Raw genomic sequence first — 57,671 nt, 5'->3', positions numbered from 1 at the left:
CAAAAAGTCTCTAAAAAAGAAATGACTTTTTGTTTTTCTTATGTTAGGATACAAGAGACAGGTATTTTCAGAAGATCAGATAGTTTCTTCTGCTGCCGGAAAGGAGTCTATTATGTTTCGTTTATGGGGAAAAGAATTTAAAGACAACCGCATGCTTTGCGATACTGTTATCTGCGATGAGACAGACGACACACGTACACACAAGATTTTTCATGCACTTGATGAGATTTGTTATGAATTTGATCTAAGCAAGCCACTCTGGCTCGACTCAACAATTGCTGAATTCAAACGGCATGCTAAAGCGAGATTTTATCAAGACAACTTTGTCGATGAGATTGATTTTGATTATCTTGAAATACAGATTATAGAAGAATAGTCGTAGATATCTTTGATTGTTTTTTGCATTTCATTTTTGTATTATTAAATGCTGTAAAATTTTTAAAAAAATTTTAAAAATAGTGTTGACATTTTACGAACATCGTTATATAATCTTTTATGTTGTGAGCGACACAGCAGAACAACAAAATAAGATGTGCGATTAGCTCAGCTGGATAGAGCGTCTGACTACGGATCAGAAGGCCGGGAGTTCGAATCTTCTATCGCACGCTATAGAGACTGTAAGGAAATTTCCTTACAGTCTTTTTGCATCTTTGGAAATCTAACTTCAAAAGATCCTCTCCGCACACGCGCCCAACAATTAGCCCAAAATCAAGCAAAGGCGGTGCCGGATTCAAGTTCACATATAAGCAAACTCAAATTTGCACCGCCCGTCCTGATTTAAAATTCCATTATAACTGTTCTAACAACACTCTATTTTGAAAATCTCTCTGCCTGAGCCTCAATCAGTGCCTTATCATCAAAATAATTGATCTTCATTGCATCTTTTACTTCTTTCAATGTCTGTGCTGCAACAGCCTCTGCCTTCTCGCTTCCCTTTTTAAGAATCTCGTAGATTGCAGGAATGTCTTTCTGAAGTTCTTTTCTTCTGTTGCGGATTGGCTCCAGTTCTGCCTGAAGAACATTGTTCAGGAATCTCTTCACTTTCATATCTCCAAGTCCGCCTCTCTGATAATGTGCTTTCAGCTCATCCAGATTCTGATATTCCGGCAGGAATTCCGCAAAATACTCTGGTTTACAGAATGCATCCAGATATGTGAATACAGTATTTCCTTCCAGACTTCCCGGATCTTCCACACGGATATGATTCGGATCAGTAAACATGCTGAATACTTTCTTCTTAATATCTTCAGATTCCTCTGACAGATAAATACAGTTACCCAGAGACTTACTCATCTTCGCCTTACCGTCAATTCCCGGGAGACGAAGGCATGCTTCATTCTCCGGAAGAAGAATCTTCGGATCGATCAGTGTATCTCCATAAACGGAATTAAATTTATGTACAATCTCCTTTGTCTGCTCAAGCATCGGGAGCTGATCTTCTCCTACCGGTACAACAGTAGCCTTGAATGCTGTAATATCTGCTGCCTGGCTGATCGGATATGTGAAGAATCCAACCGGGATACTTGCCTCAAAGTTTCTCATCTTAATCTCATTCTTTACAGTAGGATTTCTCTGCAGTCTTGAGACTGTCACAAGATTCATGTAATAGAATGATAACTCTGTCAGTTCTGGTACCTGTGACTGGATAAACAGAGTAGACTTCTCCGGATCCAATCCACAAGCCATGTAGTCTAATGCTACTTCGATAATATTCTGACGTACCTTTTCCGGGTTATCAGCATTATCCGTCAATGCCTGTGCATCTGCGATCATAATAAAAATGTCATCAAAATCTCCTGTATTCTGTAATTCAACACGGCGACGCAGGGAACCCACATAATGTCCTACGTGTAATCTTCCTGTTGGTCTGTCACCAGTAAGCATAACCTTCTTCATGCTCTAGTCCTCCTAAATCTCATGTAATACTTTATTCGTAACTGTCAGGCTAATCTTCCCACAGTAATTCACTGGCTTTTATTATAGCATTTCCCCAGATGCTTTTCTATAGAAACTTCTGTATATTCGGAAAGTTAAAAAGTGCCCCTGACCTCATCAGCCAAAAGCACTTCCTATAATTCTTTTTCTAACTCTTACTTATTCTGAAATACCGGACGCTTTGAATATCCCGGAACTTTCTTCGTCTCTTCTGCATATACCCACTGATACAACAGATAAGCCATAATAAATGCTCCTGTCACATCAAGTACAGAATGCTGCTTCAAGAACATAGTCGCCATTATGATCAACGCTCCAAGCACATATGCTCCGATACAAACAGCTTTGTGTTTCTTAAGTGCCTGACTCTTACGGATTGCAATACATGCGCACAGAGTATTAAACACATGAAGACTTGGAAATACATTCGTACACGTATCTGTCCGATACAGCATCCGAACTGCATCTACAAAAATGTTATCCCGTTCAAACACAACCGGTCGCAAATCCTGACCATTCGGAAAGACGGAACAAATAATAAGGAAAATTGTCATTCCTGCAAACGAAATCTTCGCCAGTTTGTAAAATCCCTGTACATCTGTAAAGAAAAAGTATAAAAATGTAGCTGCGATAAATACAAACCATAACATATACGGTACAATAAAATATTCAATAAAAGGAATTTCTTCATCTAATGCGGTCTGCACCACATGATAATTCATCGTCACATGTTTCTCAAGAAACCAAAACCACGGCATATAGATTAACGCATATAAAAACACCCATGCATGCTTATATCTTTTCATTGTCTCTATGAACTTTGTCTTCCATTTCATATCTGACACTCCTCCGCTTTTCATCAAACCGATACAGCACTTGCTACTTCTACGCTATTCTCATTTAACGTTCTTTTTTGATAGGCTCGATTATAGCACTTTTAAAACACAATCTCAACCGACTTCATAAGTTTTTAACATTTCTTTTCTTTTTCTTATGAATTATCAACATCTGTCTCTTCTTTAACTCATCTCAAAAATATACATATCAAAGCTTCTTCTTGCCGCCTTAACATCTTTTTCTCCATGTAGTGTCCATGCCGCTGCCGGCGTTTTAAAGAGAACCCTGTTCAGCCATAATCCCGGATTCTTTCTGTCCGACCATCGGTAAGAAATAAAATCCGGTCTGCACATACAGTTACTCAAAAGATATTTTACACAAAATCTCAAGAGATAATGCGTTGTTCTGTCGTTTTTCGTCAGATTCTCAGATAATTGTCCTCTTGGGATTTCATTCCGATGCTTCTTCATCCAGCGAAGTACCAGGCTGTTAAAGGATTGGATCATGTATTCGCCATGATATTTTCGCAATTCTTCATCCAATTTTCTGCAAATCTTTGTATCTGTGTTAGGAAGTTTCACCTCGATCAGAAGTGGCACCTTTCCATCTACCAGCTGCAGTACTTCTGACAATAGTGGAATCCTCTCTTTTGTCTCCGCAAGTCTGTACTTCTGCATCTCTTCATATGAAGTATCTTCCACTCTGCCCCGTCTTCCACAGATTCTTTCAAATGTATCATCATGAAAAACCACCAACTGTCCATCCTTTGTCAGATGAACATCCAGTTCTATTCCATCTCCGGCTTCGATTGCCGCACGAAACGCCGGAAATGAATTTTCCGGAATCCCACGCTTCTTATCATGAAGTCCTCTATGCGCCCACTTTACGCCAAGAAACGGATGCACTCTTTTTCTGCCAGACAGTCTTGGCGCCAGCAGAAAGATTAAAAAAGCCAGCAGTCCTATTACCATACATAATATAACCACTAAAACAATCCCTACATGCATCCTGTTTCATCTCCTTTCTTCTATTCAACGATCACATTAAGTTTTTCTTTTTCCAGTGAGACTTCTATCTCTTTTGATAAAAAGGAAGGTTCTCCATCTGTATGTAACGGCAGTGCACGATCTGTTACTACTTTTGCACTGCGACATTTCAATGTCGTCACACCTTTAAATCTTGTATGCTTTCCTGAAAAAGCGGTTGGAAGCAAACACAAAATTTTAAACTTTGACAGATTTGCCACAACCATAATATCAAGAAATCCATCACTTCCAGAAGCCTCGGGACAGAATTTGAATCCACCACCCTCGTATGGAAGATTCATAAATGCTGCAAAATAAGTCTTTTCAAACACTTTCGTGCTTCCATCATCCATTGTCAGTTCAAGCTTTACTGGCCGATCCTTTATAATACGATCCATTGCCACAACCGCATAACTCAGCTTTCCAATTTTCAGAAGATTTAACACACGTTCCATTTCGAAACGCATACTTCATGACAGACAGCAGCATCAAATCCAATCCCTGCACTTACTGCAAATCTTCTTCCTTCCCTCCCCTTTTTAGCACACCGATATCCATCTTTTCAACCTTTTTGGGTGAAAGAATTGTGTCCAATGCTTCAAAAGGATCTCCCGGAATTCCTGTTCCTCTTGCAAAATCATTACTTGACCCGATCGGAATATATCCCAACGTCACCTTCTCCAATGATTTAATTCCGCTTAATACTTCATTGAGTGTACCGTCGCCTCCAAGAACAACAAACATGTGCTCCTGACCATCTTCCGTAATCTCTGATGCGATCTTTCCTGCATCCTTTTTCTTTGTTGTCAGATGAATCTGATAATCGATTCTTTTTCTGCACAACTCAGGTTGCAGCTGTTTCCACAGCATCTCGCCAAGCCCTGAACGAGCCCGCGGATTCACAATAAAGTGATAAATCATCAACCTTCCTCCAGTGTACTGTCCAGATATCGCCTTAGAGAACGACTCATGTTGCCTTCGAAATCAGCATTTCCCTCTCTCAGACACCATTCAAATACATTTCCGATCACGATCATCCGGATATCTGTTGTAAATTCGTCAATACTTTCTCTAACGTTAATAATCCCATCCTTCGCAGCCTGCTCTACATAAGCCTGTACTGTCACGATCGGATATGGACGTTCTGTTCTTATCGCCGGATTCAATGCCTGATTCTTTGTATCATAATACCCTGCCATAAATTCTACACCAAGCTCACGGCAATAAGCTACATAATTCAAATAAACACGGACAATTCCGTCCTTTACATCTTCCAGACTTTTCGGTGCCTCCAACAGATCCGGTCCCATCGTAGGCTGATCTTCTATATAATAAGACAGCAAATCATCTTTTGTCTTAAAATGATGATAGAAACTTCCGTTCGACACACCTGCTTCTTCACAGATATTCTTGATCGACAATTTTTCATATCCACTCTTCCGAAGAATCTTCTTCGCTGCCTGAAAGATTTTTTCCTTTGTTTCCTGTGATTTTTTCTGCTGCTTCGATAATTCTGTTTTTGTACTCATTTCTGCTAAAACTCTCCCGTATGCATTTTAAACTATAAGAGATATTATAACATATTTCGCCTTTTTTTTCAACAAAACAGAGTGGGCTCTATTTTTATTTTCAGCTACCACAATATTCTCATCCTCTTCATTTATAAATATGCAGAAAATGCACTCGGAATTGCATAATTTTTCTCCAGGTCCTTCTTTCCTGCAAATATGATCTCAGGATTCTGAAATTCTTTTTCCAACTCATCCACCAAAATCTCATATCCGGTCATATGCCATTCCACATGACTGAAAATGTGCTTCGCCTTTGGCAGCTTCTTCACGCGCACCGGCGTAAGACCTGACTCTTTTGCATATTCTATAACTTCTTTTTGTGTCAAATGTCCCTCTACATTAGGAAATTCATACAATCCTGCAAGGAGTCCTTTTCCCGGTCTTTTGCGAATCGCAATTTCCTCATTATCACAGAATCTTAGAATCGTTCTTTTCTCGATCCTTCGCTCTTTCGCCTTTTTCTTGACCGGATAGTCCATCTGACATTCATCCTGATATGCAAGACAAAATTCCCTTATCGGACAGCTCTCACACTTTGGTTCTCCATTCGGCAGACAGACGATTGCCCCAAGTTCGATCAATCCTTGATTAAAATCTCCCGGTGCCTCTGCCGGAATCACCTGTTCAAGCATACGTTCTATCTTTGTCCTTGTACTTGCTTTCATAATGTCATCACTGTCTTCCAGAAGCCTTGTAACCACACGAAAGACATTGCCATCTACCGCTGGTTTCTGCTGATGATAAACAAACGAGCTGATCGCACCGGCTGTATAACTGCCAATTCCCTTCAACTTTTTTATCTCTTCAAATGTATCCGGGAATACACCATTATATTCTTCCATCACCTGTTGTGCTGCTGCCTTTAAATTCCTCGCCCTGTTGTAGTAGCCAAGTCCTTCCCACAGCTTAAGCAGTCTGTCTTCCGGCACTTCAGCCAACGCTTTGATATCCGGCAGTTCTTCCAGGAATCGTGTGTAATAAGATTTAACAGCTTCCACTCTCGTCTGCTGCAGCATAATCTCTGAAATCCAGACCCGATACGCATTCACATGCTTCCGCCATGGAAGATCTCTCTGATTCTCCCGAAACCATTCGACAAGAGGTTCTACCATATCATGTAATCTCTCACATTCCCCAAATTCTACTTTGCAATTTTCCTTTTCATTACATTTCATTCAATACGATTTCCTTATATATAAAAATATCTGTTTAATATTGTAACACAATACCAAACAGATATTCTATAGATAAAATATTTTTCTTTTAAAGAATCTTTGAAAGGAACTCTTGAAGTCTTGGATCTTTCGGATGTTCAAAGAATTCTGCCGGGGCAGCTTCTTCCTTAATCTGACCGTCATCAATGAAAAGAACTCTTGAAGCAACCTCACGGGCGAATCCCATCTCATGAGTAACAACAACCATTGTCATTCCCTCTTTTGCCAGATCTTTCATCAGCTCAAGAACTTCCCCTACCATTTCCGGATCAAGTGCTGAAGTTGGCTCATCAAAAAGAATCACGTCAGGATTCATAGCCATGGAACGGATAATCGCAACACGCTGTTTCTGTCCACCGGAAAGTGTAGACGGATACACATCCGCTTTGTCTTCCAGGCCGATTCTCTTCAAAAGAGCCATTGCCTGCTCTTTTACTTCTTTCTTAATCTGATCCTTTGTCTCAGTGATTGGAATCAGCTCTTCCTTCTTGTCACTTCCACGGAACATATTTTTAAATTTGATCATACGATTCTTTTTCTTTGCCTTATCAATGTCCTTACATCTTAGATATGCAGGTGCCATCATGACATTCTGAAGAACTGTCTTATTATTATAAAGATTGAAATGCTGGAAAACCATTCCCATATGGCGGCGATGCTGATTAATATCAACCTTCATATCTGCGATATCAACACCATTGAAGATAATACTTCCGCCTGTCGGGTCTTCCATACAGTTCAGGCATCGTAAAAATGTACTTTTACCGGAGCCGGATGGTCCGAGCACCGCAACGATATCGCCTTTATTGATCGTAACATTGATTCCCTTCAGAATCTCTTTGTCCCCAAAGCTTTTTTGCAGATTAATTACGTCTATCACTCTTCTTCAGGCTCCTTTCTAATAATTTAACAAGTAATGTGATCACAAGCACAAGTGCAATGTAGATTAACGCCATTACAAGGTACGGTACCATGAATTCGTAGCTGTTACTTCCGATATAGTTAAATGCAACATAAAGGTCAGCTGCACCGACAAAGCTTACTACAGATGTCTCTTTAATAAGAGAAATGAACTCATTTCCAAGTGTCGGAAGAATGTTCTTTACAGCCTGCGGAATCACAATCTTCATCATACTTGTTCCAAAACTGAGTCCGACTGCTCTTCCGGCTTCCATCTGTCCCGGATCGACAGACTGGATTCCGCTTCGCATGATCTCTGAAATATATGCACCACTATTCAGACCAAATACAACCATAGAAACCTGTACTCCGGTAATCTTCACCCCAAAAATCGGAAGGAGTACATAATAAAAGATAAGGAGCTGAACTACCATAGGAGTTCCTCTGAATAATGCAACGTAAAAGCTGCAAATATGATTCAATACTCTCGGAAGAGTTTTATATTTCGGAATCACACGGACTGTAGCGATCAAAGTACCGATCACAATACCGATAATCAAACCACAGATTGCGATCAGCAAAGTATTCTGCAGTCCCTGAACTACTTTCACATAGCCATTCTGATTCAGAAATATATCAATAAATTTGTCTACTTTCTGACTAAAATTCCCCATTTGTTTCCTTTCTCCAAAAAGAGGAAAATGCATGCATCATCTTCTGCCTGTATTTCCCTCGTTAATAAATTCTGTTATTTTACTGCCTGTAAATTCTTAGTAAATACTCTTACTGAACTGCGTTGATTGCTTCTGTGATTGCTGCTGCCGGTGCTGCATCAATGATCACATACTTAATATTTCCATTGAGCATATCCTGTACTGCAAGTGATCCGCTCTTGTATGTCACACATTTTGCCGGAAGTCCCGGAAAGTCCCAATCTTCGCTTCCTTCAACATAGTACTGACCTGTTGTTCCCTGCTGAACACCGATCTGGTCAGATGATTTTGTCTCAGCAAGCTTAGCTGCAACGTCATCTGCTGTCTTGCAATCATCGAATGTTGTAACATTGCTTGGAACGATCAAACGTTGTGATGCTGAATAGTAAGAATCTGTAAATGTAACATATTCTTCTCTCTCTTCATTGATTGTAAGTCCTGCCATAGCAATATCACATTTCTGCTGGCTTACAGACAGACAAACTGCATCAAAATCCATGTTCTCGATTACAAGCTCTTTTCCAAGTTCATCAGCAAGAAGCTTTGCGATCTCCATGTCGATTCCATAATAATCTTCACCCTTTGTATACTCAAATGGCTCGAATGCTGCATTTGTAGCTACAACCAACTGATCCTTAGATGTATCAAGTGTTGCTGATTTTACTGCTTCCGGCTCTCCGTCTGAGAAATACTTTTTGCAGATCTCATCAAGTGTTCCGTCTGATTTGATCTTTGCAATAAACTCATTTGTCTTCTCAAGAAGTTCCGGCTGATTCTTGTCCACACCAAATGCATATTCTTCATTTGTAAGGTCAATATCGATTACCTTTGCTGTTACTGTTTCGTTCTTACTACCACAACCTGCCAGCATGCTGACTGCTAATGCTGCAGTAAGAAATACTGATAAAAACTTCTTCATCTTAAGCTCCTCCTCTTTTCTCTGCATAAAAATTCAAAACATGTTAATAATTATAACATGCTTTTCATAAAATGCAAGACGTAATTATGCACGATTTCTTTTGGAAATACAAAATTTTACTGTTCACAATAACTGTGAACAGTAAAACACACTGCACTCTATTCAATAATACATACCTTATTTGAATAAAGCCTGAATACCAAAGAATAAAAATACAATAATACCAAGTACGATTCTGTAATATCCAAATGCTTTGAAGTCATGGTTCTTGATATATTTCATCAGGAACTTGATCGCTATAACAGATACTGCAAAGGATACGATCATTCCAAGAAGAAGCAGGAATACCTGCATTGGGGTAAATGCCAAACCGAATTTAAACAACTTCAGTGCACTTGCTCCGAACATAACCGGAATTGCCAGGAAGAATGTAAATTCTGCTGCCACACCTCTTGAAACCCCAAGTGCCAGTGCTCCTACGATTGTTGCTCCGGATCTGGATGTCCCAGGGATCATCGCCATCATTTGGAAGACTCCGATCAGAAGAACTGTCTTCACAGAAAGCTGGGAGAGTCTTTTTACTTTCGGTTCTCTTGTCTCATTACGTTTTTCAATTATAATGAATAAAATACCATAAACGATCAGCATCAATGCAACAACATATGCATTACTCAGTTTTGATTCAATCAGGTCGTTCAGCAACACTCCTCCGATCAGTGCCGGAATTGTTCCGATCACTACTTTAATCCATAACTGAATTGTCATCTTCTTTTGTTTCTCCGTCTTCGTCGGTGAAAATGGATTCAGCTTATGGAAATAAATTACTACGACCGCCATAATAGATCCGAACTGGATCACCACATTGAACATGTTCGTAAATGCCTCGCTCTGTTTCAGCTGAATAAGCTGTTCCACCAGAATCAAATGACCTGTGCTACTGATTGGAAGCCACTCTGTGATTCCTTGCACAATTCCTAAAATGATAACCTTTAATACCTCTAACATAATTCCCCTCCTCGTTTCAGAACAAACTTCTCGATAGCCTTTGCGGCTCCCTCATCATTATTGCTCTCTGTAATATAATCAGCTACAGCTTTGACCTTTTCTTCGGCATTCGCCATGGCAACCCCAAATCCAACTTCTTTGAGCATTGCGATATCATTATCGCCATCCCCACACGCCATGATCTCTTCCCGCCTGATTCCAAGCATCTTACCAAGATTCACAAGTCCGGTTCCTTTATTCACACCAACTGCATTGATTTCTATATTATATTGAAGAGAGCCAACCAGTTCAAAGACGCCTTCTCGCTCCAGCTCTTTCCACGCCTCTTCTCTCTCTTCCATATCTGCAAACAACATCTGTACTTTGTCGAGATCCCCTTCTTTTTCATCCAGCAGATCTTCCAGTCTGTCTACCGCTATTCGTGTTCTCAGAAAATAATCCCACATGTTCGGATTCTTATGATACTTTCTCACTTGCGCGATCTCATCTTTTTGAGCATATCCCTGCCCATCAAAATAAACTTCCAACAGAGTATCATATTTTCTTCCGATTGCAATTGCTTTTTTTGCTGCTTCTTTGGATAACAGATGTTCTTCCAGTACCTTTCCGGTTCTCGTCTCAATAATCCTTGCCCCATTAGCAGTCAGTGCATAATCCATCCCCGGAAGCTCACGTAATTCCTCTGGAACTCCTGTCCATGGTCTTCCGGTTGCAACAAGAACAACTGTACCATTCTTCAGCGCCTCTTTGATCACATTCTTCGTATAAGGAAGAAGTTCTTTCTTATCTGTAAGAAGTGTTCCATCGAGATCTAATCCAACAATCTTAATTTCCTTTTTTTCCATACTTTTTTCCTTATCTTCTGTATTTTCTATCCGTCAATTGTTACAAAAAGCAACATCTTTTTAATCTTTTCGTAAAACAATCATAAAATATTCCGTGCCAATTTGATTAATTCTCTGTTTTATAGTATAATAGGTTTTCGACAACTATGCAATGTCATTTAAAGAAAGGATATTGAGATTATGGCATTTTACAAAAAAAGCAAGTTACATACGGGCACTGCGCTCATTTGTTCCCTTGCAATTGTATTTTCTGCACTTCCAGTCTATGCTACAGACACGATAGACAATCTGCAAAACCAGACCTCTGCCCTTGAGAACGAATTAAAAGGCATCAACCAGGATATCCTCACCTTGAGCGAGAAGATATCTGATACTGAAATGCAGGTTGAGATCCTCAACAGTGATATAGACAAAACACAGGATGATCTTGAGAAAGCGCAGAAAAATGAAGATCAGCAGTATGAAGATATGAAAAGCCGTATCAAATATATGTACGAGCACGGAAGTGCTACAATGCTCGAGATGCTTTTCTCAGCAGAAAATATGTCAGATTTTCTAAACAAAGCTGATTTTATTGAAAATTTAAGTAACTACGACCGCAAAGCGCTGAACAATCTGAAAGATGTTCACCAGCAGATTGCTGATCAGAAAGCAGACCTGGAAGCACAACAGGATTCCATGAAAGATTTACAGAACCAATTGCAGACACAGCAGACACAATTACAGGCAAAAGCTGCTGCAACTTCTACTAATTTGAATGAGGTGAATGCAAAACTACAGAAAGCCAAAGAAGAAGAGGCAGCTCGTCAGGCAGAAGAAGCCAGGAAACAGGCGGAAGCTGCTGCGAAAGCTGAAGCTGCTGCAAAAGCTGAGGCTGCTGCCAGCACGAACAAAACGAATACTTCCAGTTCCTCTGGGAACTCCGGTAATTCAGGTTCCTCATCCTCCGGAAGTTCAAGTTCTTCTGGTGGCTCCAATAGTTCCGGATCTGCCATTGCGTCTGATGACCTTACACTTCTTGCAGCAATTCTGCAATGTGAGGCCCACTATGATTACGATTCTATGCTTGCAGTTGCTACAGTCATTATGAATCGTGTATATAGCAGCCGCTTTCCGAATTCTATTCATGATGTCATCTATGCCAAAGGACAGTTTGCTCCTGTATGGACAGGTTCCTTAGACCGTGTATTAAAGCAAGGTCCACGAAGTCTTTCTATCCAGGTTGCACAGGATGCGATCAACGGAGCTCGTCTTGCCTCTGTAGCCGACTGTTATTACTTCCTGTACGCACCATCGACAACCAGAACCGGTGTCGTAATTGGCGATAACGTTTTCTTTACGAGTTGGTAAATAATAAAAAGACTAAGAAGCACCGGAAGATTTCATTTTGATCTTCCAGTGCTTCTTTTTTTAGAAACAACTCTATTTTCTACTGATAATCAACAACATCAATCCATCTCATCAGGAAATCTTTCTCAAGTTCATTTTCTTTAGACAACTGTGCTGCTGCAACAATCGGAAGCCACTGCTGCACATACTGCATTGCTGTATCGCTCTTCTTGCAGAACAGTTTTAAGTAAAGGTCTGCTACTTTCTGATCCTTCAGTGCAAAGAGAAGATATGTCATTGCTGCATCTGCACTTGCATTTCCCTGTGTTGCATGAGCCCAGTCAACCACTGTCATCTTTCCATTCTTTCCTACGATCACATTACTCGGATTAAAGTCTCCATGGCATACTTTATTATGCTTTGGCATACTCTCAAGTCTTGTCATAAGCTCATAACGTGTAGTCGCATCAAGATCTTTCAATCCATTGATCTGACGAGCTAATTTATCTTTCATTCCTTTCAGAAGCGGTGATTTCTTACTCTGAACCTGTAACTGGAGATCAACAAAGTCTTCCATATATTTTTCCAGATTCTTCCTATCAGATTCCATCATGTCCTCAAGTGTCTTACCTGCTTTGTACTCGATCGCAATTGCCCACTTTCCATCAATCTGAGTTACTTCTTTTACCTTCGGAATGTCCAAACCTGTCTCTTCTACTCTTGCAGTATTCAGAGCCTCATTAAATACATCTGACTTCGGATGTCCTTCATTAAAAACCTTCACAATGTAGTCATCACATTTGTAAACTGATTTGTAAGCACGTTTCACGATGAGATTTTTTTCTTCTAACTTCATAATATAGACCTCCTTATATCTTGAACACACCTGCTTGTCTGCTCTTATTTTATCTCAGGATCTGCGGAGCTGTTCCTCTTGCCTTTCGGCTCCTGCTTTGTTTTGATGATGTCATTATATCTCTTAATTTCAAAAAATAAAACCCCTTCAGCGCAAGTTTGTGCAGTTTTTAACAAGTTTTTTTACCCGCTATACATTGTCTATTTCTTAACAATTACAGACTCTAGCTCGTTGCTCGCGTATACTTGGAAAACTCAAAAACTCTATTTTCCAAGTTATCGCGGCAGTCGCCAAGGTCTTGTGCAAGCACAGACTTTGGCTCGTTGCTCGCGTAAAAAAAGAGATAGAACAATGCTTTTCAACATCATTCTATCTCTCTCGTATATTTTAGATTCTAACGGTCATATGCCTGCTTATGCAATGCAATTTATTTTCCGTAGTAGCATTTCAGGTACAGATCTTTGATCTCCTGGATGAGTGGGTATCTTGGGTTAGCTCCTGTACACTGATCGTTGAATGCCTGCTCTGACATTTCATCAAGTGTATCAAGGAAGTACTTCTCATCGATACCGTAATCTTTGATTGTCTTCTTGATTCCAATCTTCTCTTTGAGTTCTTCAAGCTTAGCGATGAAGTTCTCAAATACTTCTTTATCATCTTTACCTGTGCATCCTGCGAAACGTCCGAGTTCTGCGTATCTTGCAAGTGCATGTGGGTACTGATACTGTGAGAATGTTCCCATCTTTGTCGGAACTTCTGCTGCGTTGTATCTCATAACCTCTGTAAGGATTACTGCGTTAGCAACACCGTGTGGCAGGTGGTGGAAAGCACCAAGCTTATGAGCCATGGAGTGGTTAACACCAAGGAATGCATTTGCGAATGCCATACCAGCCATACAGGAAGCGTTTGCCATTTCTTCACGAGCCTTCGGATCGTTTGCTCCGTTCTCATATGCAGATGGAAGGTTCTCGAATACAAGCTTAACAGCCTTCATAGCAAGACCATCTGTGTAATCTGTAGCCATGATAGATACATATGCCTCGATTGCATGTGTCATAACGTCGATACCTGAAGCACTTGTCAGTCCCTTCGGCTGTGTCATCATGTTGTCTACGTCTACGATTGCCATGTTTGGAAGCAGAGCGTAGTCAGCGATTGGCCATTTAACACCTGTGTCAGCGTCTGTGATGATTGCGAATGGTGTTACCTCAGAACCTGTTCCTGAAGATGTTGGAATAGCTACGAAGTAAGCTTTCTCTCCCATCTTAGGGAATGTAAATACTCTCTTACGGATGTCCATGAAGTCCATAGCCATATCTTCGAAGTTTGCTTCCGGATGCTCATACATGATCCACATGATCTTAGCAGCGTCCATTGCAGATCCACCACCAAGAGCGATGATTGTATCTGGCTCGAACTGTCTCATCTGGTCAACACCCTTGCGTGCACACTGAAGTGTCGGGTCTGGTGCTACCTCGAAGAAGCATGTATGCTGGATTCCCATTTCATCTAATTTATCTTCGATTGGTTTTACATATCCGTTCTTGTAAAGGAAAGAGTCAGTTACGATAAATGCTTTCTTCTTGTGCATTACTGTTCCAAGCTCATCCAGTGCAACCGGCATAGAACCTTTCTTGAAGTAAACTTTCTCAGGTGTTCTGAACCACAGCATATTTTCTCTCCTCTCTGCAACTGTCTTGATGTTAAGCAGATGTTTTACTCCTACGTTCTCTGATACAGAGTTTCCACCCCATGATCCACATCCAAGTGTAAGGGACGGAGCCATCTTGAAGTTATAAAGGTCTCCGATTCCACCGTGAGAAGAAGGTGTGTTGATCAGTACACGACAAGTCTTCATTGCTGCTGCATGTTTTGCAATCTTCTCTGTCTCTGCCGGATGTACGTAGAGGGAAGATGTATGTCCATATCCACCGTCTGCTACAAGCTGAGCTGCTTTCTCAAGCGCCTCATCAAATGTTTTGGCTTTGTACATACCAAGTACCGGTGATAATTTCTCATGTGCAAATTCTTCTGAGATATCTACAGATTCAACTTCTCCGATCAGGATCTTTGTATTCTTCGGTACATCAACGCCTGCCATCTGAGCGATTTCATAAGCTGATTTTCCTGGGATCTTACTGTTCAGTGCACCGTTGATGATGATTGTCTTACGAACTTTGTCAAGCTCCTCACCTGGTTTCAGGAAGTAGCATCCTCTATACTGGAATTCTTTCTTTGCTTCTTCATATACGCTTTCAAGTACTGTTACAGACTGCTCAGAAGCACAGATCATACCATTGTCAAATGTCTTAGAGTGGATGATTGAGTTAACTGCCATTCTTACATCTGCTGTGTCGTCGATGATAACCGGTGTGTTACCAGCTCCAACTCCGAGTGCCGGCTTTCCTGAAGAGTAAGCTGCTTTAACCATTCCAGGACCACCTGTTGCAAGGATGATGTCTGCATCTCTCATTACTGTGTTTGTAAGTTCCAGTGACGGAGCATCGATCCATCCGATGATTCCTTCCGGAGCTCCTGCCTTAACTGCTGCATCAAGAACAACTTTAGCTGCTGCGATTGTAGATGCCTTAGCAGCCGGGTGTGGGCTGATGATGATTGCATTTCTCGTCTTTAAGCAGATCAGTGTTTTGAAGATTGCTGTTGATGTAGGGTTTGTTGTAGGGATAACTGCTGCAACAAGTCCGATTGGCTCTGCAATCTTTTTGATTCCGAAAGCCTTATCTTCTTCTACAACACCACATGTCTTTGTATCTTTGTATGCGTTGTAAATATACTCTGCTGCGTAATGGTTTTTGATAACCTTATCCTCGAGAATACCTCTCTGAGTTTCTTCTACTGCAAGTCTTGCAAGCGGGATACGCTGCTTGTTTGCTGCCATAGCTGCTTCATAGAAGATTTTGTCAACCTGCTCCTGTGTAAATGTAGCGAAGATTTTCTGTGCTTCGCGCATTTCTTTCATTTTTGCTTCAAGAGCTTCTACGTTATCAACGAATCCGGTATTTACTGTCTTTGTCTCTACAGTTTTTGCCGCCTCTTTCTTTGCCATCTGAGTATTCCTCCTGTACTTGAATAAATCATTTTTATAGTCACTGTTTTTGTAACCTGCAAGTTTTATCCGATCGGGTTGTTTTTATGTTTCCCGATTACAGTTAATAGTATACTGGTTCGTTAATTAATTGTCAATGTACCTTTCGTTAAAGTTTTAACGTTATTTTTTTAACATCAGTTGTGCACTTTTTACAAAAATGATTTTTTTCTTGACAGCGAACAGTTTTGACACATCCCAAGCGGAGTGTTTTTATATATTAGGATAGAACTTTCCTAATATATAAAAACTCCCATGCAGGACATTCATCCTACATGGGAGTCTAAGTTCAGCTATAAATTCAAAATAGATTAAACAAGCTCGATCAGAACTTCCATAGCTGCGTCACCTTTACGCTGACCAATCTTTACGATTCTTGTGTAACCACCGTTACGATCAGCATATTTTGGAGCGATCTCATCAAAGAGTTTTGCAACCATGTCAACATCTTTCATGTTTCTCTTCTCGCCTTCTTTAACAGGGAAGAGAACTTTCAGCATCTGACGTCTAGCGTGCAGTCTGCTTGGCTTATCTTTTTTGATTGTCTTCTCAACTTCGTCATAAACAGTAACTTTCTTACCGTCAACAACTTCTTTCACACGTTTGCCATCAGCATCTTTACGTGCTACTTTAGCCATTACTGTAACTTCTTCGAAGTTATCTTTCTCTTTTACAGCAAGAGCGATCAGGCTTTCTGCCTGCTTACGGATCTCTTTTGCCTTAGCTTCTGTTGTAACGATCTTTCCGTTGTTAAGAAGTGCTGTTACCTGGTTTCTAAGTAAAGCTTTTCTCTGGCTTGCTGTTCTGCCAAGTTTTCTATACTTTGCCATTTCAAATTTCCTCCATTAATTAACATTTGGTTATGCATCTTCGGGCTTACTAATCAAATGCTCCTGCTGTGCTCTTCGGGCTTACCACCAGGATATTCAATCTTCAGCGGGCTGCAATTAACAAAACTGTAATCACAGCCTGTGCAGGACATAAGTGTCCTGATAATTTATCATAGTACGGATATAAAATATTATTCTTCTCCGTGGTTCAGTTCCAGATTGAGTTCTTTCAGTTTTGCAAGAACTTCTTCGAGAGACTTGCGACCAAGGTTACGAACCTTCATCATGTCTTCCGGAGTCTTGTTTGTGAGCTCTTCAACTGTGTTGATTCCGGCTCTCTTCAGACAATTGTAAGAACGAACAGAAAGTTCAAGTTCATCAATGCTCATCTCAAGAACTTTTTCTTTCTCGTCATCCTCTTTCTCAATCATAACTTCTGCCTGCTGAGCTACCTCTGACAGGTCGATGAAGAGTTTCAGATGCTCACTTAACACTTTTGCTGCAAGGCTGACAGCCTCATCAGGAGCCATTGTACCTTTTGTCCAGACATCAAGTGTCAGTTTGTCATAATCTGTAACCTGACCTACACGTGTATCCTGAACTGTCAGGTTAACACGATCGATCGGTGTATAGATAGAATCGATCGGAAGAACACCGATTGGCATATCTTCTGTTTTATTCTTATCTGAGCTTACATATCCTCTACCTTTAGTGATTGTAAGTTCCATGTAAAGCTTGCTGTCTTTGCCACCGCTTAATGTAGCAATTACCTGCTCCGGGTTTACAATCTCAATATCAGAGTCACACTGGATATCAGCACCTGTTACAACGCCTTCTCCTTCAAACTCGATATAAGCTGTCTTCACTTCATCAGACTCAGATGTGTTCTTGATAGCCAGAGATTTCAAGTTCATGATGATCTCTGTCACATCTTCTTTAACACCCGGGATGGAACTGAACTCGTGCAGTACACCGTCGATTTTCACAGAACTAACTGCTGCTCCCGGCAGGGAAGAAAGCATAATTCTTCTCAGCGCGTTACCAAGCGTAGTTCCGTATCCTCTCTCCAGCGGTTCTACGACAAATCTTCCGTATTTCTTGTCATCTGAAACATCTGTAATTTCAATATTCGGTTTATTAAAATCAAACACTACACAGACCCTCCTTATGGGCTTAATATATGTTGAGGGGGTACAAAACTGTATCTAATCAACTTATTCAGATTAGTTAGGATTGCCCTGCATAATAGCCTGCGCAATCCTTTCAAATCATAATTATTATTTAGAATACAGCTCGACGATAAGCATCTCGTCAACCGGTACATCAATTGCTTCTCTGTTAGGAAGCTCTTTTACTGTACCTCTAAGATTCTCAGCGTCTGCCTCAAGCCACTCTGGTACCATATTTCCAGCTGTAGCTTCAAGAATCTCTTTGTATCTCTGTGAACCTTTTTTGTTCTCTTTGATTTCAATAACATCTCCAGCCTTTACAAGGTAAGATGGGATGTTAACCTGTTTGCCGTTTACAAGAACGTGCTTGTGATCAACGATCTGTCTAGCTTCTTTTCTTGTTCTAGCAAGTCCAAGACGGAAAACAACGTTGTCAAGTCTTGACTCAAGGATGATCATAAGGTTTTCACCTGTCATTCCTTCCTGCTGTTTTGCCTTTGCATAGTAGTTTCTGAAAGGTTTTTCAAGAACACCGTAGATGAATTTTGCTTTCTGTTTCTCGCGAAGCTGAAGACCATACTCGCTCATCTTTCTGTTTGCTCTTTTTAACTGTCTGTTAGATTTCTTATTGATTCCGAGGTAAATCGGATCCATTCCTAATGAACGGCATCTTTTAAGAACAGGAACTCTATTTACTGCCATTTCTATCCTCCTAATATTATACATGCCAGCGGTACTCATGCCGCTGCGTCAACATTTACTATTAAATAACTGCTTTTCTTATACAGCAGAGTATAATTACACTCTTCTGCGTTTCGGTGGACGACATCCGTTGTGCGGTACCGGTGTTACGTCCTTGATGCTTACTACATCAATTCCGCATGCCTGAAGTGCACGGATTGCTGCTTCTCTTCCTGATCCCGGTCCTTTTACGAATACATCTACTGTCTTAAGACCATGTACTAATGCTGCTTTAGCTGCTGTCTCAGCTGCCATCTGTGCTGCATATGGAGTAGATTTTCTTGAACCTCTAAATCCCAGACCGCCTGCACTTGCCCATGAAAGAGCATTTCCCTGAGCGTCAGTCAGTGTAACAATTGTATTGTTGAATGATGACTGAATATGTGCCTGTCCGCGTTCAACGTTTTTCTTGACACGTTTTTTTGTTACTTTTTTCGCAACTCTCTTAGCCATTTAAACTAACCTACTTTCTTTATTTTATACGATATTATTTCTTCTTATTTGCTACAGTTCTCTTAGGACCTTTGCATGTTCTTGCATTAGTCTTAGTCTTCTGTCCACGTACCGGAAGTCCTTTTCTATGACGGATTCCACGGTAGCATCCGATCTCTTTAAGTCTCTTGATGTTGAGCTGGATCTCTCTTCTAAGATCACCTTCTACAACCTGAGTCTCATCGATCACTGCGCTGATTTTCTTTACTTCTTCACTTGTAAGATCTCTTACACGAGTGTCAGGATTAACTCCTGCATCCTTTAAGATACGTTCTGCACTTGTTCTACCGATTCCGTAGATATAAGTAAGACCGATTTCTACACGTTTGTCTCTTGGTAAGTCTACACCTGCAATACGAGCCATGTGTCTTTCCTCCATTTTCTTTTCTGGTTTTCTTGTTCATTGTCCCTAATTGAGGCTGCGAATGCGAAATGAGTATCTTCTATTTATAAATGAAGTCTGGTGTAACTCATTTACTGCTGCATCCTACCGGAATGTATCCTTCCGATATCCCAGCCCAGGCATGTACGGAAACTACATACCCTTTCCCGGCACGGATCATACTCTCATCCGCCAATGCAAATGCCGGGTATTATAAGCAATATACAATAGCATCTTCCCTCTTTAATAGAAAGACGACAAACGCCTGTCAGATGCCCAGACCACACGCTCTGTCGGTACCTGCGGACAGATGCGGTGTATCCTTACTGTATATTAAACAGCTCCACACACCTCCTGGCGTGTCATGCTGTCAGCCGCTTTTCTTGCACATTCTGATACATCTCTTGACTAAGCTCGAAAAGACCTCGCTAAGTCTCCGGATGGGCTTTCTCACTAAATTCATGCTTCGCTTACGCTTGCATTCATTAAGTGTTCAATGCCTATCCTGACGCTGTTTGTGCTTCGGGTTCTCACAGATTACTCTGATACTACCTTTTCTTCTAATAATTTTGCATTTTTCACAAATTGGTTTAACTGATGATCTAACCTTCATGTCAAATCCTCCTTCCCTACTTTGCTCTGCCTATATATTCCGGTATTTTTGGACACACCTCTCCAAAAATGACCATTTCATACTTTACCACAAAACATATGGTAAAGTCAAGTCCTAAATTAAAAAAGATATTATTTTCTAAAAATACTTTTTAGAAAATAATATCTTTTTATCTTTTCAGATACGGAATGTTGTAAACAACAGCATTCCTGTTATTTGATGTGTAGAATTCTTACTTGTCTCTCCAGACAATTCTTCCTTTGCTCAGGTCATAAGGTGACATCTCAAGTGTAACCTTATCTCCCGGCAGAATCTTGATAAAGTTCATACGCAGCTTACCGCTGATATGCGCCAGTACAATATGGCCATTCTCAAGTTCTACTTTGAACATTGCGTTAGGAAGTTTCTCAACTACAACTCCTTCAATTTCAATCACGTCAGTTTTTGACATTTTTAATCCTCCTGAATGAAATCAACAAAACTTACTCTCCAAGGATCTGAACGATTGCAGCAAATACATCATTGATATCGATTGTACCATCAACTTCTCTGAGTACTCCTGCTTCTGTATAATAATCGATCAGCGGCTGTGTCTGCTCATGATAAACACCAAGTCTCTTAAGTACTGTCTCTGGTTTATCATCGTCTCTCAAGATAAGCTCTCCGCCACACTTGTCGCAGATGCCTTCTTTTGCAGTCGGAGCATATACGATATGATAAGTAGCACCACAATCAACACAAGCTCTTCTTCCAGACATACGGTTTACAATATTCTCATCCGGAACTTCAACATCGATCGCATAATCAATCTTCTGTCCCATTGCAGCAAGTGCACGATCAAGTGCCTCTGCCTGTGGAATTGTACGCGGGAATCCATCAAGTACATATCCATTCTTACAATCTTCCTGGTTTACTCTGTCTACAACGAGATCAACAACCAGTTCATCTGGAACCAGAAGACCCTGATCCATGAAAGTTTTTGCTTTCTTACCAAGTTCTGTTCCGTTCTTGATGTTTGCTCTAAAGATATCTCCAGTAGAAATATGCGGAATAGTATATTTCTCAGCAATCTTCTTTGCCTGTGTTCCTTTTCCTGCTCCTGGGGCTCCTAACATGATGAGTTTCATATCTTTATCCTCCTTATACAAGTTTAACCCGCTCTGTTCGTCCTGCAATTGAGGACAGAACAAAGCGAGCTAAAAGACATTTAATAGAAAACAATATCAATAACTGTTATCTCTTATTATTTAAAAATCCTGTGTAATTTCTTACAAGCATCTGTGATTCAATCTTCTTAATTGTCTCAAGTACAACACCTACAATAATGATAAGTGATGTTCCACCAAAGGAAACGTTTGCACCGAAAACACCATTGAAGAAATATGGAATCACCTGTACGATGATCAAACCACACGCACCAACAAAGATGATATAATTCAAAATCTTTGTAAGGTAGTCAACTGTTGGTTTGCCCGGACGAATTCCAGGGATAAATCCACCGCTCTTTTTCATATTATTTGCAATCTCCATCGGATTGAAAGTAATCGATGTATAGAAATATGCAAAGAATATTGTAAGTAAAATGTAAACCACAAGTCCGACTGAATAAATCGGATTCTCTGGATCACACCAGTTATTGGAGTTTAAACCTGCAAGGATCTTACTTCCGATTCCGGTTCCTTTTCCTTTTCCAAGGAACTGTGCAATCACGATTGGTGTCTGCATCAGTGAAGAAGAGAAGATAACCGGGATTACTCCGGCTGTATTCACCTTCAACGGAATATGTGTTGACTGACCGCCAACCATCTTTCTTCCCTGTACTTTTTTGGAATACTGAACTGCAATTCTTCTTTCACCGTCCTGAAGAATGATGACAAATACAACTACAACCAAAAGGACTGCAAGGATAATAACACCGGCAAGTCCTGCCTTTGCAATTGTTTTGCCTTTCATGAACTGTGTATACAGTGTTACAAAATCATCCGGAACACGGGAAACAATGTTGATCAGAAGTACGATAGAAATACCGTTTCCAACTCCCTTTTCAGTAATACGCTCACCAATCCACATAAGGAATGCACTACCAGCTGTAAGCGTACATACAACGATTGCACAATTTACGAAATTATATTCTTCCAGAAGTCCCTGACGTCCAAATCCTACAGCCATTGCGATAGATTCAATCAGTGCAAGACCAACTGTCACATATCTTGTAATCGCTGCGATTTTCTTTCTTCCATCTTCACCATCTTTCTGCATTTCTTCAAGCTTTGGGATCGCTATTGTGAGAAGCTGCATGATGATAGATGATGTGATGTAAGGAGTAATGCTCAGGGCAAATACTGACATTCTCGTAAATGAGCCGCCGGTGAACGCCTCAAAAAAGTTAAATGCGTCACCGGTCTGCTGTGCAAAAAAATTCTGAATAAATGTCGGATCTACTCCCGGAGTGGGCAACTGTGATCCTAACCTAACAACGATAAGCATTGCAAATGTATAGAGAAGTCTCTTTCTGATATCCTCAATACTTAATGCTTTACGTAAGGACTTAAGCATTAGATCACCTCTGCTTTTCCACCAAGAGCTTCAATCTTCTCAGCTGCTTTTGCACTGAATGCATTAGCCTGAACTGTAAGCTTCTTAGTTAACTCTCCATTTCCAAGAATTTTTACTCCATCTTTTGGATTCTTAACAATACCGCTTTCGATCAATGTCTCAACGGATACTGTAGCGCCGTCCTCGAATACTTCAAGTGCGCTAAGATTGATTCCTACGATTGTCTTAGAGTTTCTGCATGTGAAACCTCTCTTAGGAATTCTTCTGTATAAAGGCATCTGACCGCCTTCGAAACCAGGTCTTGTAGCTCCTGAACGAGCCTTCTGTCCTTTGTGGCCCTTTCCGGCTGTCTTACCGTTTCCTGAACCATGACCACGGCCTCTTCTGAAATTATCACTCTGTTTTGAACCGTCTGCCGGTCTTAAGTTTGATAAGTCCATGACATTACCTCCTTATCTTAATTAAGCCTCTTCTTCAACTTTAACTAAATGTCTAACCTGCTGTACCATACCTCTGGTAGCTGCATTATCTGGCAATACAACTGTTTTGTTGAGTTTCTTAAGTCCAAGAGCCTCAACTGTTTTTCTATGCTTTGGTACGGCGCCGATTGTAGACTTTACTAATGTAACTTTTAAATTTGCCATTTCAATCTTACCTCCTATGCGCTTGATCGGGCTTCTCGGTTGATTAGCCTAAGATCTCCTCAATTGATTTGCCACGAAGTCTTGCAACATCTTCCGGAGTCTTAACTGCTTTAAGTCCTTCGATTGTAGCAAGTACAACATTCTGTTTGTTGTTGGATCCTAAAGATTTTGTACGGATGTTCTTAACTCCAGCCGCCTCAATTACGGCACGCGCCGGTCCTCCGGCGATAACACCAGTACCTTCCGGAGCCTTCTTAAGAAGTACGGAAGCGCTTCCGAATTTACCAATCACATCGTGTGTTACACTTGAGTTTTCATCAAGAGATACGCTGATCATTTTCTTCATAGCGTCCTCTTTACCTTTACGAATAGCTTCCGGAATTTCAGTAGCTTTTCCTAAACCTGCACCAACATGGCCATTTCCATCACCAACAACTACTAAAGCTGTGAAACGGAAGTTACGACCACCTTTAACAACTTTGGTTACACGCTTGATTGATACCACTTTTTCTACTAATTCCATCTGACTAGCATCAATACGTTCCTGTCTCATCTGTGTTCTCCCTTCCTTAGAAATTCAGACCAGCTTCTCTTGCTGCGTCTGCTAATGCCTTGATTTTACCCTGGTAAATGAATCCGCCTCTATCAAATACAACTTCATCAATACCTTTAGCTTTTGCTCTCTCGGCAATTACTTTTCCAAGGTATGCTGCTGCTTCAACGTCGTTAGTCTTCTCGAGCTCTGCTTTCACTTCTTTCTGAAGAGTGGAAGCGGAAACAAGAGTATTTCCAACAGTATCGTCGATGATCTGTGCATACATATGATTATTACTTCTGAATACAGCTAAACGCGGTCTCTGCGCTGTTCCGCTGAAACGGTTGCGTAATTTCATGTGTTTTTTTCTACGAACTTCGCTTCTAGATTTCTTACTAACCATTTTCACACTCTCCTTATTTATTTCTTACCAGTCTTACCGACTTTACGTCTGATTACTTCATCAGCATATTTGATTCCCTTGCCCTTATATGGCTCCGGTCTTCTCTTATCTCTGATCTCAGCCGCAAACTGTCCAACTTTTTCTTTATCGATACCTTTAACAGTGATCTTGTTCTGTCCCTCAAGTACAGTCTCGATTCCTTCTGGATCGATCATCTCAACTGGATGGGAATAACCAAGGTTCAGTGTCAGTTTATTTCCTGATTTAGCAGCTCTGTAACCTACACCGTTTACTTCAAGAACTTTCTCGTATCCGTCTGTTACACCTACAACCATGTTGTTGATCAGTGTTCTTGTCAGACCATGAAGAGATTTCATTTTCTTTAAGTCGCTCGGTCTTGTAACGATTACTTCTTCGCCTTCAACTTTGATTTCCATTTCTACTGGAAGCTCTTTTGTAAGAGTTCCCTTAGGACCTTTTACAGTCACTACATTGTTCTCAGCAACTTCTACAGTTACTCCTGCAGGAATTGCTACAGGCAGTCTTCCTATACGTGACATACCATTATCCTCCTTAACTTAGATTCTCGGAGAAGCTGCGTTGGCTTCTCTGTTTTCAGTTACATTTATAAGGAAGTTCTTTTCGCTAAGCTCGACAAAACTTCGCTAAGCTCAAAGAACGTACCTTTTATAATGAATCATCCACTCAACTCGATAGATGAGCAGATTTAAGGAAGTTCTTTTCACTAAGCTCGAAAGGACCTCGCTAAGTTCAAAGAACAACCTCGCACTAAGCTCAAACTTCGGCTACGCCTCGTTCTCACTAAGTTGCTTTCGGCTTACCAAACGAAGCAAAGAACCTCTCCGCCTACGCCGAGTTTTCTAGCTTCTTTGTCTGTTACTACACCTTTGTTTGTAGAGATGATTGCTGTTCCGAGTCCGCCAAGTACCTTCGGGATATCCTCTGTATTAGCGTAAACACGAAGTCCCGGTTTGGAGATTCTCTTCAGTCCGGAAATAACTTTCTCGTTCTTGTCAGCACCGTATTTCAGTGTGATGTGAATTGTCTTGAAAGCTCCATCTTCTACAAGGTCATATTTTGCGATATATCCTTCATCAAGAAGAATGTTTGCGATAGCAAGTTTCATCTTTGATGCCGGTACATCTACTGTATCATGTTTTGCAGTGTTTGCATTACGGATTCTTGTAAGCATATCTGCAATTGGATCGCTCATAGTCATGTGTGTGATTCCTCCTATGTTATTTCACAGTATATAGTTGCTTTCGTCTTACCAGCTTGCTTTTTTAACACCCGGGATCTGTCCTTTATAAGCCAGTTCGCGGAAGCAGATACGGCAGATGCCGTATTTTCTTAAATATGCATGCGGACGACCACAAATTCTGCAACGGCTGTATTCTCTTGTGGAGAACTTTGGTGCACGCTGCTGTTTGATTTTCATTGATGTTTTAGCCATGAATTTCTCTCCTTTTTACTTTGCGAATGGCATATTGAACTGTGTCAATAATTCACGTGCTTCTTCATCAGTCTTGGCTGTTGTAACAAAAATTACATCCATACCTCTGACTTTGTCAATCTTATCGTACTCGATTTCTGGGAAGATAAGCTGCTCCTTGATTCCAAGTGCATAGTTACCTCTTCCGTCAAATGCGTTCGGGTTTACTCCTCTGAAGTCACGTACACGAGGAAGTGAGAGATTGATCAGACGATCAACGAACTCGTACATTTTCTCTCCTCTTAAAGTAACTTTACATCCGATCGGCATACCCTCTCTGATTTTGAAGTTAGCTACAGAATTCTTTGCTCTTGTTACAACCGCTTTCTGTCCTGCGATTTTCTCCATGTCTGCAATAGCTGACTCCAGAAGTTTAGCATTGTCTTTTGCCTCACCGACACCCATGTTAATTACAACCTTGTCAAGTTTCGGCACTTCCATGATGTTTTTATATCCAAATTTTTTGATCATTGCATCAACGATCTCATTCTGATACTGCTCTTTCAGTCTACTCAAAGTCCTGGACCTCCTTCCTTGAATTAATCAATAACTTCGCCTGTTGCCTTAGCAAAACGAACTTTTTTGTCTCCATCCATCTTGAAGCCTACTCTTGTTGCTTTTCCGTTATGAAGTAACATAACGTTTGATGCATCAATGTAACCTTCCTGATGTACGATTCCGCCGTTCTGGTTTGCCATGCTTGGCTTTGTATGCTTTGTCAGCATATTGACGCCTTCAACCAGGACTCTTCCGTCTTTTTTATCTACGGCAATAACTTTGCCTTCTTTATCTTTATCTTTTCCGGCGATAACCTTAACCATATCACCTTTTTTAATTTTCATAGTTGACATTCTCAGGCACCTCCTTACAGTACTTCCGGAGCCAAAGAAACAATCTTCATAAAGTGTTTCTCTCTAAGCTCTCTTGCTACTGGTCCAAAAATACGTGTTCCACGTGGGTTCAAATCGTCTTTTATAATAACAGCAGCATTTTCATCGAATCTGATATAGGAACCGTCTTTACGACGAGCGCCTTTTACAGAACGGACAACAACAGCTTTAACGACATCACCTTTTTTTACAACGCCGCCTGGTGTTGCATCTTTAACAGTTGCAACGATCACATCTCCGATGTTGGCGTATCTTCTTGTAGAACCGCCAAGAACACGGATACACAGTAACTCTTTCGCACCTGTGTTGTCTGCTACTTTAAGTCTGCTTTCTTGCTGTATCATGCAGGTAAACCTCCTTCAAATAATTATTTCGCTTTCTCCATGATTTCCACAAGTCTCCATCTCTTGTCCTTGGACAGCGGTCTTGTTTCCATAACTTTTACTGTATCTCCAACTTTACACTCGTTGTTCTCGTCATGAGCTTTGAGCTTGTAAGTTCTCTTTACGATTTTGTTGTAAAGTGGATGTTTTACATGGTCTTCAACAGCAACAACAATCGTTTTGTCCATCTTGTCGCTGACAACCTTACCCGTACGGGTTTTTCTTAAATTTCTCTCTTCCACGGTTGCTGCTCCTTTCACTATGCTCTTTTAGCCTCTGTAATCAGAGTCTGGATACGAGCGATATTCTTTCTTACTTCTTTGATTCTGCTTGTATTATCCAACTGATTTGTTGCGTTCTGGAATCTCAGATTAAAGAGTTCCTTCTTAGCAGCTACTAATTCTTCATTTAATTCCTCTACGGATTTTCCTTTTAACTCGTTTACAAATGTATTAATTTTCACTGTTATCACCGCCTTCTAAGTCTGCGCGAGAAACGATTTTGCATTTGCAAGGTAATTTATGCATTGCAAGTCGAAGTGCCTCTCTAGCTGTTTCCTCTGGTACTCCTGCAATCTCAAACATAACACGGCCTGGTTTAACTACTGCTGCCCAATACTCAACAGTACCTTTTCCACTACCCATACGAGTCTCAGCCGGTTTTGCTGTGATCGGCTTGTCTGGGAAGATTTTGATCCAAACCTTACCACCACGCTTGATGTAACGTGTCATAGCAACACGGGCTGCCTCGATCTGGTTAGAACGAATCCAGCATGGTTCCATAGCTACGATACCATATTCACCGTAAGAAATCTTATTACCTCTAAGAGCCTTACCTTTCATAGTACCACGGAACTGTTTACGACGTTTTACTCTTTTTGGCATTAACATTATCTATCTCTCCCTTCCTTATCTGCTTTAGTCGGAAGAACTTCGCCTTTGTAAATCCAAACCTTTACACCGACTTTTCCGTAAGTTGTATCAGCTTCTGCGAATCCATAATCGATGTCAGCACGAAGTGTCTGCAGCGGAATTGTTCCCTCGCTGTAGAACTCTGTACGAGCCATATCAGCACCACCAAGACGTCCAGATACGGAAGTCTTAACTCCGAGTGCTCCAGCCTTCATAGTTCTGGACATGCAGGATTTCATAGCACGTCTGAAGGAGATACGGTTCTCAAGCTGCTGAGCAATGTTCTCAGCTACGAGCTGTGCATCTTTGTCCGGTCTCTTAACTTCTTTGATGTCAACGATGAGCTTCTTATCTGTGAACTGTGCAAGCTCTGCTTTCACCTTTTCGATCTCGGAACCACCCTTGCCGATTACGACACCAGGCTTAGCTGTATAAACGATGATCTTAACGCGATCGGATGCTCTTTCGATTTCAATCTTAGAGATTCCAGCGCTGTATAATCTCTTCTTTAAAAACTTTCTGATCTCGTGGTCTTCAACCAGATTGTCAGCGAAATCTTTTTCTGCGTACCATTTGGAATCCCAGTCTTTGATAACGCCAACTCTCAGGCCATGAGGATTAACTTTCTGTCCCATATTGTCCTCCTATCTCTCATTGAGCACGATTGTGATGTGGCTCATTCTCTTCTCGATTCTGTAAGCTCTACCCTGTGCTCTAGGTTTGATTCTCTTCATTGTCGGTCCTTTGTTTGCGTAGCATTCCTCGATGTAGAGGTTCTCAACGCTCATACCGTTGTTATTCTCAGCATTTGCGATTGCTGATTTCAGTAACTTCTCTATAACGCTTGAAGCATATCTTGGATTGTATGCTAAAATACCAAGTGCTGTCTGTACATCCTTGCCTCTGATGGCATCAAGAACGAAACATGCCTTCTGAACAGATACTCTTGCATAAGAAATCTTAGCTGAAGGTCTTGTATCTCTCTGCTCGTTTCTTTCTCTTTTGATCTGGGATCTATGTCCTCTTGCCATGGATGAACCCTCCTTTCAAAATGTATGAAAATTATCTAACTCTTGACTTCTTCTCGTCTTTTCCGTGTCCTCTGTAAGTTCTTGTTGCAACGAACTCACCGAGCTTGTGGCCTACCATATCCTCTGTAACATATACAGGCACATGTCTTCTTCCATCATGTACGGCAAATGTATGACCTACAAATGATGGGAAGATTGTAGAACGGCGTGACCATGTCTTTATAACTGTTTTATCACCTGCAGCGTTCATAGCGTCTACTTTTTTAAGTAAGCTTTCGTCTGCAAATGGTCCTTTTTTAAGTGAGCGAGCCATAGGTTCTAACCTCCTTGTGAATCTGATTATTTAATCGCTTTACCATCTCTTCTTCTTACAATCAGCTTGTTAGAAGCTTTGTTCTTCTTACGAGTCTTAAGACCAAGTGCCGGTTTACCCCATGGAGTACACGGTCCTGGACGTCCGATACTTGTCTTACCTTCTCCACCTCCGTGTGGATGGTCGTTAGGGTTCATTACGGAACCACGAACTGTAGGTCTGATTCCCATGTGACGCTTACGTCCTGCTTTACCAACATTGATCAGGTTGTGATCACCGTTTCCTACAACACCGATAGATGCGCGGCAGATGATCGGAACCATTCTCATTTCTCCTGAAGGAAGTCTCAGTGTAGCGTACTTTCCTTCTTTAGCCATCAGCTGTGCACTGTTACCAGCGGAACGAACCAGCTGTCCACCTTTTCCTGGGTACAGCTCGATGTTGTGAATCTGTGTACCAACCGGAATCTCTGAAAGTGGAAGGCAGTTTCCTACTCTAACCTCAGCGTCAGCACCGTTCATAACTGTCATGCCGTCTGTAAGTCCTTCTGGAGCAAGGATGTATGCTTTCTCACCATCTGCGTAGCAGATCAGTGCGATGTTAGCACTTCTATTTGGATCATACTCGATTCCAACAACTGTTGCCGGAATTCCGTCTTTCTTTCTCTTAAAGTCGATAATTCTATATTTCTTCTTAGCTCCGCCGCCACGATGTCTTACTGTGATTTTACCCTGTGCGTTACGGCCAGCTTTTCTCTTCTTGGATTCGAGGAGGGATTTCTCTGGAGTTGTCTTTGTGATCTCTGAGAAATCAGAACCTGTCATCTGTCTTCTGGAAGGTGTATATGGGTTATATGTTTTGATTCCCATTACTGTCTCTCCTTTCGTTTGCTCTGATTATTTGTTTCACGGGTTTGCACCGTATAATGTCTTATATCTTACAGTCCTTCGAAAATCTCGATATCAGCGCTGTCTTCTGTCAGTGCTACTACAGCTTTCTTTGTCTTAGCTGTCTTTCCGAAAGTCATTCCACGTCTTTTGCTCTTACCATCAAGGTTCATTGTGTTGACGCTTTTTACTTTTGTACCGTTGAACATTTTTTCAACAGCTTCTTTGATCTGAGATTTTGTAGCCTCTGTGTGTACAAGGAATGTATATTTCTTGTCAGCCATAAGCTCCATGCTCTTCTCAGTTACAACTGGTTTAAGGATTACATCATAATACTGAATGTTTGCCATTATGCGTACACCTCCTCGATTGCTGCAACAACAGCTTTCGTAGCGATTACTGTGTTGTATTTCAGGATGTCATATACGTTGATTGTGTTTGTACGTGCTGTTTTAACATCCGGGATATTCTTTGCAGAAATCTCAACATTCTTGTTTCCATCTTCAAGAACTACCAGCGCCTTGTTAACGTTCAGGTTGTTCAGTACTGCCTGGAATTTCTTTGTTTTGATTTCATCGAAATTAAGCTCATCGACAACGATGAATTTATTCTCTTCTACTCTGGAAGTAAGTGCAGACTTAAGAGCTGCTCTCTTCTCTTTCTTATTCATTTTGAAGGAATAGTCTCTCGGAACTGGAGCGAATACAACTCCACCGCCTGTCCACTGTGGTGATCTTGTTGATCCCTGTCTTGCGTGACCTGTTCCTTTCTGTCTCCATGGTTTTCTTCCGCCACCGGAAACTTCAGAACGCGTCTTGGCTTTCTGTGTTCCCTGACGATTGTTTGCAAGCTGATTTACTACTGCCATGTGTACGAGGTGCTCGTTAACTTCAACACCGAATACAGCATCGTTCAGTTCGATTGTATCAACTTCTTTACCTTCGATATTGTAAACAGATACTTTTGCCATCTGTATGTTCCTCCTTTCTTAGCTGTCAGACTAGTTTGCCTTCACTGTCTCTTTGATTGTTACCAGGCATTTCTTTGGTCCCGGTACAGAACCTTTAACGAGGATGAGATTGTTCTCTGCATCAACTCTTACTACTTCAAGATTCTGAACAGTGATCTTCTTGTTACCCATCTGTCCTGGCATCTTCTTACCTTTGAATACCTTACTCGGATCAGATGCTGAACCGTTAGAACCAGCATGACGATGGAACTTGGAACCGTGAGTCATAGGTCCTCTGCTCTGGTTGTGACGCTTGATTGCGCCCTGGAAACCTTTACCTTTTGAAACAGCAGTTGCATCAATCTTGTCTCCTGCTGCAAAGATATCAGCTTTAATTTCCTGAGCAAGTGTATACTCTTCAGCGTTCTCAAATCTGAATTCTTTTACATATCTCTTTCCGGATACGCCTGCTTTGTCAAAATGACCTTTTTCGGCTTTTGTCACACCGTTTCTGTGAGCGATGGACTTCTTTCCACTGTTGTCTTTTGTGACAATCTTTTCTTTCTTGTCAACATATCCAACCTGTACTGCGCTGTAACCGTCATTCTCAACTGTTTTAACCTGTGTTACTACACAAGGACCAGCCTGCAGAACTGTTACCGGAATCAGAACTCCGTCTTCTTCATTGAAGATCTGAGTCATTCCAACTTTTGTAGCTAAGATAGCTTTCTTCATTATAATTACCTCCTGTGATTTACAGCGGAACGCTTTCGCGCTCATCCTAAATTTTAGGAATACTGTTTAAAATTAAGATGTCCTTATTATTTGGACTTCATCTTGATGTCGATAAATACACCAGCTGGCATTTCTAATCTAGAAAGTGCATCAACAGTTTTCTGTGTTGGTGTGATGATATCGATCAGTCTTTTGTGAGTTCTCTGCTCGAACTGCTCTCTGGAATCTTTGTACTTGTGTACAGCTCTCAGAATTGTTACAACTTCCTTCTTAGTCGGAAGTGGTACCGGTCCACTCACCTGTGACCCGTTCTTTTTTACAGTTTCGATGATTTTCTTTGCGGATGCATCAACAAGCTGATGATCATACGCCTTCAATGTGATTCTCATTACTTGACTTGCCATAAAAAAAGTCGCCTCCTTTTCGTACTTTTCACATCAGTACGACAAGCGGTGACTGTACACTCTCCCGTGTGTGTCGTGAGAAACTCACACGTTGTTTCATACTCCTACCCTGGTTATCCCATTGGGGCAAATAGTAATCAGTTTTTGATTCGTACAGTGACTTGTCGCCAGTTTCCTAACTTGACATTCGCTCCACGGAAAACCTGCACCAGCTTATTCATTTGCCGGGCAGCAACCTCGCGCTTCATTGCTATCATGTCACAGCTCTCTTAGTATATCCGAGAGTACCGAAAATTGCAAGTACTTTCTTTGTTTTTTTTTAAGTACAATCTTTTTTCTATTTATTTTTGCATTTTCCTTGCAACCAGATCAAATATTACACATAATCAAATCACATTATATATAGAAGAAACTCATCTCAAGTCGTGATCTATCAGGTATCATACTAACCTCAATGCAAAATTTATGTTACTGTTCACTCCCGTGTCAATCACTCCGCTGATTGGCACGGAGAATGCGCGTTTTGACTTGAATGCATCTCGCCCCATCGCCAAAGGCGATTTTAAATGGCGAGATGCGTTGCTGGTCGCACATCGTGTGAACAGTAACAAATTTATAAGGAATCTTATTTTTTGCCCACATAACACTTGACACTGCTCTACACGAATGGTATTATTATCTCGACTTGTAAGACCAAAGGCGGTTTTCCTATTTACCGAGGAGAAACTGTCTTTTTTTATTCGTTTTTACAGGTCAGATACTTCAGTTATCATGCAGTACGCTAACGCCGGATGTTTTCCCCAAGAATATCCCTGCCGCAGCAGTACCGTCAGCGCACAGCCTCTTTGTAGGAATTCCCCAGTTTCGTGTGCAGATGTTTCTGTCTGGTAACTAAAGGATCCTCTCAATTACATACCATAGAAGTGACGCCGCCTGCTGGAGTTGCAGATCCAGCAAAGCGGCGTCATTTCCGTTATAATGCATTCTTGTTACTGTTCACACGATGTGCGACCAGCAACGCATTCTTTACTTTTATAAGAGTTTTTCTATCTCCGGAAATGGACTCAGACTCCTTTTCAATATTCCATGAATATATGCAATCACCATTCCATAGTTTGCAATCGGGATCTTGATCCTGTGCGCAACTGATCCTGTATTTCATTTCGCGTTCATTCAGCATACACCCTCCACAATGAATGATCATTTTGTATGAACCAAGGTCATCTGGGAATTCTGTTCCTGAAGAAGTCTCTATTATAAGTTCTTTCCCTGTATACTCTTTCAGCCAGCGTGGAATCTTCACCGTACCAATATCATCACACTGTCTATGATGCGTGCACCCCTCACTGATCAGGACTTTATCGCCGTCTCTTAAACTATCAAGTGCTTTTACCCCACGCACCATCGTTTCCAGATTCCCTTTATATCTTGCAAATAAAATAGAAAAGGATGTCAGTAAAATATCTTTTGGTGTATCTTTCGCAACTTTTCCAAAAACCTGGCTATCTGTAATAACCATCTTTGGCTTTTTTCCAAGTGAAGCTAATGTTTTTGTAAGTTCCGTTTCTTTCACAACGATTGCAGATGCATCCGCATCGAGAATATCTCGAATCGTCTGCTGCTGTGGTAAAATCAGACGTCCCTTTGGTGCCGCACTGTCAATTGGCACAACAAGCACTACAAAATCGGATGGTTCAAGAAGATCTCCAACAATCTTTCGTTCTTCCTCCTCCTTTCCTTTCAACGCTCCAAGTTCTTCCTTCAGCTCATAAATTCCGCTTTTATCCGCTGCACTTACAAGAAGAATCTTCTCTTTCTCTGTTTTTAAATAACTTGCGGTATTTTCCTGTACCCGCAATCTCTCATCTTCTTGTGTAAACTGTTCACATTTATTCAGTACTATTATATAAGGTATGTTCTTTTTCTGAATCTGCTCTGTTATCTTGAGATCTTCTTCACTGACACCACACGTTCCATCAATCACAACAACAGCAATGTCTGTCTTATTCAACACCTGATAGCTCTTCTTCGCACGAAGTTCACCCAGTTCACCTTCATCATCAATTCCAGGAGTATCCATCATCACAACAGGACCCAACGGAAGAAGTTCCATTGTCTTATAAACCGGATCCGTTGTTGTTCCTTTCACATCAGAAACTATCGCAAGATCCTGTCCTGTTACCGCATTCATCACGCTTGATTTTCCAGCATTCCGCTTACCAAAAAAGCCGATGTGCACTCGTTCGGACACCGGCGTCTGATTCATACCCATATTCTTTTTCCTTTCTTTTGGCGGAGACATGTGGGAATCGAACCCACCCGGGACGTACCACGCCCCACACTGGTTTTGAAGACCAGGAAGCACACCAGTTACTCTTCTGCCTCCATAATGCTTTGACATTCTGTTGTTGATATATTTATCAAGAAACGGAGCAAACGCCAGCTGATATCTGGTCATCCGCTCCGCTACCTGATTCTATCCTAACAGAATCTTTCTTTCCTGTAAATCACAATTACTTACAGCAATTCCTCTGCCATCTTCTCAATGTCTGCTTTGTTCTGATCATCCATAGAAGACATGATCTTTACTGAAGTCTCAAGCCATGTGATGTTTTTGCTCTTCTCAAACATTCCTGTCATCACTTTACCGGCCATAGAAGCCCAGGATCCGTTCTCGATCAGACCAATTGTCTTATTCTGATAGTTACGTTCTGTCAAGTGCTCGATAAATGTCTTCATGAACGGGAATACATCTCCATTATAAGTTGTTGAAGCAAGAACGATCTTACCGTAACGGAACGCCTCTTCCACTGCCTCAGCCATATCTTCACGGGCAAGATCTGTAACAACAACTTTCGGACACCCTTTTTCTTTCAGTTTCTCAGCAAGAAGTTCCACTGCCTTCTTTGTATTTCCATAAACAGATGTATAAGCGATCATAACGCCTTCAGACTCTGTTCCGTAAGAAGACCATGTATTATACTGTCCAATGTAATGCTCCAGATTCTCTGTAAGAACCGGTCCATGCAGTGGGCAGATTATCTGAATATCCAGTGTTGCTGCAACCTTCAAAAGATTCTGAACCTGTGCTCCGTATTTTCCAACAATTCCGATATAGTAACGGCGTGCTTCGCAATCCCAGTCTTCCTCTACATCAAGCGCTCCGAACTTACCGAATCCATCCGCAGAGAAAAGAACCTTATCCTTGCTATCGTATGTTACCATTACCTCCGGCCAATGTACCATCGGTGCAAATACAAATGTAAGCTCATGTTTTCCAAGTGTCAGTGTATCTTTATTCTTCACTTCCAGCTTGTTCTCGTCTGCAAGTTTCAGGTCACGGAAAAAGTTTCCGATCATTGTAAATGTCTTTGCATTTCCAACCACCTTTGTATTCGGATATACTTCCAGAAATTTCTGAATATTTGCTGAATGATCCGGCTCCATGTGCTGAACGATCAGGTAATCAGGTGTTGCTCCATTCAATACATCTGCAATATTCTTCAGCCACTCATCGCCAAAAGCTGCATCCACTGTATCCATAACCGCAATTTTCTCATCATTGATCACATAGGAATTGTAAGCCATGCCATTCGGCACAATATAGTGACCCTCGAATAAATCAATGTTGTGATCATTTACACCTACATATAAAATGTCATCTGTAATTCTCATATTATGCTCCTTCTCTGCCGAACTATCAGCAGTCTTTTCATTACCGCTCCCACTGATCTGTGAGCAGCACTTTTTTCGTTACTGTACACTCTCGTGTGAACAGTAACCTTTTTTCTTTTATTACTGAATAGAGTATAGCGCAAACCGCCCTCAGAATCAACGTTCATTCTCATATTCTCGTTTCTTTTTTGAAAACATGTTACTGTTCACTTCCATATCTATCACTCCACTGTTCAACACAGAATATGCACATTTTGCCTTGAATCCAAAGATCAGACCATGCACTCATGAAGTTCTTCTCTCTCAATCCCCTTTTCCTGCATTACATGCTTGATCTGTTCTACCGCCTCAAGCGGTGCCGCCCAGGCAAGTCCACAACCGGCCGAGATTACTCTTGGCACCGGAATCAGCCTGCCCGGTACCTCCTCTGCCTTACATGCTTTTTCCATTGCCATCGCATCCGCAGTTGTGTGAAATGTCACCACAAGTTTTAATTCTTTCTTTCGCATTTATGAGATCTCCTGTTTTCCTTTTATCTTTCTCAAAAAATCACAGATTGCCCAGGCAATACTCATACCTGCCGCAATCCCTAGTGCATATAAAAATGTATCTCTTCCATAATTCCACGCCTGATGTAAATCCCCCTCAACAACGCTTCTCATGCAATAATAAAGTGTGCTTCCGGGAATCAGCGGAATCACCGATGTTACAAAAAATGACGTCGAAGTACTCCTGCAACTACGTGCAAGTATCTCCGCATATAAGTCGATTCCAAAAGCTGCTGCCAGTGTTGGAAAAAACACACCACCCCAGCATTCTCTGCAGATGATAAATAGCAGCCAGCCCAGAAAACCACCAAGTGCCGCCAACGGAAGGTGTTTCTTCTTCATATGAAACAATATGCCAAATGCAACCGAACCCGCTGCACCTGTAAATAATTGAACAATATACGTCATCAACCAATCCTCCCAATCAGAAATATTGCTCCGATAAATCCAAGTGCAAGCACTGCTGCAAGAAGCATCGCCTCTATAAAACGCATAACCCCAGATATTGTATCTCCGATCAATATATCACGAATCGCATTTGTTGCCATCAATCCCGGGATCAATAACATAATATCACCAATCATAATCTTATCCACGTGCAGAGCCGGAAAAAGCCTCGCCATAACACAAATAAAACATCCCGCAAGAAATGATGCCACAAATTGAAACGTCACTTCATTCATGCAATACTTTCTTATATGTCTCTGTGCTCCCCAGATTAAGATGCCTGCTAATCCGGCCAGTAATGCATCCCAAAGATTTCCTCCATAGAAAAGCGCAAAACTAAAAGCTGCCAGAATACTCCCTGCGAGTTTTCCTGTCTGTGTCGGAACAACTTTGTCAATCTGATCGAAGACTTCCCTGAGTTCTTCAGGAGACATAGGATTCTGGCAAAACTGTCTACTCAAATGATTCAATTTCTCCAGCTTCTCAAAATCATTTCCTCCGGTCTTTCGGATTCTCCTTGTCTGAGTTCGTACATTTTCTTCTGGAAATTCCATTGTAATAACAATACTCGATGTGATCACGAACACATTCATCTGTGTTGCACCGCATGCATATCCCATACGGTTCAATGTATCTTCTACACGAAATATCTCCGCCCCACTTGAAAGCAGCGCATCTCCGATATCAAGAAATACATGCAGATATTTTGTTGAAATATACATGCTGTTATCCTCACACTTTCCTTTTTTCTCAACTCTTTTATTATAACCGAAACCAGACAAATAGAAAACATTTTTCATTACTAAAATACTCCCTTTACCAAATTCACATTCAGTAAAGGGAGCAAGGCTTTTTACTATTTCATTTTACTCGATCACAACAGCAAATCCATCTTCGATTTCTTCTACTGTTGTTTTCTTTCCGTGATCCTTTGCAAATTTCTCCACATTTGTTTTCTGATGTGGTTCTGTCACAAGAACCTTTACCGGACTACTGTCACTTTTAATCGCTTCCGCTGTCAGCATCAATGGTTCCGGACAAGATAATCCTCTTGCATCTACTTCTCTCATAACTATTTTCTCCTTATTTTGCTTCGCTTCTCTTGTTTGTAAATGCGATTACAAAACATACAATAATACAAATAATTGCTGCGATCTTACCTGCTGGCGGAACAGCTCCGGCTACGATCTCACCTGTCTCAGCATTCAGTGCTGTTCCACTTGCTGCCAGACCAAGGTTATGTGCAAGTGCTCCACCTGCAAACATACCGATCACTGTTACTCCTGCATCAGATGATCCCTGACCTGCAAGTACAAGCTGACGCAGTGGGCATCCTCCTGCAAGAACTGCTGCAAATCCTACTGCATACATTCCAAGAATGCTCCACAGGTGCTGGGAGTGAGCGATCACTCCAGGTGTATTGAATGCAAGAACAAAATGTCCTGTTGCAATATTGTATACAAGCATAACTGCGAAGAATCCTACAATGATTGTGATCAGGTCAAAGTTCTTCATAAGAATGATATCACGGATACTTCCTGCGAAACACATTCTTGATTTCTGAGCAAATGCTCCAAAGAGAAGTCCACCGATCAGAGAAATAATGATTGGTGCATGCATACTTCCAGGACCTGCTGTACTACTCTTTAAAAGATTTGTTCCAAGTGCAAGTACAAGTACTCCGATCATAAGAAGTGGAAGTACACTTCCGCTCACTTTATTTGTCACATGTGCACGCCCAAGGCTGAAACCTTTCTTCAGTGCAAACACGCCTGTAGCAATACCAAGTACAAATCCGATCAGTGCTACCCATGCATTCAGATCTCCGGCTGACATACGAATCACCATACGAAGCGGACATCCAAGGAATACAAGTGCTCCGATCACAAGAATCATTCCGAGTACAAAACGTACGATTGTGGAAGATCCTGCTGTTGCACGATATTCTTTTGTCGCAATTGAAATAATAAATGCACCGAGGACGATTCCTATGATCTCCGGTCTTGCATACTGTACCGGCTCTGCGGAATGAAGTCCAAGTGCTCCTGCTGTATCACGCACAAAACACGCAATACAGATTGCCATGTTCGCTGGGTTACCAAAATAAGCAAGTGTTGCTGCCACCAGACCCATTACGACACCGGCGATTCCCAGTTTCTTCTTTGAATCAAATAAATTCATTTTCTCTTCCTCTCTTTCTTTACAACTCCTTTATCGCACGAATTGCAAAATCAACTTCTTCTTCCGTATTGTAATGAGAGAAACTGAAGCGGACAGCTCCCTGTTCTACTGTACCGAGTGCTTTGTGCATCAGTGGTGCACAGTGTGCTCCCGGTCTGGTCGCAATCCCATAAACTTCATTCAATTCATCACTGACTTCCGAAGAGTCATAATCTCCCAGATTGAAAGTCACGATCGGAGCTCTTTCCTCTGCTGTAAAATCTCCATAGACTTTCACATCCGGGAGCTGAGAAATCCCATCATAAAACCTGCGCATCAGATGGAGTTCTTTCTCGCGGATCACATCAATTCCTGTACGGTTCAGATAATCAATTGCTGCGCCAAGTCCTGCAATCCCATGCCCATTAAGAGTTCCGGCCTCAAGTGCCGTCGGCATCTGGGATGGGTGATGCATGTTATAAGTATCCACGCCGCTTCCTCCGCACAGAAGCGGACGAATTTCCACACCTTCCCTAACATAAAGTCCTCCGGTCCCCTGCGGTCCAAGCAGACCTTTATGTCCTGTGAAGCACAATACATCAACCCCAAGTTCCTGCACATCAATCGGATAAACACCTGCTGTCTGAGAAGCATCCACAACAAACAAAATATGCTTCTCTGATGCAATCTGTCCTACCCGTTTCAGATTGATCATATTTCCCGTTAGATTTGAAGCATGGGTACACACAATTGCTTTTGTATTTTTCCGCACCGCATTCTCCATCTCTTCATATGACAGATTTCCCTTTTCATCACAGTTTAGAATCGTAAGCTCTACTCCCTGTTCCTGACACCAGTACAGCGGACGCAATACTGAATTATGTTCCAGTACTGTCGTGATCACATGATCACCCGGTTGAAACAAACCTTTCAATGCAATATTGAGACTCTCTGTAGAATTTGCAGTAAATGCAATTCTTGTCGGACTTTCTGCATTGAAAAAATCTGCAAGCTTTTCCCTTACTGCATAGATACTTCTCGAAGCATCAAGTGCAGCTTCTGTTCCGCCTCTCCCTGCATTACCCATATGCTCGAGAGCATAGAGAATCGCCTCTTTTACTTCTTCCGGTTTCTGCAATGTAGTTGCCGCATTATCCATGTAGATCATAGGGCTTCTCTTCCTTTCTGTATGTGTTTATATCGTTTACTTTTTAGATACAAATCACTAGTTATAGTATACTTCTCTTTTCTGTTTCCGTCTAATAGGAATCCGTAATGGATCTGCCCTATTTATAGGCTTTTTCTATAAATAGGGCGTGTTATTTGCATTCACCTATCCCTGTATTTTCTTTCTTCAAATACATTCTCTTTATCATCTTTATAAAACGCTCTGCTGCCGGAAGCAACGGATATTCTGCATCATAGACAAGGTTGATCATTCTCTTTCCACCTTGACTGCCCAGTGGAAAAGCCAGAAGTGTTCCATTTTTCAATTCCTCTTCTGCCGCAAGTTTAGACAAAATCGTAACTCCCATCCCTTTACTTACAGATCTTTTGATTGTCTCCTGATTCTCCATCAATGCTGCAAGCTTCAGTTTCTTCATATCAATCCCTTGTTCTGCCAGCATTTTTTCTGCTTCTTTCTTTGTTCCGGATCCTTCTTCTCTTAAGATCACCGGCTCGTCCATGATCCAATCCGCCAATATTTGTCCACCACAAAGCTTTTCAACAAATTTCTCATTTGCCGGAGTAAGCACAACTAATTCGTCTTCATAAAATGGAAGATATTTACAGTTTCCTTTCTCGATCACGGTTCCTGTAAATCCAATATCAATATGATGGGAAAGAATCATATCGATAACACCTTCGCTGTCTGTCTCAAAAAGCTTCAATTTTTCACCAGGATATTCTGCATGAAATGTAGACATTACATTTGGAAGAATATATTGCGCCGGTACGGTTGAAGCACCAATACGAAGTACATTTCCCTCCGGTTTTATTTCTTTTCCAAACCGCCCTTTTATTGTCTTTTCGATTTCAAGCATTTGTACCGCATAAGCATAAAGCTCTTTTCCATTCTCTGACAGCTCAACTCCTCTTGTATTTCTTATAAGGAAACAGGTCTTCAGCTCTTTTTCTAATGCAGACACATGTGCACTAACAGTTGGCTGCGTAAGAAATAACTGCTTTGCCGCTTCCGAAAAACTTTTTGTTTCTGCTACTTTCACAAATGCTTCCAGTTGTTTTAAGTTCATTCACTCTCCCCTTGCTTTCCTCTGATTTATTCTCTTTGTAATTTATTTCCTGCCAAGCGTTCTGTCTGTGCACCTTCTTTTGCTGTAAATCCGATTCGATCTGTATATTCAAAAATCAATCTGGCATTTTTTCTGCTCGTCTGAAATACTTCTTTCACCTGACTCAGTGTAATCACCTTAGACACGGATAACATACAACTTACTTCTGTTCTGATTTTAAACGTAATCTCTGTTGTTGTATAAACACTCTCACAAACCTCTGTAATTTCGTTTTCTTCCTGCATATAATTCAGAATTTCCATCAATTCATCCTGACTTTGTATTCCACTTTTCTTTTTCGTTTTTTTTGCTGACTCAAAAAATGTTTCCAATTCCACTTTGTTCAAAAAGAAAACGTTATTCTCCTCTGATTGACTGGCAAAAATTTCTCTTAACTTAGAAATTTCTTCCGTCTCTTTTACTTTATATCCCTCCGGAGAAATCAGCTCTATACCAGAATTTTCCTGTTGCAACCTTATACAACCGACATTTCCATGTTCCTCCAATAGTATAAGACATTTCTGAATTTCCCGGTTCTGCTCTTTTTTCCCTTTGCTGATCTGATTGAAAAGAACTGTCTTTGGCATTCCTCTTCGATATGGATGAGCAGACAACCAGCTTTCCAATTCATCCATAATTCTCTTTTCTAAAGAAATCTGTTCCTGCTGGCTCTTTTCTTGATCTGGGATTTCCTTTGAACACTTATTTTCTTGATTCCAAAGATTGTTTTCCAACAGTTCCAGTCTTTGTAAAACCCCATCATGATATTTTCGCTCTTTTTTTTCTCCCATTTCAAGGATAATTCCTCCACCGATTGTCTCGAGTGGTGAATAAAACCGGATAACAAACCGGTCCCCCGGACAAAACGCAGCAGCTTCTTCTAATCTTAGTTGGACATAGGCTGATTCTCCCGGTTCAACTTTCTCACAGGACAGCGGAACTGCTCTGCACAGAACTTCTGTTGTTCCGCTATAAAAATGTAATCGAGTCTGGTGTTCAATACTTCTTTTACTCTGAGGAAGAAGTGTCAGTTTTGCATTCACATAGTGGCTGACTTTCATGCTTCCTTCCGGTGCGATCACATTTCCTCGATACACAAACTTCCCATCGCTGCTCTGTCTTCGATCCGTCTGAACCAAGTTCAGTGCGCTCCGCTGACCTGCTTCACAAACTTCTGCTTCCTGCTCATGCACCTGAACTCCACGGACTCTGCACGAAGTTTGTTGTGGATAGACCATCACCCGATCTCCCGAATGAATTTTTCCGCCAAGAAGTGTTCCCGTCACAACCGTTCCGCTTCCTTTCATTGAAAATACTCTGTCCACAGGAAGTCTTGGCAATGCAGGAGTTTTCCACATTTCTTTCTGCTTTTTTACACATTTCAGGATTTGACTTCTTAATTCTTCAATTCCAGCTCCGGATTTTGCTGAAACACGTACAATGTCCACCTTATATTCCAGCTTATCTTCTGCCTGATCATTTCTCTGACCTACTGTAAACATCTGTTGCATTTCTTCACAGATCTGCTGTTCTACCATCTTCAGCCATTCCTCATCCACAAGGTCACATTTATTCAAAACAACAAGGATATTCTCAACACCCAAAAGGCGTAAAATTGCCAGATGTTCTCTTGTCTGTGGCATAATCCCCTCATCTGCAGCAATTACAAGAAGAACAAGGTCCATTCCTACCACACCTGCAGTCATATTAGAGATAAATTTCTCATGCCCGGGAACATCAATGATTCCGACACGCTCTCCGTCTGTCAGATCCATCCATGTAAACCCTAGATCAATTGTGATTCCACGTGCTTTCTCTTCTTTCAGACGGTCTGTATCTCTTCCCGTTAATGTCTTGATCAGTGTTGTCTTCCCATGATCGATATGTCCGGCTGTTCCGATGATCACATGTCTTTCCATCTAATGCAGTCCCTTTCTTAATACTGTTTTCTTTCTCAGTTCTGTTTTCTTTCCATAACATGTCTGATCTGTGTCGCCAGATATTCGATTCCTTCTTCCGGGAAAGTTCTCATATCCAGAAGGAAACGCCCTTCCTTTATTCTTCCGATTACCGGAATTGAGAGATTTCTCATCCTGCTTTCTAATTCTTCAACGGTAATCTCGTTTGCTTCCAATGTTACTCCATAACTTGAAATCTCTGTTTCGGGAAGTGCTCCGCCGCCTGCCTTAGAAATACATTTTTCCACTTGAATCTGAACCAACGCTCCCTCTTGACTCCATCTATCAGCACAGACTCTTGCCTTCTCTTTTATTTCCTCCGCAGGTCTTGTCAGCATTCTCAAGGTCGGAATCTTTTGAACCGCTTCTTTCTGATCCAGATAACATTTCAATACTTCTTCTATCGCTGTCAATGTAAATTTATCTGCTCGAAGAGCCCGAAGCAACGGATGGTTACGCATCTGATCAATATATCTTTTCTTTCCGACAAGGACTCCGGCCTGTGCTCCACCAAATAGTTTATCCCCACTAAAACAAACAACATCTGCACCGGCCTTTACTTCTTCCTGTACGGTTGGTTCTTTGGATAAACCATATTCCTCCAGATTTATAAGTACGCCACTGCCTAGATCTTCAATCACAGGAATTCTGCTTCGTTCTGTATGATTCTCGAAGATTTCAGGTGACAATTCCTGCGTGCACTCTATCAGGCCATTACTTAATTCATACAATTCTTCTGCACTTACCGATTCTGTAAACCCGACAATCCTGTAATTACTTGTGTGGACTTTCAAAAATGCTTTCGTCTTTTCACTGACTGCTGCTTTATAATCTTCTATCCTTGTACGATTGGTTGTCCCGACTTCTTTCAAAATAGCACCGCTTAATTCAAGAACTTCCGGAATACGGAATTTCCCTCCGATTTCAACAAGTTCTCCTCTGGAGACGATCACTTCTCCGCCTTTTGTCAATGCACTCAAGGCAAGAAGTACAGCTCCGGCATTGTTATTCACAACAATTGCCGCTTCTGCTCCTGTGATCTGACAAAGCAATTCTTCTGCATATCCGGTCCTGTTTCCACGTTTTCCAGTCTGTAGATCATATTCCAGACTGGAATAATTCTCTGCAACTGATTTCAGTTTTTCCGCAATCTCATGACTAAGCGGTGCACGTCCAAGCCCGGTATGAAGGATTACTCCTGTTCCGTTATAAACCGGTTGAATCTCCTTTTTCTGTTCTTGTTCCAGAAGATGGTTCACTTCTGATTTCCTTGAACTTGATTCTATCTCATACAGAAATTTCCGAATCATTTCTTTTGCTTCCTGCTCACTGATTCCCTTTTTGATTTCTTGTGAGATTTCATTTCTCAGATTCTCCACAGAATCTCTGACTGCTCCGAGAACACGCTCATATCCTTCTTTCTCTGCCAGTCTCTGAACATTTTCTTTCTTCATCAAGTCATCTACTCGCGGAAGCAGGCGAAAGATCTGATTCTTTTCTTTCTGTAAATTTTCTCTTTTCTTATTCTGATCTGACTTTTCCAACTACTGCTGCTCCTTATTTTCTCTTTCTACAGCGAAATGCCGCAAGAAACCGTTACCGTTCACAGCACACTGTGAACAGTAACAAGAAATCTCTTACAGCATTTCCATTTTTCCTTTTTTTAGTTGGATGAGCTTTCCCTGCCTCTCTTTGACGCAGCCTACAACTGAAACTTTCGTTTCCATTCCCACTGCCTCAAAGTCTGCCAACAGACAATCTAATTCTTCTCCTGGGACACTGACAAGAAGTCCTCCTGAAGTCTGCGGATCACTGATCAGATCTAAATAGACCTCTTCTACATCTCCTGTATCCAAGCCTTCTGCTGCAAACTCCCGGTTCTTATATGCTCCTGCCGGAACGAGCCCCATTCTTGCATATGCAATCGCTTCTGTCATATATTCAATTTGCTCCGGATATAATTCCAAAGTCATTTCACTTGCCTCGGCCATCTCTGTACAATGTCCCAGCAATCCAAATCCCGTCACATCTGTACATGCGTGGATCGTGTGTTTCTCAATTGCTCTTTTCGCTTTCTGATTCAATGAAGCCATCACTTTCGCAGCTTCATCTGCGGCTGCTTCAGAAGCCATCTGTGCTTTCACTGTTGTATTCACAATACCACTTCCAAGCTGTTTGGTCAGAACCAGCACATCTCCCGGCTGACACCCGTAATTCTTATAAATCTTATCCGGGTGAACGAAGCCTGTTACCGAGAGTCCGTATTTCGGTTCATCATCCTGCACCGAATGACCTCCGACTAGAACGGCTCCTGCCTCTAACACCTTGTCTGCTCCGCCTCGCAAGATCTCACCTAAGATCTCCGGATCCAGACAATTTGGAAAACATACAATATTCAATGCAACCTTCGGCTCTCCTCCCATTGCATATACATCGCTTAAGGAGTTCGCCGCTGCAATCTGTCCGAACAGATACGGATCATCCACAACCGGTGTGAAGAAATCCAGTGTCTGTATCATGGCAGTCTCATCCGATATTTTATAAATTGCGGCATCATCTGATGTCTCAACACCGACAAGCAGACGCTCATCGGAAAATTTAGGCAGCTTACCCAGAACCTGGGCAAGGGTCTCAGGACCGATTTTGGCCGCTCAACCAGCTGTCTTTGTCATCTGTGTCAGATGAATCTCTTTGAGTCCCTTACTCATTTCGCTCACTTCCTTTCGATTACTTTTTCAAAACAATTCCCTCGATATACGAAAAAGCTGTTGCAGCAGCTTTCCCATCACATTTTCAAATTACTGTAACTGTTCCTATGTTTCTAACAAGGTTTCACAATCTTACCTGCATGATTCATAGACTCGACAATGTCATACATATTTGTAACTGTTCCTACTGCAAGCTTGTCTTTCAGTCCATAATAATCCAGACATGTCCCACAAGTCACGATTTCAACGCCCTGGCTTTCAAGATTCTTCAGATCCTCCAGAGAGTCAGATCCTTCACATGTGATCTTAGCGCCACCGTTGTAGAAGATCATCTTCTTTGGAAGCTCATCAAGCTGTGTGATTGCAAAGATGCAACCTTTGATCAGCACTTTTCCGAGCTCATCATTTCCACTTCCCATCTTGTCAGAAGAAATCACAACTACTGTATCCCCTGTTGGAACACAATCGCAAACCGCACCCGCCGGTGCAGTCTGAGTTCCCTCTCCTGCAAGTGCCTGAATTGTCACTTTATATTCATTCTCTCCAAGCTTCTCCTGTGTTACTGTTGCGCCTGTACTCTGTGCCATCTTTGTCACATTAGCCACTGCTGTCTCATTATCAACGAGAACTTCTATTGTCTCCGGAGCTGTCAAAGCATCTAATGCTTTCTTTGTCTTAATTACCGGAAGTGGACATTTGTCTCCCATAGCATTTACTGTCACCATTTTTATCGCTCTCCTTTACTTATTCGTTCAGGCATTTTGCCTCAGGCTTCTGTTTTTCAGTATAACATTTTTCCTATGTTGAATCAAACCATTCTATAGGAATTCTCTATAAATTTCCTTCTTTCTGATTCACATTTTTACGCAAAGCTTCTCCCAGTTCCGTAATACACAATAATGTGATCACAAGCACGATTCCCGGAATCAGAATGATCCACCAGGAGTTTGTCATCAATGCCTTTTCAGAAAGTGAGAGCATGCTCCCCCAGGAAATGATTTCCATCGGAAGACCAATCCCAAGAAAGCTCAATGTTGACTCTGCTATGATTGCACTTCTGATGTTCATCACGACCATAAACATAATTGACGAAACAAAATTCGGCAGCAAATGCACATGTAAAATATGCCAGAAACTCCCACCCATACATTTTGCAGCAATCAGATATTCACTCTCACGGAGCTGTCGCACCTCGGTGCGTACCATTTTTGCGATATTCATCCAACTGGTAAGACCAATTACTATGGTGATTGCAACAACCGAGTTCTTTCCTTCCAGTGCCTGAAGAAAGATAATTAACAGAATGGAAGGGATACTCAATAAAATTTCTGTAAAACGCATCATCAGTTCATCAATCCACTCCGGTGCGATTCCACTGAAGGATCCGTAGATCACCGCAATTGTAGTCGATAACACGGTTGATATCAAACCGATAAACAGCGAGATTCTACCACCATATAAAATCATTGAGAAAATATCTCTTCCCATCGTATCCGTTCCAAAAAAGAACTCTTTATTCGGTGAAATGTTACAGTTCTCCAGATCCATGTATGTAGGGTCTTTCGTCATAAAGAAACGACAGAAAACACAGGCAAATACGATGACTGCAAGAATACTTCCGGCAATTACAAAAGACTTGTTTTTTCCAAAATCATTCATTTTGAATGTCCTTATTCTATTTTCGGATGAACTATTATTCTTCTCAGCTTTTCTCATCTTCTCCACCTTATATTTGACTTGCCTTTCCTGTCATTTTAATTTCTTTCATTCTTGGATCGATCCATTCACTGACAGACTGTCCGATCACATTTCCTGCAATAACAAAAATACCGGTAAATACGCAAAGCACCATCAGCATATTATAGTCATGATATTTTGCACTTTCAAAAGAAAGCGTTCCGATTCCCGGATAGGAAAATACCATTTCCACGATATACGTCCCTTCGATCACATGCTGAAGTGAAATTGCCATCAGACTGATGAACGATGGCATAATATTTTTCACACAGTGAAAGAACAATACTCTTTTTCGTGACATTCCTTTTGCCTTTGCCAGTAAAACATAGTCTTTTCTAGTTTCTTCCAACAATCGGTTACGGATCAGATACGCATAATACCAAAGGTGGCTCAGCACAACAACTGTCAGCGGAAGAATCAGATGCGTCAATCTGCTCAACGGATTTGCCGATTGGCCAAGATCATATGCCCCACTTCCCGGAAGGAGCTTTAGATTCACACTAAAAATCAAAATCAATATAAGTGACAACCAGAATTCCGGAATACAGCTTGTGATTGTTCCCACCTTACGCAAAATCCGGTCTGGAAGCTGATTTTCATAATACACACAGAAAATTCCAAGCAAAAGTGCCAGTCCAAATGTCAGGATAAAACCAATTCCGCCAAGCAATAATGTATTGACTAAACGTCCCTCGATCACCGTAAGAACATCTTGCTTATATTTATACGAGATTCCAAACTCCCCCTGAAAAGCATTTCCAAGCCATTTCACATACTGAACAGGGATGGGTTCGTTTAATCCAAGTCGTTCCATTGCATGCTCATGTTCTTCCACCGACATTCTCTCCGCACGTTCTCCATAATAAGAAACCAGAGGATCCCCGGGTGCCAGCCGCGACATTACAAACACAAGAAGTGAGAGTACAAAAACAGATAGCAAGATCAGTCCGATTTTTCTAAGCCATTGTTTCTTCATCACTCTGCTCCTCTCCTAAAATCTCCGGAATCGGAATCGCCTCCAGAAGTTTCTTCGTATATAAATGCTGCGGATGTTCAAACACCTGCTCGGTTTCTCCTATCTCCACAAGTTTTCCATCCTTCATCACTCCGACACGGTCGCACAACAGACGCACCATTGAAAGATCATGCGCAATAAAAAGGATTGCACAGTCATGTTCTCTTTGTAAATGCCGAAACAGCTTCACCATCTGTGCCTGTGTAGTTACGTCCAGCGAAGCAATTGGTTCATCTGCGATCAAGAGCTTCGGCTTCATTGCAAATGCTCTTGCGATTGCAACTCTCTGTCTTTGTCCGCCTGACAACTCCGGTGGCCACACGTGAAGCTGTTCTTCCTGCAATTCCACTTCTTCCATCATTTCACATAAAAAATCATGTTGTTCTTTCTTGTCAGAAAATACTTTATGTATTTCCAATGGCTCTGCAAGGATCTTCTCAACCTTCATTTTCTGGTTTAAGGAAGATGTTGAATCCTGAAAGATCATCTGCCGCTCTTTTTGCAGTCTTCTTGCATTTTTCTTTTTTGCTTTTTTATCAAGAAGATTTATGCCATCATAAGAAAATGTTTCTGCTTCCGGATTTAGAATTCCCATCAGACATTTTCCAACCGTTGACTTTCCAGATCCTGACTCACCTACCAGTCCAAAAATCTCGTCTCTTCTTATCTCAAAGGACACATCTTTCACCGCTTGAAACACCCTTTTTCTATCTAAAGGATAGAAGTAGGACAAATGTGAGATTTCTACCAGTTTTTCATGCAATTCTGATTCACTTATTAATTTTGATTCATTTCTATGCATATAATAAGGATGATCATGAAGCAATTTCTTTGTATAAGAATGTTTTGGAGCTGTGAAAAGCTGTTTTGCTTCTTCCAATTCCACGATATTTCCATCCTGCATTACAGCAACCCGGTCTGCGATCTGAGCAACAACTCCGAGATCATGTGTGATAAACAGAATGCTTAAATTCAATTCTTTCTGTAATTTTTTCAACAGTTTCAGAATCTCTGCCTGAATTGTCACATCCAAAGCTGTCGTCGGTTCATCCGCAATTAAAAGCTTTGGATTTGAGGCAAGTGCTATTGCAAGCACACATCTCTGACGCATTCCACCTGAAAAATGATACGGATATAGATCATAACGCTGCTCTGCGTCTTTGATCCCAACGAGCTTCATCAGTTCGATTGCCCGCTCTTTTGCTGATTTCTTCTTATTTTTCTCGAAATCTTTCTCTCTTTTCTTCTGATTTAAAGCTTTTTCATGCAACAAAATAGCCTCTTCCATCTGACTTCCAACTGTCATCGTCGGGTTTAACGTACTCTGTGGATCCTGAAAGACCATCGCGATTCCCTGTCCTCGGATCTGCTGCATCTCTTTTTCATTATATCCGATCAGGTTCTGATCTTTATATTGAATGGCTTCACCTGTCACAGATGCACTCTTTGGCAGTAATTTCAAAATTGATCGGCACAGTACAGTCTTTCCACATCCTGACTCTCCAACAAGAGCAAGGACCTCCCCTTGTCTTAACGACAAAGAGACGTCCTTTACTACTTGTTTCTTTCCATCTGAAGTTTGAAATTCAACTGACAAATGCTTCACTGCCAGTATTTCTTCTATTTTCATTCGATTGTCCAATCCTCTACATTCCAGAAAATTCCAACACCATGATGGCCAAGAACTGTATCCTTTGTAATTCCCTGGATTTTCTTATTCGTCACATAATCTACATCGCAATAACAGAAGAATGTATATGCCGGATCTTCTGCAAGTGCAACCTGGAACTTCGCATATGCTTCTTTTCGCTCATTCTCATCACTTGTCTGTCTTGCCTGTGTCAGGTAAGTGTCTACCTGTTCATTGGAATATCCACTGTAATTACTTCCTTTATCTGTACCAAACACTTTATATGTATGGTCATCAGCATCAAACGGGCTTCCCCATCCGATCAAAAATGCTTCCTGATTTGCCCAGTCGATTTCTGACTGAACCTGTGCTTTTGCATCAACTCCAACTTCTTTCAGCTGCTGACATGCGATAGCCGCAAGATCTGCGCGCACCTGATCACCTTCCATCACATTGATTGTAAAAGAAAGCTTCTCTCCGTTTCTCTCATAGATTCCGTCATCTCCCAATGTCCAGCCAGCCGCTTCTAACACTTCTTTTGCTTTTGCCGGATCATAAGAGTATTTCTCTACATCTTCATTATTATATTTATTTCTCTGAAGCGGACCATAAGCTACAACACCTTCTCCCAGAAGAACACTGTCCACCATCTTCTGACGATCAATCGCATAACTGATTGCCGGAATCGCATCTTTGTTTCTCTGCCAGAATTCATTATTAAAGTTATAAAGGATGCCTCTGTAATCCGCTGTCTTCATATCATATACTGTAAAAGCATCATCATCCACGAAATTCTGTGCGTCTTTTGGTGTCACCTTTGCCAGATTGATCTCACCGGATTTTAACTGGAGTGCCTTTGCATTATCATCCGGTACAATCTTAAACACGATTGTATCAATCTTCGGAGCTCCTTTATAATAATCCTCATTCTTTACAAGTGTAATACTCTGTCCTTCATCCCACTCCTGAATCTTATACGGACCCGTTCCGATTGGATTATGGAAATATTCATCTGTCTGCATATCCTTGCCTTCCAGTAAGTGTTTCGGAAGGATACCAATTGTCATATAGTCGAGAAATGCCACATTCTTATCCTGAAGTGTAAAAGAGATCGTCTTATCATCGATCACATTGATTGCTGTAACATCCTCGTAATTAGAAGCAATCTCTGATTCATTGTCCGGATCCATGATTGCTTTGATCGTAAACTCAACATCCTCTGCTGTAAATTTCTCTCCATCTTGCCAATTTACATCATCCCTAAGATGGAATGTATAAGTATTTGTCGCGTCATCCAACTCCCAGGATTCTGCCAGTCCCGGTACTACCTCATTATTCTCATCATGTGCTGTCAGACCATCAAACAGAAGCAAATTAATCTCTCCATGCTCATCAATAGCCGGATTGATCCTTGTGTAATCATTACTTCCATAGATTAGTGTAGACCCGCTTTGTGTAGTCTTATTATTTGCATTGTCTGATTTGCTTCCACAGCCTGTAAGTACACCACCTGCCAACATGCATACAGCTAATGTTGTTGCAAGCACTCGTGATAATTTTCTTCGTTTCATCGTTTTCTCCTCACGCTGTCTATTTTCTTTCAATGCAATTTATTGTATAAGAAATAGAATAAATCCACAAGCCAGGTAGGGGGATATAGAATCTCTTAATCACTCAAAAAGAGAGGACTTCGTCAAAAAAGTCCTCTCATCTCTCACGAATCTTTCCGTGTTACTGTTTTCTGAATTTCACCATTCCTGATTTCTGTTCCACTTCTTGATTCTTTTTTATTATCTTTTTCTTTTTTTCAGTACAACAACAATTGCTGCCATTGAAAGAATAACACCTGCTGCCGCCGGAATGATCGGTGTAACATCACCTGTCTTAGTTGCTTTTCCGTTTGTTCCGCTCACTGTGTTTCCGCCATTCTGCTTACCTGCTGTTGTTGCCTGATGTTTTCCATCAGAACCTGATCCATTATTCTTGTCAGATCCTGTAGCACCGTTTCCATTTCCACTTCCCGGTTTTGATGGGTTCGACGGTTTTGATGGGTTCGACGGTTTTGATGGGTCGGATGGTTTTGATGCATTATCTTTCTCATCATTCAAAGCTTTCATTGCGTTCTGCAGATCAAGAACTGCTGCGTCAACGATTGGCTGTTCGTAAACTGAAAGTTCTTCGTTTGCCATAACTGCTTCTGCTTTAGCAAAAGCTGCATTGAACAGTGCAACATTTTCTGCGCTATATCCTGTCAGATCCATTGCTTTTGCTTTTCCAATGATTTCCTCCAGTACAGACTTATCTGCTTTGTAGCGAAGTCCTGTCATTGCTGTTGTAAGAACTGCTTTTGCCTTGTCTACATCTTCCTGTGTTGCGGACTCATCTGCAAGTACTTTCTTTGCTGCTTCAAGTGCTACTTCGAATGTATTCCATCCTGCGCTGAGATAGTTCTCTTTCTTGTAATCAGCTGTGGAGTCTACCAGTTTCTGAAGAGATGTCTTATCTCCCTTCTTAACAAGTGCTTCTGCTGCATCAAGAAGTTTCTGGTCTGCTACTACAACATCCTCTTCTAATGCATCTCCATCTACAAGCACTTTTCCTGCAATCTCAAGTGCCTCTACAAATGCATCTTTCTCTGCTCCATCAATATACTGATCAAGATCTAATGCACTGTATAATGTATAGTGATTCTGCAGATCTGTCTTATCTCCAGCCTTGAATCCAAGCTTCTGGATTTCTTCGATCAATGCGATTGTTGTATTGTCGATTACTGCCTGGCTTGACTGAACATTAGCACTTACATCTTTCGCATAATTAAATACTGCTGTAAAGCTTTCTCTTACGCTCTCGATAGCTGTATCTACTTCTCCGGCATCTATATTTTTCTGCGCTACGGAGATTACCATATCTAATGAACTCTTGTCTGTTGTTATTACATCATTCAGATTAAACAGACGGAATGCATCAATGCTTGTATACCAACCATAGTTATGATAATAATCATAGAGCCATGCTTTATTAATTCTAAGTTTAACCTTATCAGACTTAAAACTATCGAATAAGAATACTCTGGACTGTCCATCGATAGATGCTCCTTCGACTGCGGCAACCCATTTGTTTCCATCCCAGTATTCGATATCCATATCTTTGATATCCATATAATCTGGAATGTAATTGTCTAATGCTACTTCTGCCGCATTTACTTCTACAGGCTCTGCAAACTGAAGTTCAAGCTCTGCCGGAATGTTCTGCAACTGCCAAGCTGTACCATTATGTTTTCCATCAAGCGCACCTGCTAAACCTTCACTGTCACCTGATGTTCCGTTGTCTGTAACAGATTTATAAGTTTTTTCAATGCTGTCTTCTACATTCAGTGCTTCCTTGCTGATATATTCCGCTGAAGCCACTTCACTCATCTGACGTCTTCCAAGGAACAATGCTGCTTTTACTGTTTCTTTGGATCTTGTCATTGCAAATGGTTCTGTATATTCCTCTGAGAACCATGTTGGCTCATTTCCATCGATCGTATATCTGATCTGAAGATCATCAAACTCGCTGGAAATCGCAACTTTATCTTCTGCTCCGAGCATTTCCTTATCCGTTGGTTTAATTGTTACTATCAATTTATCCCAAATTCCAAGAAGTGCATCTTTCGCCTCATCAACACTCTTCTTCATCAGATTCAGCTCAGTAACTGTGCATTCTTTGTCTTTCAGAAGTTCTATTGCTGCATCTAACTGGTTGTCCAGATCTGCTGCTGTATTGATATAGCTTGCCCAATCTTCGTTTACGTCTCTTCCTTCATATACTTCTTCTGCTGCATAGTAGGAATCTTTTAATGTAATTGCAGCTTCTCCAACCTTGATTGCTTTGAGAAGGATCTGTGAATGATTGTAATATTCATCAGATTTCTCTTCTTCTACAACCTTCTCTGCTGCCTCGATCAATTCCTCAAGATGTGCTTTCTGATCAGCAAGAAGTTCATCGTCCATCTTTGCTGCAAGCTCTTTCGCCTGATCGATCACGCCCTGAAGTTTCTCAGGTGTTGAATGGAAGTCGATTGTGTAAGTTTCTCCCACCTCTGTCGGGAAGGAAATCTTGTTGTCTGAGTGAACTGTTGTCTCTACCTTTGTTCCGTCAGATTTCTTCACTTCGTAAGCTGCGATATTCTCATATTCGCCTGTAAATGTATTTCCATTTCTTGATGTAATCTCGAAACGATCTGCTTTACCTTCTGACCAGTTCATGTCGATCTCAAAGTTGCCTCTTGCAACGATACCTTCTACATGTCCTGTGTTCCACTGCTCTGGGATTGCCGGCAGGAACTGTACATAACCAAGCTGGCTCTGAAGAAGCATCTCATTTACACCTGCTGTATAACCAAAGTTACCATCGATCTGGAAGATCGGGTATCCTTTGTAGTTTGCTCCTCCACCGTGTGATGAGAGAAGATTTGTCAGGAATCCTGAATTTCCGCCACCAACTGCGGACTGTACGATCTGGAATGCCTCATTAGAGTGTCCTGTACGTGCCCAAAGGTTCAGTTTGTGTGCTTTTGACCAACCTGTTGCATCCAGGCCTCTTTCGTTCAGGGATACGATTGCTGCATCCATGAATTCCGGATTGTCTTTGCTGATCATATTACATGGATATAATGCCATCAGATGTGACAGATGACGGTGCGGTGGCTGTACTCCTCCACTCTGTGCGCCAAGGCTCTGTCTCCACTGTGGGATATCAATCTCACCAAGGTCTCCTGCCTGTGCTTTTCCGAAATGTGTTTCTTCATACCACTCTTTTACCTGTCCGTCGTCACCAACTAAGACTGGATCCAGTTTGGACTGTTTTTCTTTCCACTGTTCAACCAGATCTGCATCAACACCTAATGTCTCTGCTGCCTGAATTGTATTCTCAAAGTGCTGCCAGATAAACTGCTGATCGTAAGATGCACCGTTTACGATCGGTCCGTTCTCCGGTGAGTAAGAAGGAGCTGATACGTAACGCTGCTGATACTCACTCCAGTAAAGAGCCTCATTCCAGAAGTTTGCAACTTCTTTCAGAGATGGATACAATTCGTTTTTCAGGTAATCTGTGTCTTCTGTGTACAGATAGTACTCATATGCATTCAGAAGTGCCCATGCAGAACCGATTGGGTTCCATCCGGCTGCGTTGTTTTTCTGTCCAAGTGCTGAGAACATATATGGTGTACTAAAACATCCTACGAGCCATCCGTTTTCTTCTCCCTCATCACTCTTAATACCGAAAGCTGCTGCTGCCGCATAACGTCCGGCCTCTTTCAGAACATTCAGGTAATCATTGTATGCTATCTGACATTCTGCAAGGTTACTTGCCAGTGTCGGCCAGTAGTTCATCTGAACATTGATATTGAAGTGGTAATCTCCACCCCACTGGAAGTATCCTTCTCCCCAGACACCCTGAAGGTTTGTCGGAAGAGCTCCTTCTCTTGATCCGGCGATTGTCAGATAACGTCCAAACTGGTAACAGATTACTTCCAGAGCTCTCTGCTCGGATTCTGTAGGAATTTCACCACCATTGTTGTCTACCATGTTACGGTACTTTTTGATCAGTTCATCTGTAGGAATTGTAGGAACTTCTTCGTTAAATCCTAATTCCATACGGGAGAACAATGCAGAATGATCTGCTACATGGTCTTCTTTCAGTGCTTCGTATCCTTTTTTAGCTGCTGCATTGATTCTTGCTGTAACCGCATCATGTGGATCCTCTCCACGAAAACTCGGAAGCTCCATCTTGTAGTCTGTACCACATGCAAAGATCAATGTAACTGCATCCGCGTCAGATACTGTGATGGATGGATTTGAACCATTAGCATTTGAAGAAAGGCTTCCTCCCTCGTTGATAACTTTCAACTGTGCTTCAATGTTCAATCCGTTTCCACCTAATGCATCACGCATTGTGATTGTGTCACCGTCAACTGTACTCTTATGAGTTCTTCCTCCGATCAGACTCTGAAGATTTGTATCAAAGCTGATCTTTCCTTTCTTGTCTGCGCTCAGACGTACTGCCATTACATTATCTGGGTAACTGTCAAAGTATTCTCTTGTATAATGAACACCTTCATAATCATAGTTTACAGTTGCCAAGGCTGTACGCATATCCAGATCTCTGACATAATTGGACACTTTTGAAGAATCCTGATTATTGGAGATATACAGGTTTGCGTAATCCTTCGGTGCGCTATATCCTACCAAATCTCCCATAAGCTTGTTCAACCAATCCATTGCCTCACCTTTTGTATTGGTTCCACTTGCCTCATAGGAATCTTCATTAAATCCAAAGACATACTCTGATTTATCATCCAGTTTCTCACGGATCGCATTCAGATCATCTTTGATCTTCTGAAGATCTGCATCTGTCTCTGTTCTGTTTGTTGTACCATAACTATAGCCATTATAACTTGTCGGTCCACCTTCCCAAACAGTTTTCTCATTAATATGGATCTTGTCTTTATTAATGCCGCCGAATACAAGACTTCCCATATAGCCATTTCCGATTGCCAGTGACTGTGTCTGCCAATCTGTTGCCGGTTCATCATACCAGACTCTCAAAAGATTATCATTCTTTGCAGTTTCTTCTGCGATAGCCGCCACCGGTTCCTCTGCAAAAACGGTTGTCGGAACTAACGAAACAGCCATTGCTGCAGCTGTTGTAATTCCGATAAGTTTTTTTAACCTTCTTCTCATGCTTTTGCCTCCTAGTTTTTTAAGTGAACAGTTTTCTTTCTGTCCCTGCGTTGTGTTCACATTCGTTTGCAAATCACAACTTCACAGACATTACTGCCTGCATAAACCTCCTTCCGCTTCTTTTATATTTCAACAGCTCCT

At 41.3% G+C, this 57,671-nt stretch carries 63 protein-coding genes, 2 tRNA genes and 1 pseudogene; 3 read left to right on the top strand and 63 right to left on the bottom strand.

Going from position 1 to position 57,671, the window contains the following annotated elements; genetic code table 11:
• The first annotated feature begins 40 nt into the window (after positions 1-40).
• Positions 41-376 (top strand): hypothetical protein, encoded by a 336-nt coding sequence (locus DXB52_RS01410; RefSeq protein ID WP_472519899.1) that lies wholly within the window; start codon positions 41-43, stop codon positions 374-376.
• A gap of 156 nt (positions 377-532) precedes the next feature.
• Positions 533-606: transfer RNA gene (locus tag DXB52_RS01405), tRNA-Arg, on the top strand.
• A gap of 204 nt (positions 607-810) precedes the next feature.
• On the opposite strand, the gene trpS is transcribed toward DXB52_RS01405, so the two are convergent.
• The 12 genes from trpS to DXB52_RS01350 all read right to left on the bottom strand — a co-directional run bounded on the left by trpS (position 811) and on the right by DXB52_RS01350 (position 10,964).
• Positions 811-1,896, bottom strand: a complete 1,086-nt coding sequence (gene trpS, locus DXB52_RS01400) for a tryptophan--tRNA ligase (protein WP_020436495.1) — start codon at positions 1,894-1,896, stop codon at positions 811-813.
• A 194-nt stretch (positions 1,897-2,090) separates the two neighbouring features.
• On the bottom strand, positions 2,091-2,771 hold the full coding sequence (locus DXB52_RS01395) for a phosphatase PAP2 family protein (protein WP_117579158.1): 681 nt from the start codon (positions 2,769-2,771) through the stop codon (positions 2,091-2,093).
• A gap of 183 nt (positions 2,772-2,954) precedes the next feature.
• On the bottom strand, positions 2,955-3,779 hold the full coding sequence (locus DXB52_RS01390) for a glycerophosphodiester phosphodiesterase (RefSeq protein ID WP_117540845.1): 825 nt from the start codon (positions 3,777-3,779) through the stop codon (positions 2,955-2,957).
• Between the two features lie 20 nt (positions 3,780-3,799).
• Complete coding sequence (locus tag DXB52_RS16485) at positions 3,800-4,264, bottom strand: diacylglycerol/lipid kinase family protein (protein ID WP_472519898.1); 465 nt, start codon at positions 4,262-4,264, stop codon at positions 3,800-3,802.
• 40 nt (positions 4,265-4,304) lie between these two features.
• A complete protein-coding gene (locus tag DXB52_RS16480; protein ID WP_472519897.1) occupies positions 4,305-4,718 on the bottom strand; it encodes a diacylglycerol/lipid kinase family protein in 414 nt (137 codons plus the stop codon).
• Entirely contained in the window at positions 4,718-5,326 is a 609-nt protein-coding gene (locus DXB52_RS01380) for a TetR/AcrR family transcriptional regulator (RefSeq protein WP_118106308.1), read from the bottom strand. Before DXB52_RS01380 ends, DXB52_RS16480 begins: the two co-directional genes overlap by 1 nt.
• A gap of 131 nt (positions 5,327-5,457) precedes the next feature.
• The gene (gene mutY / locus DXB52_RS01375) at positions 5,458-6,543 is read right to left on the bottom strand and encodes an A/G-specific adenine glycosylase (RefSeq protein WP_117540851.1); all 1,086 of its coding nucleotides are present in this window, start codon (positions 6,541-6,543) and stop codon (positions 5,458-5,460) included.
• Positions 6,544-6,631: 88 nt separating this feature from the next.
• The gene (locus DXB52_RS01370) at positions 6,632-7,462 is read right to left on the bottom strand and encodes an amino acid ABC transporter ATP-binding protein (RefSeq protein ID WP_118106306.1); all 831 of its coding nucleotides are present in this window, start codon (positions 7,460-7,462) and stop codon (positions 6,632-6,634) included.
• Positions 7,446-8,156: an amino acid ABC transporter permease gene (locus DXB52_RS01365; RefSeq protein WP_118106304.1), complete on the bottom strand. Its 711-nt coding sequence runs from the start codon at positions 8,154-8,156 to the stop codon at positions 7,446-7,448. The genes DXB52_RS01370 and DXB52_RS01365 overlap by 17 nt, the downstream gene beginning before the upstream one ends.
• A gap of 109 nt (positions 8,157-8,265) precedes the next feature.
• Positions 8,266-9,114, bottom strand: a complete 849-nt coding sequence (locus DXB52_RS01360; RefSeq protein WP_181989144.1) for a transporter substrate-binding domain-containing protein — start codon at positions 9,112-9,114, stop codon at positions 8,266-8,268.
• A 177-nt stretch (positions 9,115-9,291) separates the two neighbouring features.
• Positions 9,292-10,119: an undecaprenyl-diphosphate phosphatase gene (locus DXB52_RS01355; protein ID WP_117540857.1), complete on the bottom strand. Its 828-nt coding sequence runs from the start codon at positions 10,117-10,119 to the stop codon at positions 9,292-9,294.
• Entirely contained in the window at positions 10,113-10,964 is an 852-nt protein-coding gene (locus tag DXB52_RS01350; protein WP_117540859.1) for a Cof-type HAD-IIB family hydrolase, read from the bottom strand. The genes DXB52_RS01355 and DXB52_RS01350 overlap by 7 nt, the downstream gene beginning before the upstream one ends.
• Before the next feature lie 180 nt (positions 10,965-11,144).
• Between DXB52_RS01350 and DXB52_RS01345 the strand changes: the two genes are divergently transcribed.
• On the top strand, positions 11,145-12,314 hold the full coding sequence (locus tag DXB52_RS01345; RefSeq protein ID WP_117540861.1) for a cell wall hydrolase: 1,170 nt from the start codon (positions 11,145-11,147) through the stop codon (positions 12,312-12,314).
• A gap of 79 nt (positions 12,315-12,393) precedes the next feature.
• Here DXB52_RS01345 and DXB52_RS01340 read toward each other — a convergent pair whose 3' ends face one another.
• From DXB52_RS01340 to DXB52_RS01090, 51 genes and pseudogenes are all read right to left on the bottom strand, one after another.
• The gene (locus DXB52_RS01340) at positions 12,394-13,149 is read right to left on the bottom strand and encodes an aminoglycoside phosphotransferase family protein (protein ID WP_117540863.1); all 756 of its coding nucleotides are present in this window, start codon (positions 13,147-13,149) and stop codon (positions 12,394-12,396) included.
• A 427-nt stretch (positions 13,150-13,576) separates the two neighbouring features.
• Positions 13,577-16,216: a bifunctional acetaldehyde-CoA/alcohol dehydrogenase gene (adhE, locus tag DXB52_RS01335; RefSeq protein WP_118106299.1), complete on the bottom strand. Its 2,640-nt coding sequence runs from the start codon at positions 16,214-16,216 to the stop codon at positions 13,577-13,579.
• A 350-nt stretch (positions 16,217-16,566) separates the two neighbouring features.
• Entirely contained in the window at positions 16,567-17,085 is a 519-nt protein-coding gene (locus DXB52_RS01330) for a bL17 family ribosomal protein (protein WP_015528282.1), read from the bottom strand.
• A 191-nt stretch (positions 17,086-17,276) separates the two neighbouring features.
• The gene (locus DXB52_RS01325; protein WP_117540867.1) at positions 17,277-18,236 is read right to left on the bottom strand and encodes a DNA-directed RNA polymerase subunit alpha; all 960 of its coding nucleotides are present in this window, start codon (positions 18,234-18,236) and stop codon (positions 17,277-17,279) included.
• A 126-nt stretch (positions 18,237-18,362) separates the two neighbouring features.
• Complete coding sequence (rpsD, locus tag DXB52_RS01320) at positions 18,363-18,956, bottom strand: 30S ribosomal protein S4 (protein ID WP_015528283.1); 594 nt, start codon at positions 18,954-18,956, stop codon at positions 18,363-18,365.
• A gap of 96 nt (positions 18,957-19,052) precedes the next feature.
• Complete coding sequence (rpsK, locus tag DXB52_RS01315; RefSeq protein WP_015528284.1) at positions 19,053-19,448, bottom strand: 30S ribosomal protein S11; 396 nt, start codon at positions 19,446-19,448, stop codon at positions 19,053-19,055.
• Between the two features lie 34 nt (positions 19,449-19,482).
• Entirely contained in the window at positions 19,483-19,851 is a 369-nt protein-coding gene (gene rpsM, locus DXB52_RS01310; protein WP_015528285.1) for a 30S ribosomal protein S13, read from the bottom strand.
• A 511-nt stretch (positions 19,852-20,362) separates the two neighbouring features.
• Positions 20,363-20,482, bottom strand: coding sequence for a 50S ribosomal protein L36 (rpmJ, locus tag DXB52_RS01305; RefSeq protein ID WP_118106297.1), 120 nt, complete (start codon positions 20,480-20,482; stop codon positions 20,363-20,365).
• Between the two features lie 232 nt (positions 20,483-20,714).
• Positions 20,715-20,933, bottom strand: a complete 219-nt coding sequence (gene infA / locus DXB52_RS01300) for a translation initiation factor IF-1 (RefSeq protein WP_005613024.1) — start codon at positions 20,931-20,933, stop codon at positions 20,715-20,717.
• Between the two features lie 31 nt (positions 20,934-20,964).
• Positions 20,965-21,609, bottom strand: coding sequence for an adenylate kinase (locus DXB52_RS01295; protein ID WP_117540869.1), 645 nt, complete (start codon positions 21,607-21,609; stop codon positions 20,965-20,967).
• Positions 21,610-21,715: 106 nt separating this feature from the next.
• Entirely contained in the window at positions 21,716-23,038 is a 1,323-nt protein-coding gene (gene secY / locus DXB52_RS01290) for a preprotein translocase subunit SecY (protein ID WP_117540871.1), read from the bottom strand.
• Positions 23,038-23,478 (bottom strand): 50S ribosomal protein L15, encoded by a 441-nt coding sequence (gene rplO / locus DXB52_RS01285; RefSeq protein WP_015528288.1) that lies wholly within the window; start codon positions 23,476-23,478, stop codon positions 23,038-23,040. Before rplO ends, secY begins: the two co-directional genes overlap by 1 nt.
• 21 nt (positions 23,479-23,499) lie before the next feature.
• Positions 23,500-23,682, bottom strand: a complete 183-nt coding sequence (gene rpmD, locus DXB52_RS01280) for a 50S ribosomal protein L30 (RefSeq protein WP_015528289.1) — start codon at positions 23,680-23,682, stop codon at positions 23,500-23,502.
• Positions 23,683-23,725: 43 nt separating this feature from the next.
• A complete protein-coding gene (rpsE, locus tag DXB52_RS01275; RefSeq protein ID WP_015528290.1) occupies positions 23,726-24,235 on the bottom strand; it encodes a 30S ribosomal protein S5 in 510 nt (169 codons plus the stop codon).
• Between the two features lie 16 nt (positions 24,236-24,251).
• On the bottom strand, positions 24,252-24,620 hold the full coding sequence (rplR, locus tag DXB52_RS01270; protein WP_015528291.1) for a 50S ribosomal protein L18: 369 nt from the start codon (positions 24,618-24,620) through the stop codon (positions 24,252-24,254).
• 17 nt (positions 24,621-24,637) lie between these two features.
• The gene (gene rplF, locus DXB52_RS01265; RefSeq protein WP_054751546.1) at positions 24,638-25,180 is read right to left on the bottom strand and encodes a 50S ribosomal protein L6; all 543 of its coding nucleotides are present in this window, start codon (positions 25,178-25,180) and stop codon (positions 24,638-24,640) included.
• 278 nt (positions 25,181-25,458) lie between these two features.
• Positions 25,459-25,860, bottom strand: a complete 402-nt coding sequence (gene rpsH / locus DXB52_RS01260; protein ID WP_117540873.1) for a 30S ribosomal protein S8 — start codon at positions 25,858-25,860, stop codon at positions 25,459-25,461.
• Positions 25,861-25,908: 48 nt separating this feature from the next.
• Positions 25,909-26,094 (bottom strand): type Z 30S ribosomal protein S14, encoded by a 186-nt coding sequence (locus tag DXB52_RS01255; RefSeq protein WP_005613006.1) that lies wholly within the window; start codon positions 26,092-26,094, stop codon positions 25,909-25,911.
• Positions 26,095-26,109: 15 nt separating this feature from the next.
• Entirely contained in the window at positions 26,110-26,649 is a 540-nt protein-coding gene (rplE, locus tag DXB52_RS01250; protein WP_020435987.1) for a 50S ribosomal protein L5, read from the bottom strand.
• A gap of 23 nt (positions 26,650-26,672) precedes the next feature.
• Positions 26,673-26,984 carry a 50S ribosomal protein L24 gene (rplX, locus tag DXB52_RS01245; protein ID WP_015528294.1) on the bottom strand — a complete coding sequence of 104 codons (312 nt, stop codon included), beginning with the start codon at positions 26,982-26,984 and terminating at the stop codon, positions 26,673-26,675.
• Positions 26,985-26,998: 14 nt separating this feature from the next.
• The gene (gene rplN, locus DXB52_RS01240) at positions 26,999-27,367 is read right to left on the bottom strand and encodes a 50S ribosomal protein L14 (protein WP_015528295.1); all 369 of its coding nucleotides are present in this window, start codon (positions 27,365-27,367) and stop codon (positions 26,999-27,001) included.
• A 23-nt stretch (positions 27,368-27,390) separates the two neighbouring features.
• Positions 27,391-27,648: a 30S ribosomal protein S17 gene (gene rpsQ / locus DXB52_RS01235; RefSeq protein ID WP_054751807.1), complete on the bottom strand. Its 258-nt coding sequence runs from the start codon at positions 27,646-27,648 to the stop codon at positions 27,391-27,393.
• 17 nt (positions 27,649-27,665) lie between these two features.
• Positions 27,666-27,869, bottom strand: coding sequence for a 50S ribosomal protein L29 (gene rpmC / locus DXB52_RS01230; protein WP_054751544.1), 204 nt, complete (start codon positions 27,867-27,869; stop codon positions 27,666-27,668).
• On the bottom strand, positions 27,859-28,296 hold the full coding sequence (gene rplP, locus DXB52_RS01225) for a 50S ribosomal protein L16 (protein WP_005612996.1): 438 nt from the start codon (positions 28,294-28,296) through the stop codon (positions 27,859-27,861). Before rplP ends, rpmC begins: the two co-directional genes overlap by 11 nt.
• Positions 28,296-28,952 carry a 30S ribosomal protein S3 gene (gene rpsC / locus DXB52_RS01220; RefSeq protein WP_015528296.1) on the bottom strand — a complete coding sequence of 219 codons (657 nt, stop codon included), beginning with the start codon at positions 28,950-28,952 and terminating at the stop codon, positions 28,296-28,298. Before rpsC ends, rplP begins: the two co-directional genes overlap by 1 nt.
• A gap of 9 nt (positions 28,953-28,961) precedes the next feature.
• Positions 28,962-29,348 (bottom strand): 50S ribosomal protein L22, encoded by a 387-nt coding sequence (gene rplV, locus DXB52_RS01215; protein ID WP_117497846.1) that lies wholly within the window; start codon positions 29,346-29,348, stop codon positions 28,962-28,964.
• A 31-nt stretch (positions 29,349-29,379) separates the two neighbouring features.
• Positions 29,380-29,661 (bottom strand): 30S ribosomal protein S19, encoded by a 282-nt coding sequence (rpsS, locus tag DXB52_RS01210; protein WP_117497844.1) that lies wholly within the window; start codon positions 29,659-29,661, stop codon positions 29,380-29,382.
• 26 nt (positions 29,662-29,687) lie between these two features.
• On the bottom strand, positions 29,688-30,530 hold the full coding sequence (gene rplB / locus DXB52_RS01205; protein WP_015528299.1) for a 50S ribosomal protein L2: 843 nt from the start codon (positions 30,528-30,530) through the stop codon (positions 29,688-29,690).
• 68 nt (positions 30,531-30,598) lie between these two features.
• Positions 30,599-30,898, bottom strand: a complete 300-nt coding sequence (gene rplW, locus DXB52_RS01200; protein WP_117497842.1) for a 50S ribosomal protein L23 — start codon at positions 30,896-30,898, stop codon at positions 30,599-30,601.
• On the bottom strand, positions 30,898-31,518 hold the full coding sequence (gene rplD / locus DXB52_RS01195; protein ID WP_117497840.1) for a 50S ribosomal protein L4: 621 nt from the start codon (positions 31,516-31,518) through the stop codon (positions 30,898-30,900). The genes rplW and rplD overlap by 1 nt, the downstream gene beginning before the upstream one ends.
• Positions 31,519-31,548: 30 nt before the next feature.
• The gene (gene rplC, locus DXB52_RS01190; protein ID WP_015528301.1) at positions 31,549-32,232 is read right to left on the bottom strand and encodes a 50S ribosomal protein L3; all 684 of its coding nucleotides are present in this window, start codon (positions 32,230-32,232) and stop codon (positions 31,549-31,551) included.
• 86 nt (positions 32,233-32,318) lie between these two features.
• Complete coding sequence (gene rpsJ, locus DXB52_RS01185) at positions 32,319-32,636, bottom strand: 30S ribosomal protein S10 (protein WP_005612986.1); 318 nt, start codon at positions 32,634-32,636, stop codon at positions 32,319-32,321.
• A 1,032-nt stretch (positions 32,637-33,668) separates the two neighbouring features.
• A pseudogene (gene hydF / locus DXB52_RS01180) lies at positions 33,669-34,908 on the bottom strand ([FeFe] hydrogenase H-cluster maturation GTPase HydF).
• A gap of 18 nt (positions 34,909-34,926) precedes the next feature.
• Positions 34,927-35,022: transfer RNA gene (locus DXB52_RS01175), tRNA-Sec, on the bottom strand.
• Positions 35,023-35,153: 131 nt separating this feature from the next.
• Positions 35,154-36,311: an FprA family A-type flavoprotein gene (locus DXB52_RS01170; RefSeq protein WP_118106295.1), complete on the bottom strand. Its 1,158-nt coding sequence runs from the start codon at positions 36,309-36,311 to the stop codon at positions 35,154-35,156.
• A 272-nt stretch (positions 36,312-36,583) separates the two neighbouring features.
• Positions 36,584-36,820: a putative Se/S carrier protein gene (locus tag DXB52_RS01165; RefSeq protein ID WP_015528306.1), complete on the bottom strand. Its 237-nt coding sequence runs from the start codon at positions 36,818-36,820 to the stop codon at positions 36,584-36,586.
• Entirely contained in the window at positions 36,821-37,267 is a 447-nt protein-coding gene (locus DXB52_RS01160; protein WP_117497834.1) for a threonine/serine exporter family protein, read from the bottom strand.
• The gene (locus tag DXB52_RS01155) at positions 37,267-38,106 is read right to left on the bottom strand and encodes a threonine/serine exporter family protein (RefSeq protein WP_242987504.1); all 840 of its coding nucleotides are present in this window, start codon (positions 38,104-38,106) and stop codon (positions 37,267-37,269) included. The genes DXB52_RS01160 and DXB52_RS01155 overlap by 1 nt, the downstream gene beginning before the upstream one ends.
• 66 nt (positions 38,107-38,172) lie before the next feature.
• On the bottom strand, positions 38,173-38,376 hold the full coding sequence (locus DXB52_RS01150) for a sulfurtransferase TusA family protein (protein ID WP_117497832.1): 204 nt from the start codon (positions 38,374-38,376) through the stop codon (positions 38,173-38,175).
• 13 nt (positions 38,377-38,389) lie between these two features.
• The gene (gene yedE, locus DXB52_RS01145; RefSeq protein ID WP_117568503.1) at positions 38,390-39,487 is read right to left on the bottom strand and encodes a YedE family putative selenium transporter; all 1,098 of its coding nucleotides are present in this window, start codon (positions 39,485-39,487) and stop codon (positions 38,390-38,392) included.
• A gap of 19 nt (positions 39,488-39,506) precedes the next feature.
• Complete coding sequence (locus DXB52_RS01140) at positions 39,507-40,634, bottom strand: aminotransferase class V-fold PLP-dependent enzyme (RefSeq protein ID WP_117568502.1); 1,128 nt, start codon at positions 40,632-40,634, stop codon at positions 39,507-39,509.
• 151 nt (positions 40,635-40,785) lie between these two features.
• A complete protein-coding gene (locus tag DXB52_RS01135; RefSeq protein ID WP_117568501.1) occupies positions 40,786-41,721 on the bottom strand; it encodes a selenium metabolism-associated LysR family transcriptional regulator in 936 nt (311 codons plus the stop codon).
• 26 nt (positions 41,722-41,747) lie between these two features.
• Entirely contained in the window at positions 41,748-43,679 is a 1,932-nt protein-coding gene (gene selB, locus DXB52_RS01130) for a selenocysteine-specific translation elongation factor (RefSeq protein ID WP_117960599.1), read from the bottom strand.
• A gap of 35 nt (positions 43,680-43,714) precedes the next feature.
• Entirely contained in the window at positions 43,715-45,262 is a 1,548-nt protein-coding gene (gene selA, locus DXB52_RS01125; RefSeq protein WP_242995872.1) for an L-seryl-tRNA(Sec) selenium transferase, read from the bottom strand.
• A 93-nt stretch (positions 45,263-45,355) separates the two neighbouring features.
• Complete coding sequence (selD, locus tag DXB52_RS01120; RefSeq protein ID WP_117960601.1) at positions 45,356-46,426, bottom strand: selenide, water dikinase SelD; 1,071 nt, start codon at positions 46,424-46,426, stop codon at positions 45,356-45,358.
• A gap of 113 nt (positions 46,427-46,539) precedes the next feature.
• Complete coding sequence (gene yedF, locus DXB52_RS01115) at positions 46,540-47,151, bottom strand: sulfurtransferase-like selenium metabolism protein YedF (protein WP_117960603.1); 612 nt, start codon at positions 47,149-47,151, stop codon at positions 46,540-46,542.
• A gap of 106 nt (positions 47,152-47,257) precedes the next feature.
• Positions 47,258-48,085 (bottom strand): ABC transporter permease, encoded by an 828-nt coding sequence (locus DXB52_RS01110; RefSeq protein WP_243004762.1) that lies wholly within the window; start codon positions 48,083-48,085, stop codon positions 47,258-47,260.
• Positions 48,086-48,152: 67 nt separating this feature from the next.
• Positions 48,153-49,139 carry an ABC transporter permease gene (locus DXB52_RS01105; protein ID WP_117960608.1) on the bottom strand — a complete coding sequence of 329 codons (987 nt, stop codon included), beginning with the start codon at positions 49,137-49,139 and terminating at the stop codon, positions 48,153-48,155.
• Complete coding sequence (locus tag DXB52_RS01100; RefSeq protein WP_117960610.1) at positions 49,120-50,808, bottom strand: dipeptide ABC transporter ATP-binding protein; 1,689 nt, start codon at positions 50,806-50,808, stop codon at positions 49,120-49,122. Before DXB52_RS01100 ends, DXB52_RS01105 begins: the two co-directional genes overlap by 20 nt.
• Positions 50,805-52,379 carry an ABC transporter substrate-binding protein gene (locus tag DXB52_RS01095; protein ID WP_117960612.1) on the bottom strand — a complete coding sequence of 525 codons (1,575 nt, stop codon included), beginning with the start codon at positions 52,377-52,379 and terminating at the stop codon, positions 50,805-50,807. The genes DXB52_RS01100 and DXB52_RS01095 overlap by 4 nt, the downstream gene beginning before the upstream one ends.
• A 219-nt stretch (positions 52,380-52,598) precedes the next feature.
• A complete protein-coding gene (locus DXB52_RS01090; RefSeq protein WP_118106293.1) occupies positions 52,599-57,530 on the bottom strand; it encodes a glycosyl hydrolase family 95 catalytic domain-containing protein in 4,932 nt (1,643 codons plus the stop codon).
• Positions 57,531-57,671 lie beyond the last annotated feature (141 nt).

It is taken from the genome of Ruminococcus sp. OM04-4AA, assembly GCF_003462585.1.
GTDB classification, from domain to species: Bacteria; Bacillota; Clostridia; order Lachnospirales; family Lachnospiraceae; genus Mediterraneibacter; species Mediterraneibacter faecis.
Note: the sequence above shows the minus strand (reverse complement) of the source record. Positions and strands in the feature narration are given on the sequence as shown.

Excerpts from the sequence above, each read along its gene's own strand:
- DXB52_RS01410 (WP_472519899.1), top strand. The coding sequence starts at position 41 with ATGTTAGGATACAAGAGACAGGTATTTTCAGAAGATCAGATAGTTTCT.
- trpS (WP_020436495.1), bottom strand. The coding sequence starts at position 1,896 with ATGAAGAAGGTTATGCTTACTGGTGACAGACCAACAGGAAGATTACAC.
- DXB52_RS01395 (WP_117579158.1), bottom strand. The coding sequence starts at position 2,771 with ATGAAATGGAAGACAAAGTTCATAGAGACAATGAAAAGATATAAGCAT.
- DXB52_RS01390 (WP_117540845.1), bottom strand. The coding sequence starts at position 3,779 with ATGCATGTAGGGATTGTTTTAGTGGTTATATTATGTATGGTAATAGGA.
- DXB52_RS16485 (WP_472519898.1), bottom strand. The coding sequence starts at position 4,264 with ATGCGTTTCGAAATGGAACGTGTGTTAAATCTTCTGAAAATTGGAAAG.
- DXB52_RS16480 (WP_472519897.1), bottom strand. The coding sequence starts at position 4,718 with ATGATTTATCACTTTATTGTGAATCCGCGGGCTCGTTCAGGGCTTGGC.
- DXB52_RS01380 (WP_118106308.1), bottom strand. The coding sequence starts at position 5,326 with ATGAGTACAAAAACAGAATTATCGAAGCAGCAGAAAAAATCACAGGAA.
- mutY (WP_117540851.1), bottom strand. The coding sequence starts at position 6,543 with ATGAAATGTAATGAAAAGGAAAATTGCAAAGTAGAATTTGGGGAATGT.
- DXB52_RS01365 (WP_118106304.1), bottom strand. The coding sequence starts at position 8,156 with ATGGGGAATTTTAGTCAGAAAGTAGACAAATTTATTGATATATTTCTG.
- DXB52_RS01360 (WP_181989144.1), bottom strand. The coding sequence starts at position 9,114 with ATGAAGAAGTTTTTATCAGTATTTCTTACTGCAGCATTAGCAGTCAGC.
- DXB52_RS01355 (WP_117540857.1), bottom strand. The coding sequence starts at position 10,119 with ATGTTAGAGGTATTAAAGGTTATCATTTTAGGAATTGTGCAAGGAATC.
- DXB52_RS01350 (WP_117540859.1), bottom strand. The coding sequence starts at position 10,964 with ATGGAAAAAAAGGAAATTAAGATTGTTGGATTAGATCTCGATGGAACA.
- DXB52_RS01345 (WP_117540861.1), top strand. The coding sequence starts at position 11,145 with ATGGCATTTTACAAAAAAAGCAAGTTACATACGGGCACTGCGCTCATT.
- DXB52_RS01340 (WP_117540863.1), bottom strand. The coding sequence starts at position 13,149 with ATGAAGTTAGAAGAAAAAAATCTCATCGTGAAACGTGCTTACAAATCA.
- adhE (WP_118106299.1), bottom strand. The coding sequence starts at position 16,216 with ATGGCAAAGAAAGAGGCGGCAAAAACTGTAGAGACAAAGACAGTAAAT.
- DXB52_RS01330 (WP_015528282.1), bottom strand. The coding sequence starts at position 17,085 with ATGGCAAAGTATAGAAAACTTGGCAGAACAGCAAGCCAGAGAAAAGCT.
- rpsD (WP_015528283.1), bottom strand. The coding sequence starts at position 18,956 with ATGGCAGTAAATAGAGTTCCTGTTCTTAAAAGATGCCGTTCATTAGGA.
- rpsK (WP_015528284.1), bottom strand. The coding sequence starts at position 19,448 with ATGGCTAAGAGAGTTGCGAAAAAAGTAACAAAAAAACGTGTCAAGAAA.
- rpsM (WP_015528285.1), bottom strand. The coding sequence starts at position 19,851 with ATGGCTCGTATTGCAGGTGTAGACTTACCAAGAGACAAACGTGTAGAA.
- rpmJ (WP_118106297.1), bottom strand. The coding sequence starts at position 20,482 with ATGAAGGTTAGATCATCAGTTAAACCAATTTGTGAAAAATGCAAAATT.
- infA (WP_005613024.1), bottom strand. The coding sequence starts at position 20,933 with ATGTCAAAAACTGACGTGATTGAAATTGAAGGAGTTGTAGTTGAGAAA.
- DXB52_RS01295 (WP_117540869.1), bottom strand. The coding sequence starts at position 21,609 with ATGAAACTCATCATGTTAGGAGCCCCAGGAGCAGGAAAAGGAACACAG.
- secY (WP_117540871.1), bottom strand. The coding sequence starts at position 23,038 with ATGCTTAAGTCCTTACGTAAAGCATTAAGTATTGAGGATATCAGAAAG.
- rplO (WP_015528288.1), bottom strand. The coding sequence starts at position 23,478 with ATGGACTTATCAAACTTAAGACCGGCAGACGGTTCAAAACAGAGTGAT.
- rpmD (WP_015528289.1), bottom strand. The coding sequence starts at position 23,682 with ATGGCAAATTTAAAAGTTACATTAGTAAAGTCTACAATCGGCGCCGTA.
- rpsE (WP_015528290.1), bottom strand. The coding sequence starts at position 24,235 with ATGAGACAGGAACGTATTGATGCTAGTCAGATGGAATTAGTAGAAAAA.
- rplR (WP_015528291.1), bottom strand. The coding sequence starts at position 24,620 with ATGGTTAGTAAGAAATCTAGAAGCGAAGTTCGTAGAAAAAAACACATG.
- rplF (WP_054751546.1), bottom strand. The coding sequence starts at position 25,180 with ATGTCACGTATAGGAAGACTGCCTGTAGCAATTCCTGCAGGAGTAACT.
- rpsH (WP_117540873.1), bottom strand. The coding sequence starts at position 25,860 with ATGACTATGAGCGATCCAATTGCAGATATGCTTACAAGAATCCGTAAT.
- DXB52_RS01255 (WP_005613006.1), bottom strand. The coding sequence starts at position 26,094 with ATGGCTAAAACATCAATGAAAATCAAACAGCAGCGTGCACCAAAGTTC.
- rplX (WP_015528294.1), bottom strand. The coding sequence starts at position 26,984 with ATGTCAACTATGAAAATTAAAAAAGGTGATATGGTTAAGGTTATCGCC.
- rplN (WP_015528295.1), bottom strand. The coding sequence starts at position 27,367 with ATGATACAGCAAGAAAGCAGACTTAAAGTAGCAGACAACACAGGTGCG.
- rplP (WP_005612996.1), bottom strand. The coding sequence starts at position 28,296 with ATGTTAATGCCAAAAAGAGTAAAACGTCGTAAACAGTTCCGTGGTACT.
- rpsC (WP_015528296.1), bottom strand. The coding sequence starts at position 28,952 with ATGGGACAGAAAGTTAATCCTCATGGCCTGAGAGTTGGCGTTATCAAA.
- rplV (WP_117497846.1), bottom strand. The coding sequence starts at position 29,348 with ATGGCAAGAGGACATAGATCCCAGATCAAAAGAGAAAGAAACGAGCAG.
- rpsS (WP_117497844.1), bottom strand. The coding sequence starts at position 29,661 with ATGGCTCGCTCACTTAAAAAAGGACCATTTGCAGACGAAAGCTTACTT.
- rplB (WP_015528299.1), bottom strand. The coding sequence starts at position 30,530 with ATGGGAATCAAAACATATAACCCATATACACCTTCCAGAAGACAGATG.
- rplW (WP_117497842.1), bottom strand. The coding sequence starts at position 30,898 with ATGGCAAACATTCAGTATTATGATGTAATCCTTAAACCAGTTGTAACT.
- rplD (WP_117497840.1), bottom strand. The coding sequence starts at position 31,518 with ATGGCAAAAGTATCTGTTTACAATATCGAAGGTAAAGAAGTTGATACA.
- rplC (WP_015528301.1), bottom strand. The coding sequence starts at position 32,232 with ATGAAGAAAGCTATCTTAGCTACAAAAGTTGGAATGACTCAGATCTTC.
- rpsJ (WP_005612986.1), bottom strand. The coding sequence starts at position 32,636 with ATGGCAAGTCAAGTAATGAGAATCACATTGAAGGCGTATGATCATCAG.
- DXB52_RS01170 (WP_118106295.1), bottom strand. The coding sequence starts at position 36,311 with ATGAGAATTACAGATGACATTTTATATGTAGGTGTAAATGATCACAAC.
- DXB52_RS01165 (WP_015528306.1), bottom strand. The coding sequence starts at position 36,820 with ATGCGAAAGAAAGAATTAAAACTTGTGGTGACATTTCACACAACTGCG.
- DXB52_RS01160 (WP_117497834.1), bottom strand. The coding sequence starts at position 37,267 with ATGACGTATATTGTTCAATTATTTACAGGTGCAGCGGGTTCGGTTGCA.
- DXB52_RS01155 (WP_242987504.1), bottom strand. The coding sequence starts at position 38,106 with ATGAAAAATGTTTTCTATTTGTCTGGTTTCGGTTATAATAAAAGAGTT.
- DXB52_RS01150 (WP_117497832.1), bottom strand. The coding sequence starts at position 38,376 with ATGAGAGAAGTAGATGCAAGAGGATTATCTTGTCCGGAACCATTGATG.
- yedE (WP_117568503.1), bottom strand. The coding sequence starts at position 39,487 with ATGAATTTATTTGATTCAAAGAAGAAACTGGGAATCGCCGGTGTCGTA.
- DXB52_RS01140 (WP_117568502.1), bottom strand. The coding sequence starts at position 40,634 with ATGATCTACATGGATAATGCGGCAACTACATTGCAGAAACCGGAAGAA.
- DXB52_RS01135 (WP_117568501.1), bottom strand. The coding sequence starts at position 41,721 with ATGAACTTAAAACAACTGGAAGCATTTGTGAAAGTAGCAGAAACAAAA.
- selB (WP_117960599.1), bottom strand. The coding sequence starts at position 43,679 with ATGGAAAGACATGTGATCATCGGAACAGCCGGACATATCGATCATGGG.
- yedF (WP_117960603.1), bottom strand. The coding sequence starts at position 47,151 with ATGGTGACAGTAAATGCTATGGGAGACAAATGTCCACTTCCGGTAATT.
- DXB52_RS01110 (WP_243004762.1), bottom strand. The coding sequence starts at position 48,085 with ATGAATGATTTTGGAAAAAACAAGTCTTTTGTAATTGCCGGAAGTATT.
- DXB52_RS01105 (WP_117960608.1), bottom strand. The coding sequence starts at position 49,139 with ATGAAGAAACAATGGCTTAGAAAAATCGGACTGATCTTGCTATCTGTT.
- DXB52_RS01100 (WP_117960610.1), bottom strand. The coding sequence starts at position 50,808 with ATGAAAATAGAAGAAATACTGGCAGTGAAGCATTTGTCAGTTGAATTT.
- DXB52_RS01095 (WP_117960612.1), bottom strand. The coding sequence starts at position 52,379 with ATGAAACGAAGAAAATTATCACGAGTGCTTGCAACAACATTAGCTGTA.
- DXB52_RS01090 (WP_118106293.1), bottom strand. The coding sequence starts at position 57,530 with ATGAGAAGAAGGTTAAAAAAACTTATCGGAATTACAACAGCTGCAGCA.